A 57,671-nucleotide genomic window follows, 5' to 3' on the forward strand; every position below is an offset into this window, starting at 1 on the left:
AGCATCGCGAAATCCTGCTGCGGCTCGAAGAAGACGGCACGCTGCTGTCGCCCGGCGCCTTCATTCCGGCGGCCGAACGCTTCGGCCTCATGCCGGCGCTCGATCGCTGGGTGGTGCGCCATGCGCTCGAGATCATCAGCCGGCGCAAGGGCGCGGCTGCCGGCACCTATTCCATCAATCTCAGCGGCCTGACGCTGAAGGACGAGACCTTCCTGCCGTTCCTGCGCGAGGCGCTGCGCCACAGCCGCGTGCCGGCCGGGGCGCTCTGCTTCGAGATCACCGAAACCAGCGCGATCGAGAACCTCGACGAGGCCATCGCCTTCATGAACGCGATGCGCGCGATGGGGTGCCGCTTCGCGCTCGACGATTTCGGCGTCGGCATGTCGTCGCTGACCTACCTCAAGCGCCTGCCGGTCGATTATGTGAAGATCGACGGCAGCTTCGTGCGCGACATGCTGACGGACAAGGCGGATTGGATGACCGTCGAGATGATCAACCAGATCTCCCATCTCGCCGGCCGCAGGACGATCGCCGAATTTGTTGAAAACGCGGAGATTCTTGCGGCGTTGCAGACGATCGGCGTCGACTATGTGCAAGGCTATTTTCTCAGCCGGCCGGAGCCTTTCCTGCCGGAAACGACAGGCCTTGCCGCGCCGCTCCGCCGTGTCGGCGCCGCGTAGCCGGCAGGCTCAGGCCAGCTCGGATGCCCGCTCCAGCGCCTTCAGCATCGTGCGCTCGGCGAGGTTGAGATAGGTCTCCATCTGGGCCGCGGCCTCATGCGGCCGGTTCGTCTCGACGAGCGTCGTGATGGCGTCGTTCATGTCGACGAAGGGGGAGTGCAGGTGCTCCGGGTCGTTGAGCAGCCCGAAGCAGAGGCGCAGTTCCGCCGAGATGCGCTCGTAGAATTCGTTGAGCCGCGCGCTGTCGGAAAGGTCGATGACGGCGGTGTGGAACATCATGTTGGCGCTGCCGACGCCGATCCAGTCGCCTTCGGCACGCCGCTCGCGGGCCATCTCCACCGCCGTGCGCATCGCCCGGATCGCCGGGTGCTGCTGCCAGGCCTGGCGCAGCGCGCCGCATTCGAGCATGCGCCGCACGCGGTAGATGTCGATGATCGAGGCCATGGAGGGCACGGCGACGAAGACGCCGCGATTGGCCTCGTGGCGCAGCAGCCCGTCCTTGGTGAGCAGGCGGAAGGCCTCGCGCAGCGAATTGCGCGAGACGTCGAAACGATCGCTGAAGGCGGCTTCCGACAGGCGCTGGCCGGGAGAAAGCTCTCCCGAGATCAGAAGCGTGCGAATGCGCCGTGCCAATCGATCCGCCAGCGGCAGGCCTTCTCCGTCATCCGTCATCGTCTTCTCCCCGGCCCGATTCCGTTTCCTCGGGTGCCCTCTTTCCAGGCTGGCCATAGCACGAATGGGTGAGCAATGGGCTGAAAAGTGTGGCGAATCTCGCGCTATGTGATTGGTAAAACGGCAATAATAAGGAACGATATAGAAATATTGTTGAACAATATTGACATTTTTGTGTGACGGTTCATCATTTGACGATGCATCACTCGCGAGGGGCGGGTGTGTGAGAGCGGAGAAATCTCATGGAACAGAATGCAGCTGTGCCTGCCGGCACGGGCGTGATCGCGCAGGGCATCCACACCGTCAAATCCCGTCGTTCGGCGCTGGTCGCCGCGATCTTCCTGATGGCGACCTCCGCCATCGGCCCGGGCTTCATCACGCAGACGGCGACCTTCACCACCAAGCTCGGCGCCGCCTTCGCCTTCGGCATCCTCGCCTCCATCCTCATCGACTTCGTCGTCCAGTTGAACATCTGGCGCATCGTCACGCTGACGCGCATGCGCGCTTCGGACGTCGCCAATGCCGCCATTCCCGGCTCAGGCTACCTACTGGCCGTTCTCGTCATCGTCGGCGGCCTGTTCTTCAACATCGGCAATATCGGCGGCACCGGCCTCGGCCTCAATGCGGTCTTCGGCCTCGATCCGAAGATCGGCGGGGCGATCAGCGCGGTGTTCTCGATCGGCATCTTCCTGTCGAAGCGCGCCGGCCTTGCGGTCGACCGCTTCATCGTCTTCGCAGGCATCCTGATGATCGTGCTGACGCTCTACGTCGCCTTCGTGTCCGGCCCGCCGGTGGGTGACGCGCTGTTCCAGACCGTCCTGCCCGATACGATCGACTTCGCCACGATCACCACCATCGTCGGCGGCACGGTCGGCGGCTACATCACCTATTCCGGCGCGCACCGCCTGCTCGACCGCGGCATGGTCGGCCAGGAGCACCTGCCGGCGGTCTCCCGCGCGGCCCTCACCGGTATCGCCGTGACTGGCCTGATGCGGTACGTGCTCTTCCTCGCCATCCTCGGCGTCGTTGCCAGCGGCGTCGTCATCGACACGGCGAGCCAGGCGGCGAACCCGGCCGCCCAGGCCTTCCAGGCCGCTGCCGGCGATGTCGGCCTGCGCCTCTTCGGCATCATCTTCTGGGCGGCGGCCATCACCAGCGTCATCGGCGCGGCCTATACCTCGATCTCCTTCATCACCGTCTTCAAGCAGGACATCAGCGAACACGCCCGCAACATGGCGACGGTCGTCTTCATCGCCATCTCGCTGGTCTCCTACCTTCTGATCACCACGCCGCCCGCCGCCATGCTGGTCTTCGTCGGCGGTCTCAACGGTCTCATCCTGCCGATCGGCCTCAGCATCTTCCTCTTCGCCGCCTGGAAGCGCGAGGACCTGATGGGTGGCTACCACTATCCACGCTGGCTGCTCGGCCTTGGCGTCCTGGTCTGCGCGCTGACATGGTATATGGGCTACAAGTCGGCCGGCACGATCTTCGGCCTGCTCGGTCTCTAAGGAAAAGGGGAGGGAACAATGGCAGCGATCGATCTCAACAGCGATCTCGGCGAAAGCTACGGCGCCTGGCGCATGGGCGACGATGCGGCGATGCTCGCCGTCGTCTCCTCCGCCAACATCGCCTGCGGTTTCCATGCGGGCGATCCGGCCGGCATCTACCGCACGGTCCAGGCGGCCGCGAAGAACGGCGTCGTCATCGGCGCCCATGTCTCCTATCCGGACCGTGTCGGCTTCGGCCGGCGCGATCTCGACGCCACGTCGGAGGAGCTGATTGCCGACGTGATCTACCAGATCGGCGCGATCAAGGGCGTAGCCGCTGCGGCGGGAACGACGGTGCGCTACGTCAAGCCGCACGGCGCGCTCTACAACCGCATCGCCTATGACGCCAGACAGGGCCAGGCCGTCATCGACGGCATCAAGGCGGTCGATCCCGCGCTGGTCCTGATGGGCCTTGCCAATGCGCCGATCCTCGACCTCGCCCGCAAGGCTGGCCTTGCCGTCGTCGCCGAGGCTTTCGCCGACCGCGCCTACACGCCGAAGGGCGAGCTCGTCTCGCGCCGTGAGCCCGGCGCGGTGCTGCACGACGCGGCGAAGATCGCCGACCGCATGGTGCAGCTTGCCCGCGAGGGCACGCTCGAAGCGATCGACGGCAGCACGATCCGCATCGAGGCACAGTCGATCTGCGTGCACGGCGACAGTCCCGGCGCGGTCGCCATCGCAGAGGGGATCCGCCGCCGGTTCGAGGTGGAAGGCATCGCCATCCGCTCCTTCGCCGACAAGTCGTAAGGGCGCGCCATGACGATCCCCACCGCCTTCCTGGACCACGCCGACGCCACGGCCGCCCGCAAGGCGCGGGCCGATTATCGGGGTGGGCTCGTCGCGCCCACCTCCGGCATCGCGCCGGGCTTCACCCAGGCCAACATGATCGTGCTGCCGCGCGACTGGGCCTTCGATTTCCTGCTCTATGCGCAGCGCAACCCGAAACCCTGCCCGGTGCTCGACGTCTCCGATCCCGGCTCGCCGACGACGCTGCTTGCGCCCGGCGCGGACCTGCGCACCGACCTGCCGCTCTACCGCATCTGGCGCGACGGCAGGCTCACCGAGGAAACCCCGGACGCGTCAGCCGTCTGGGCGGAGCGCGACGATCTCGTCGCCTTCCTGATCGGCTGCTCCTTCACCTTCGAGACGCCGATGGTCGAGGCGGGCATCGAGATCCGCCACATGACGGACAAGACCAATGTGCCGATGTACCTGACCAACAGGGCCTGCCGGCCCGCCGGCCGGCTCAAGGGCAACATGGTCGTCTCCATGCGGCCGATCCCGGCCTCGCGCGTCGCCGACGCCGCCACCATTTCCGGCCGCTTCCCGGCCGTGCATGGCGCGCCGGTCCATGTCGGGGCGCCCGAGGAAATCGGTATTGCCGATCTCGCAAAGCCTGATTTCGGCGATGCGGTGCGCATCGAGCCCGGCGAGGTGCCGGTCTTCTGGGCCTGCGGCGTCACCCCGCAGGCGGCCGTGATGGCGTCCGGCGTGCCCTTCGCCATCACCCATGCGCCGGGCCACATGTTCATCACCGATATCCCCGATTCCGCCTATCACGCGTGAGGGTCCGATGCGCTTTCTTCCCGTCAGCCTGACCACCATCCTCGTCGAGCTTGCCGATCTCGACGAGACGCTCGCCCTCTTCGCCGCGTTGCAGGCCGATCCCATCGACGGTATCGAGGAGATGGTGCCGGCCGCACGCACGCTGATGATCCGCTTCCGTCCCGAAAAGGTGACGGCCGCGGATCTGGCGGCCCGGATACGCATCCGCGACCTTTCGGCGAAGATCGCCCCGTCGGAGCATCTGGTCGAAATTCCCGTGCGCTATGACGGCGAGGACCTTCGCGATGTCGCCGACCTGACCGGCCTCAGCGTCAAGGAGGTCGTGCGCCGGCACACGGAAAGCGAATTCACCGTGGCCTTCTGCGGTTTTGCGCCGGGCTTCGGCTATCTCGTCGGCGGCGATCCGGCCCTCGCTGTGCCGCGGCGCAAGAGCCCGCGCACCCGCATTCCGGCCGGTTCGGTCGCCCTTGCGGGCGCCTTCAGCGGCGTCTACCCGCAGGCGAGTCCCGGCGGCTGGCAGATCATCGGCACGACGCCGGTCAGGATGTGGGATATCGACCGCGAGCCCGGCGCGCTGTTCCAGCCCGGCTATCGCGTGCGCTTCTTCGACATGGAGGCCGCGGGCCGGACGGTCAGCATTCCCGAACCGGCCGTCAAGGCGGATCGTATCGTCGCGGCGGATGCGCCGCAGTTCAAGGTGCTGGCCGCGCCCATGCCGGCGGTCTTCCAGGATCTCGGCCGTTTCGGCCAGACGGGGCAGGGCGTTTCGGCCTCCGGCGCGCTGGATCGCGCCGCCTTCAATGCCGCGGGTCGCATCGTCGGCAATCCGGCCAACACGCCGGCGCTCGAACTCACCCTCGGCGGCTTCTCCTTCGAAAGCACGGCGCGCGCCGTGATCGGCCTTGCCGGTGCCGCCTGTCCCGTGACGGTTCGTGATGCGGACGGCCGCAGCCGCGACTTTTCGATCCTGCAGCCCATCGCGCTGGAGCCGGGCGACGTCGTGACGATCGGCCATCCGAAGGCGGGCATGCGCGCCTATCTTGCCGTGCGCGGCGGCTTCGATGTCGCGCCGGTCCTCGGCAGCGCGGCGACCGATACGCTGGCCGTCGTCGGCCCCGAGCCGGTCACGGCCGGGACGGTGCTGGCGCTGAGCGGCCGGAAGGCGGGGCTTGCGAGCGTCTCGCCGGATGAACTCCCCGCCTTCGACCTGCCCTCGGCCGGCGACGTGGTGACGCTCGACGTGGTGCTCGGCCCCCGCACGGACTGGTTCACGCAGACGGGCATCGAGACGCTGACAAGCCAGCTCTGGCAGGTCACGCCGCAATCGAGCCGCGTTGGCATCCGCCTTGCCGGCGAGGTGCCGCTGGAGCGCAAGGACAACGCGGAACTGCCGAGCGAAGGCACGGCGACGGGCGCCATCCAGGTGCCGCACAGCGGCCAGCCGGTGCTCTTCCTGGCCGACCACCCGCTGACCGGCGGCTATCCCGTCATCGGCGCCGTCGCCGAATACCATCTGGACCTTGCCGGCCAGATCCCGATCAATGCAAAAATCCGTTTCCGCCCGATCGGCCCCTTCGCCGACATCGCCGCGACCCGCTAGGAGGACTGCCATGAAGAAAGTGCTGATTGCCAATCGTGGCGAGATCGCCGTGCGCATCGTGCGCGCCTGCCGTGATTACGGCCTCCAGTCGGTCGCCGTCTATGCGGATCCGGATGCGGACGCGCTGTTCGTGCGCCTTGCCGACGAAGCCTACGGCCTCGGCGGCGTGCGCCCGGCGGAAACCTACCTCGACATCGAGAAGCTGATCGCCGTCGCAAGGCGCGCCGGCGCGGATGCGGTGCATCCGGGCTACGGCTTCCTTTCCGAGCGTGCCGAATTCGCGCGCGCCGTGCAGGACGCCGGCCTCATCTGGATCGGCCCCGATCCGGATGTCATCGAAGCGCTCGGCGACAAGGTCGAGGCGCGGCGCATCGCGCAGGGCGTCGGCGCGCCGCTGGTCGCCGGCAGCGACGGCCCGGTGTCCTCGGCGGCCGAGGTCGTCGCCTTTGCGGAAAGCCACGGCCTGCCGGTCGCCATCAAGGCGGCGCATGGCGGCGGCGGACGCGGCCTCAAGGTGGCCTGGAAGATGGAGGAGGTCGCGGACCTCTATGAATCCGCCGTGCGCGAGGCGACGGCGGCCTTCGGCCGTGGCGAATGTTTCCTCGAGCGCTTCCTCGACCGGCCGCGCCATATCGAGGCGCAGGTGATCGCCGACAAGCACGGCAACGTGCTGGTGCTCGGCACCCGCGACTGCTCGGCCCAGCGCCGCAACCAGAAGCTCATCGAGGAGGCCCCGGCGCCCTTCCTCTCGGACGAGCAGCGCCGGAAGATCCACGCCGCCGCCAGGGCCATCTGCGCGGCCGCCGGCTATTCGGGCGCCGGGACGGTGGAGTTCCTGCTCGGCGTCGACGGCACGATCTCCTTCCTGGAGGTGAACACCCGCCTGCAGGTCGAGCATCCCGTCACGGAGGAGACGACCGGCATCGACCTCGTCATCGAGCAGTTCCGCATCGCCGAGGGCCTGCCGCTGCGCGTGCTGGAAACGCCGGAACCGCGCGGCCATTCCATCGAGTTCCGCATCAACGCGGAAGACCCCGGCCGCGGCTTCCTGCCGACGCCCGGCGCCATCACCGTGTTCGATCCGCCCTCCGGCCCGGGCGTGCGCCTCGACAGCGGCGTCGTTACAGGCTCCACCGTGCCCGGCGTCTTCGATTCGCTGGTCGCCAAGCTGATCGTGACCGGCGCGACGCGCGAGGAGGCCCTGCGCCGCGCCCGCCGCGCGCTGAAGGAGTTCCGCATCGAGGGCGTGGCGACGGTTCTGCCGTTCCACCGCGCCGCCATCGACACGGCGGATTTCATCGGCACGGACGGCTTCAAGGTGCATACCCGCTGGATCGAGACCGATTTCGCCGCCATGCCCGAGGCTATGGACCGGCCGGAGCCGATCGACGATCCGACGCTGGTCCGCACCCATCTCGAAATCGACGGCAGGCGCGTGTCGCTCGCCCTGCCGAGCCTGCTGCTCGCCGGCCTCGGCGCGGCGGGGCAGGGCAGCGCATCGGCCGCGGGCAAGGGCGGAGGGCCCGCCGAGGACGGCATAACGGCCCCGGTTTCCGGCACGCTGCAGGCCTTCAAGATCGCCGACGGCGCCACCGTCGTGGAAGGCGACCTCGTGGCCGTCATGGAGGCGATGAAGATGGAGACACAGGTCCTCGCCCCCAAGGCCGGCCGGCTCCGCTTGCGCGTGAAGGAAGGCGACTACGTCCAGGCCGGCGACGTGCTGATGGTGTTCGAAGGCTGATTGGATGCCGGCTCCCGGTTTTCGGCAGCCTGTCAGGGACGAAACCCGCATACCTCTCCTCCGCCATGGTCGGGCTTGACCCGACCATCCACAGCCGCGGGTGCCGCGTGGATCCTCGGGGCGAGCCCGAGGATGACGGAGTGCTTGGGGAGATGTTTATCATCGAGTTGACGGCTCTCGGTCTTCGAGAGCCCACTTTACAATCAAAAATCCGGCGCCACGCCGAAGACGAATTCGCAGGGCGTGTGCGACATGTTGAAATACTGGTGGTCGAAGCCGGCGGGGATGTAGAAGCCGTCGCGTGGATTGAGCTCGAACCAGGCCTGGCCCTCGGCATCCGGGATGTGGATGTTGAGCACGCCGGAGACGACATAGAGGCATTCGTCGCCCTTGTGGCGCTCGATGCGGGTGCGCTTGCCGCCGAGCACCGTCGTCTTGCCGACTGTCAGCTGGTCCGTTGCGCAGTAGAAGCCGGTATAGGCGCCCTGTGTCTCGGCATCGAGGCTCCAGAGCATGTCCGCATCCCGCTTGGGATGGATGGTGCGGGCCTTTTCCTGTGCCGCCGCCTCCATCGGCCAGCGGCCGAGGAATTCGTCCTGGATGTAGCGGTTTTCCGAAAGCAGCGGCTTGGTGCGGGCGTAGGGGCCGGACGTGCCCTTGGCCGGCGGCGGGGCGAAGAATTCGAGCACGCGCACCTGTTCCTCGCCGAGGTTGAAGCCATGGTGCCAGGTGTCCTTGCGGAAGAACAGCGCCTCGCCGGGCTTGGCGATGCAGACCTCGCCCGTTTCCGGATTGGCAAGGCCGAGCGTGCCGCTGATCACGTAAAGCAGCTCGTCCGCGCCGAAGATGGTGCGGAAGGCATCGGTGTGCTTGAAGCAGCCGCCCGGCTGCATGCCGAAGACGATCTGGTGGATGTTTTCCGTGGAAGCATAGATCCAGTCGTCGACGAGGCCGGCATTCTCCTCGCCCCACAGATGGCGCGTCACGCCGGCATAGGGAATGTGACTCGGTCGGTCGAAGACGGGGCGGGGGGATGGCTTGTAGCCCATGGAAAGCTCCTTTTCAGATGATGGCAAGCTAGGGAGCGGCGCCCGCGGGACGGGTGCGCGCGATCAGCCGGTCGATGACGGCCTGCTTCATGGCGGGGTCGAGATGCATGACGTTGAACACCTCGGCCATCCACATGCCCTCGATGGCGAGGCGGATGATCGTGGCTTCGACGGGGTCGAGGCCGTCCGTCTCGACGGCGGCCTGGCAGCGGATGTTCTGCTGGTGGACGATTTCGAGCAGATCGGGAAAGTTCGACAGCGCCGCCGTGATGCTCGCGCCGAGCCGGTCGTACTGGTCGCCGGTGCTGGCGGCCCCGCCCATTGTCGCCTTCACATAGGCGCGGGTGTAGCGGCCATGCGGCTCCTCGTCCTCGCCCTCGATGCCGGAAAGACCCGTCTCGAAGCGATAGACGAAGCGCTCGACCATGGCGCGCACCAGCGCATCCTTGCTGGCGAAGTGGTAGAGGATGCCGCCCTTGGAGAGCCCTGTCACCTCCGCCACCTTGTCGAAGGTGAGCGAGGAGACGCCCTCGTTGACGACGATCTCCTCGGCGGCGCTGAGGATGCGTTCCCGTGCGGTGCCACGTCTTGCCATGTCGAACCCCGATGCTGTTGCTGGTCTTCCCGCTATAGCGACGAACTTTCGCGCAGGCGACCGACGATTTCGGCCATCAGGGCGAGGTCCTGGCGGGAGTCGTCGAGCGTCGTCTTCGGCGTCGTGCCGTTCACCAGATGGTCGTGGAAGGCGCGCAGCTCGATGGCGAAGGGATCGGTGTAGTTCGGGCCGAAGGTGCGGGTCTCGGTCTCGGTGTCGTTTGAATCCGTGACCTCAAGCGTGGTCGGCAGGTTGCGGATGTAAGGCGTGTCGTAGCCGAAGCTGAGGCGGCGGCGGTCGGAATAGACCTCGATGCGGGCATCGAAGCGCGCGACATTGTCGATCAGCGCCTCGTAGATCGCGGTGAAATGGCCGTAGTCGAAGAGCGCGACGATCTGCTCGCCGTTCTGCTTGTGGTGGGCGGCGATGACCCGCTGCGGCAGGCCGATCAGCTCGCGCATGGCCGAGAGGCTGTGCGAGGAGAGGCCGGTCAGTACCTGGTAGGCGCGCATCAGGCTGGGCGAGGCGTCCTTGCCGGCGACGTCGCGCAGCAGCGCCTCGGTCTCGGCGCGGGACTGCGCGAGGAAGGCGCCGTCGAGATCATCAGGATAGAAGATGTTGCGCGTCTGGCGGATGAAGAACGGGCCTTCGCAGATGAGGTCGCGCACGCGCACATAGCGCAGCGCCTCCTGCGCCGGCATCATCTCCTTTGCCTTCAGGAAGCTTGCCGAATAGCGCCGCATATAGGCGACGAAGACGAGGCGACCGGATTTTTCGGCGAGCGGCAGGACGTCGTCGATCTCGCCGAGCGTCAGGCAGGCGGGCTTTTCGAGGAAGACGTCCTTGCCGGCCTTCAGCGCCAGGGCGAGATAGTGGCGGTGCGTCTGGTCGGGCGTCAGGATGAAGACGGCGTCGATATCGGACGCCGCGAGCAGCGCTTCCGCGCTCTCATAGGCGCGCGCGCCCGGATAGCGGCCGGCGCAATGGGCGGCGAGGCTCGGCGAGACGTCGAAGACGCCGGCGACCTCGAAGAGGTGGCGGTGATCGGCAAGGATCGGCAGGTGCATGAGCTGGCTCACCTCGCCAAGGCCGATGAGGCCGGCACGGACAATACGCATGGAAAAGACCTTTCTGCCCCGCACGGGGCCTAACCCTTGACCGCCCCGGCGGTGAGGCCGGAGACGATGTATTTCTGGAAGAGCAGCGCCATCACGATCAGCGGCACGGTGACGATGGTCGACGCGGCCATGATCGCGCCATAGGGGAACTCGTAGCGGCTGGAGCCGGAGATGAGGGCGATCGCGACCGGCACCGTGCGGTTCTCGTCCGTCAGGATGAAGGTGAGCGCGAAGAGGAACTCGTTCCACGAGGCGATGAAGGCGAGCAGGCCCGTCGAGATCAGCGCCGGCCCCATCATCGGCAGGAAGATGTAGCGCACGATTCGCAGCGGCGAGCAGCCGTCCATGATCGCCGCTTCCTCGATCTGCCGCGGCAGGTTGCGCATGAAGGTGGTCAGCACCCAGATGTTGAAGGGCAGCGTGAAGATCATGTAGGCGAAGATCAGCGAGCCGAGCGTGTTGTAGAGGCCGAGCCAGCGGATCATCTCGAAGAGGCCGGAGAGCAGCGCGATCTGCGGGAACATCGAGACGGCGAGGAAGAGGAACATGATCGGCGAGCGGCCGCGAAAATCGATGCGGCCGAGCGCATAGGCCGCCGCGATCGCCAGCCCCAGCGAGAGCGCCACGACGGAAGCGGCGACGACAAGGGAATTCAGGAGGCTGCGCAGGAACACGCCGTCCGACAGGATCGCCTCGTAATTGTTGAACTTCAGGTCCGGCAGGAAGGTGACGTCGAAGATCGCCTGGCCGGATTTCAGCGAGGAGGCGATCATCCAGTAGAAGGGAAACAGCGTGTAGAGCGCGACCACGGCGAAGAGCCCGTAGATCGCGATGCGGTGAAGGCGCCTGCCCGTTGCACTGCGCACCATGTCACACCCCCAGGAGCTTGCGGTTGAGCCGGAAGACGGTCACGTAGATCGCCGTCACCACGGCAATCATCAGGAAGATCGCGGCGCTCGCCGCCGAGCCGACGCCCATGTCCTGGAAATTGACCAGCACCTCGCGGGCATAGATCGACACGGTCTTCGTGTCATCGCTGTTCGAGGACAGCACGAAGCTGAGATCGAACATGCGCAGCGCATCGAGCAGCCGGAAGAGCACGGCGACGGCGATGCTGGGGGCAAGCAGTGGCAGGGTGAGCGCGGTGAACTGCCGCCATTCCGACACGCCGTCGATCGAGGCGGCCTCGTAGATGCTCTTCGGCAGCATCTGCAGGCCGGCGAGGATGAGCAGCACCATGAAGGGCGTGGTGATCCAGACGTCGACGGCGATGATGACGGGCATGACGAGATCGGAATTGGCCGTCCAGGCGATGCCGTGGTCGATGACGCCCATGAGCTTCAGCACATGGTTGAGGATGCCGAACTGGTCGTGCAGCATCCACTGCCACATGCGCGCGCTGACGACGACGGGAATGGACCAGGGAATGAGAATGACCGCGCGCATGAAACCGCGGCCGGACATGTGGGCGTTCAGCAGCAGCGCGATGGCAAGCCCCAGCGCCGTCTCGATGGAGACCGAGACGACCGTGAAATAGAGTGTGTTGCGGACCGACTGCCACCACAGCGGATCCTCGAACAGCGTGAAATAGTTCTCGAGGCCGATATAGGCGTAGATGTCGGGCTCGGTGAGGAAGGCGTCGGTGAAGGAGAAGAGGAAGGTCCGCCCGAGCGGCCAGAGCGCCACGGCGAAGAGCACGAGAAGGCTCGGCGCGAGGAACAGCCAGGCCGTGCGCGCCCGCTTGGCATTGAGGCCGATGCGTATCGCTGCCGTCGCCATGTCATGCACCCCTCGGGTTGAGGGCGCGCTCGTCCTTGTCGAAGAGATGCGCGCGCGCGTGGTTCCAGCCGACGACCGTGGTGGCGCCCGGCCGGATCTCCGGCCTGCCCTGCGCCTTGGCGACGATCGAGCGGCCGTCGCCGACATTGAGATGGACGAGGGATTCGCCGCCCAGCGGCTCGACGAGCAGGACCTCGGCCTCCAGCGTTGCTTCGCCCCCGCCGAGGATCAGGTCTTCCGGCCGGATGCCGAGGCTGACATCGCCCGCATAGTCGTGGGCGGAGAGGCGATGGCGACCGCCGGCAAGCGACAGCACGCTCTCCTCGCCCTCGCGCACCAGCATGCCCGGCAGGAAATTCATGCGCGGCGAGCCGATGAAGCCCGCGACGAAGCGGTTTGCCGGGCGCTCGTAGAGTTCCATCGGCGTGCCGACCTGCGCGATGCGGCCGTCCTTCAGCACGACGATGCGGTCGGCGAGTGTCATCGCCTCCATCTGGTCGTGCGTGACGTAGACGGTGGTGGCCTTCACCTCGCGGTGGATGCGGGCGATCTCCACGCGCATCTCCATGCGCAGGTCCGCATCGAGGTTGGACAGCGGCTCGTCGAACAGGAAGAGCTTCTGCTGGCGCACGAGGGCGCGGCCGATGGCGACCCGCTGCTGCTGGCCGCCGGAAAGCTGCGCCGGGCGGCGGTCGAGCAGGTGGTCGATCTTGAGGAATTTCGCCGCCTTCGTCACGCGCTCGCGGATTTCGGCGGCGGGAAGACGGGCTGTCTCCAGCGCGAAGCCGAGATTGCGCTCGACATTCATGTGCGGATAGAGCGCGTAGGACTGGAAGACCATGGCGATGTTGCGTTTTGCCGGCGGCGTCTCGTTCATGCGGCTGCCGGCGATGCGCAGCTCGCCGTCGGAAATCTCCTCCAGCCCTGCGATCATGCGCAGCAGCGTGGACTTGCCGCAGCCCGAAGGACCGACGAAGACGACGAACTCGCCCTCGGCAATCGCAAGGTCCACGCCGTCGATGACCGTCAGCGCGCCGAACCGTTTGACGACATTGATGAGATCTATACCGCTCATGGCCGTTCCATCTTGCTGATTGTCTTTTCCGCGATCGTGCCGTTCGCCCGGGCCGCGAGCGCCGCAACGCCGATGGCGCAGGCCGTATCGCCGATGAGGCTCGGCACGATCGGCATGTCCCGCGCTCCCTCCGCCCAGATGAAGCCGCGCGTCAGCGCCGCCAGCCGCGGCGTCACCTTGGGGTCGCTGCCGATGCCGCCGCCGAGGACGAGCATGGCGGGGTCGAGCGTGTTGACGAGCTGACCGAGATAGGAGGCGAGCGAAAGGAGCGCATCGGCGACCATCGCTGCCGCCCGCGGGTCCGTCGCCTCCGCCTCGAACAGCGCGCGCGCCGAGGCGTCGGGGCGGCCGGTGAGCGCGCCGTAGCGCTCGCCGAGCGCCTTGCCGCCGGCGAAGAGCTCCAGATTGTGCCGCACCGCGCGGCCCTCGCCGTCGAAGGCGACGATATCGCTGCCTGAGAAATGGATGGCGAAGCCGCGGGCACCTTCATAGGGCGCGCCGCCGATGACCAGCGAATGGGAAAGGCCGGTGGAGATGGTGGCGTAGACGAAGGGATCGACACCCCTGCCGGCGCCCATCCAGCCCTCGGCGAAAGCGGCGGCGCGCACGTCGCTGTCGATGTGCAAGGGGGCGAAGGCGCCAAGGCGGGCGCGGTAATCGAGGCCGCGCCAGTCGAAATTCCAGGCCGAGGCCGGCTCGCCCTCCCGCGTCACGAGTTCCGGCAGGCAGATGCCGAGGGCTGCGATGTCGAGGTCTTGCGCGTTCGCGCGATCCTGCATGGCCGCCGCGAGATTGCAGACGAGGTCGAGCACGGCGCCGCCGCCGTTCTGGCAAAGCGTCGCCTCCGTGCGCTCGGCGACGACCGCGCCGTCCGAAAGCCTGATGATGCAGGCCTTCGTCTTGGTGCCGCCGACATCGATGCCGATCGCGTGCCGTGTCATGGCCGCGCCCCGGCGGCCGCGTCGGCATGGAGCTCGCGGTTCCGGCATTCGGCAAGAATGGTCGCCGGCCAGGACGGGTCGTAGGCCGTCGCGGCCGAAAGGCGGCGGAAGGCGTCGCGCTTGCCGTCGCCCCAGACGATCATCGCGACGGCCTTCGACAGCGTGGCGATGGAGCCGATGCCGATGGTGAGGCCGTGGGTCGGCACCTCTTCGATCCCGCGGAAATCCGGAAAGGTCGCAAGGTTGTCGCGCCGCGTCTGCTCGGCGAGCGTGACGATGCGCGTGCGGCTGTCGCGGGCGGAACCCGGCGGGTTGAAGGCGATATGGCCGTCGCCGGCGCCGGACGCGAGCAGGAACAGGTCGATGCCGCCAAGGGCCGCGAGCTCGCCGTCATAGGCCGCGGGATCGGTGAGGGAGGGCATGCGGAAATTCGTCTCGGGCATGCGCAGGGCATCCGGCAGTGCCCGGTTGATACGCTCGACGATCTCGCGCGCGCCGAAGCCGCGGCAGGAGTAATGCGCGGAGGCGGCGGGCGGACTGAGGCCATCGCCGCCCGATAGCAGGTATTCGTCCATCATCGCGATGACGAGGCGGGAGCAATCGACGGGAGCGGCGGTTAGCTGGCGCTCCAGAGCCTGGTAGACCGGCATCGGGCTGCGCCCGCCCGGGCAGCCGAGCACATAGGGCCGGCCGGCGGCATTGGCGGCGCCGATTTCCGCGAGGATGCGGGTCGCGAGATGCGTGCCGATCGCCTCGGGCGTGTCGTGGATCATGGTCTTCATCGGCCGGCCTGCTCTGCAAGCAAAGCCGAGACGAACGCGAAGTTCCGCGCGGCGATCGCCTCCGGCGTCTCGGGATGGTTCGGCGCAAGGTCCTGTTCGACGACCAGCGGGCCGTCATAACCGCTCGCCAGCAGCGTCCGCATGAAATCGGCGATGTCGACGGCGCCGCGGTCGAGATCCGTCATGATGCCCTCCTCGAAGGCACGGTCGCAATGGATGTTCTGCGCCAGCACCTTCTCGCGGAAGGCGCCGTCGACGTTCTTGAGATGGATGGCGTTGATGCGCGCCTTGTGGCGCAGGAAGAATGCCTTCGGATCGGCCTTCCAATAGGCGTGGTGGCCGGTATCGAGGCAGAGGCCGACGAGATCCGGATCGGTCTCCGCGAGAAGCCGTTCGATCTGGTCCTCATGCTCGACGCAGGTGCCGACATGCGGGTGGAAACTGAAGTGCAGGCCGTAGTCGCGTACGATCCGGGCGGACAGCAGGGTCTGCTCGACGACGGCGCGCCAGCCGTCCTCGTCGACGATGCCCATCCGATCCTTCGGGTAGAATTCCGACTCGTCCATCAGGATGAAATGCGTGCCGCCGACGGCCGAAAGCAGCGTGCAGATCTGGTGCGTCCGTTCGCCCAGAGCGTCCGCGGTGGTGGCATCCGCCAGCGTGTGGACATGGGCCGCCGCGACCACGGAGAGGCCGCGGCGGTTCAGTTCGTGCGAAAGCACCTTGGGATCGGTGGAGAAGTAGCCGTAGGGGCCGAGCTCGGTATGCCGGTATCCGGCCGCGACGATGCGGTCGAGGTAGTCGGTCCAGCCGAGGTCGTTGCCGGTGGGCCAGTAGATGCCCCAGCAGCACGGTGCGATCGCGATATTCACTGTCTTTTCCTTGAGTTTCCAGAACAGTCCCGGCGGCAATCTCGCTTCCGGAGCCACATAAAACAGAGACGGCGCCTTCCCGGCTTTCCCGGGAAAGGCGTCCGGACCGTTACCAGCCGCGCTTCTTCAGCCGCTCCAGATCGCCGCTCACCTTGGCGAGCGCGTCGGCGGCGCTTTCCTTGCCGCTCAGAACGTTGTGCACACCGTTGAAGATGCGCTGCGAGACGCGGTTGTAGGAGGCGCCCGTGACCTGCGACGGTCGCGAGGCGCTTTCCGCATAGGCCTTCTCGGCAAAGCGCAGTGAGGGGTTCTCTTCGAGGATCTCGGCGTCCTGATAGAGCGCTTTCAGCGTCGGGCTGTAGCCCTGCAAGGCGCGGCGCTTCTGCTCGCTGGCGCTGGTGAGGTACTGCACGAGGCTGACGGCGGCATCGACGTCGTCGGCATATTTCGACACACCCAGAAGGCCGGCGCCGTAGCAGCCGCTCGATTTCTCGCCTTCCGCCCCGACCGGCAGCGCCATCACGCCGACCTTGCCGAGCAGCGAGGAGCCCTCCGCCTGGCTGGTGCCCCAGACGTAACCCCAGTTGCGGTGGAAGATGGAGTTGCCGGCCTCGAAGACGCCGCGCGAGCCTTCCTCGTCATAGTTGAGCACGCCTTCCGGGCTGATGCCGCCGATCCAGGTGCGGGCGAGCTCCAGCGCCTCGACGGCCTTCGGATTGTTCGCGGTGATCTCGCCGTCCGGCGAGATGAAGGTGCCGCCGCCATAGGAGGCGACCCATTCGAGCGCATCGCAGGTCAGCCCCTCATAGGCGCGGCCCTGCCAGACATAGCCCCACATGTCCTTGTTGCCGGCGGCGCGCTCCTGGTCCTGGATGGACTTTGCCGTCTCGGTCAGTTCCACCCAGGTCTTCGGTTCGGCCTTGCCGTATTTTTCGAGCAGGTCCTTGCGGTAGAACATCAGGCCGGCATCGACGAACCAGGGCATGGCGAGCAGCTTGCCCTCGATGGTGCTGTCGGCGAGCGCCGCCTCGAAATGCGCCGAAAGCTCCTCCGCCGGCACCTTCTCCTTGAGGTCGACGAGGTGGGCGGCGAGCGCGCCGACCCAGATATTGTCGAGCGTCAGCACGTCGATGTCGCCCGACTTGCCGGCGAGAAGCTGCTGGTAGAGCGGCAGGGCCTCGCCCCAGTTCGCCGGCATCTTGTTGATCTTGACCGTGTTGCCGGTCTCCTTCGCCCAGGCCTCGGAGGCCGACTGGCAAAGCTCGAGCTCGGCGCCGGCCGAGCTGCAGAAGATCGATACCTCCGCCGCTGCCGCCGAGCCGCCCCACAGGACGGCGCCGACAAGGGCCGTCGTTCTCAGAAATCCATTGAGCTGCACTGTGTTTCCTCCCACACCGCGTTAAGCACGGAGGATTACTATACCGTCTGGTCGGTAAAGTAAAGCAGGCTAAGAGAATGCGGTGGACAATGGAAGGAATGCCGTGACGAAGGTTCCTGCGGCCCAAGCCCGACCCGAACGACCATGGCTTGGACGGCCCTTTATGACCAGGTTCGACCACGCCGCGATCTGTCCGATGCGGGCGAACGAGAAGGTTCGCCCCGCCTCAGCGGGAGGCAGAGGATTGCGCAAGGACGGAGCTCTACCTTCCTTCGGTCGGTCAGGGAGGCACACGCTTTGAAAGTTGCGGTTGGAGGTCCGGCTGTCGCGCCGGCCGGTCATGGTGCGGGATCGGACGGAGAACGGGGTCGCCGGCTGCGGGGCGATCAGCGAGCGGCGGTAGCGTATGTCGCCGGAAAGCGACGATGACAGCCTCCTCCGCGGCCGCCGGCATCCCGTCAGGCCGGCGGTTGATTCCGTCGTTCTGGCGCGGCCGCACCCTTCCAGGTCGGACAGATCAATGCACCATCAAAGCCGGGATCAGATACCGGTTACGCCCCGTCGAAGACGAGCGGGGGGCAATGCAGGTAGCGGGCGACCTTGCGCTTGGCGGCGATGTCCGTCCAGACCAGCTCGACGTCGCTTGCCTTGAGGCCCGTGGCCGTGGCGATCTCGGCCGCCGGCACGGCGTTCTCCAGCCCGTAGAGGCAGATGTCCATCTTGTCGTAGGGCAGGGCGAAGTAGAACTCCTCCTGCGTCTGCGGCAGGGAATAGGTGTCGGTGGTGGGCGGGCGCGAGAGGATGTCGGCCGGCACGCCGAGATGGGCGGCGAGCTGGAAGACCTGCGACTTGTAGAGATGGGCGATCGGCTTGATGTCGGCGGCGCCGTCACCGTTCTTGACGAAGAAGCCCTGATCGTATTCCAGTCGGTTCGGCGTGCCGAGCACGGCGAAGTTCAACCGGTCCGCATGGTAGTATTCGAGCTGCTTGCGGGTGCGCTGCTTCATGTTCGTCGCCGCGACGATGCCGAGATAGGCGCCCGCCGAAAGCCGCACCTTGCGCATCTCGCCGTCGGGCGAGCGCACGACGAGCGAGGAGATGTTGTAGCCGCCTGTGGTCATCGGGTTGTCGAAGACGATCTTGGAGGCCCAGCCGGCCTCGTATTCCGGAACGGCCTCGCGGATGAAGGCATCGCGGCGCTCGTAGCAGCCCATGGCGGCGAGCGAGGGGCCGATATCCTCAACGATGCTCTCGATGCCGAAGGTCTCGGCGACGCTGCGCCCGAGCCGCAGGCTTTCCGGGTCGGAATCGTTTTCCGGCATGAAGAGCGCGAAGACGTTCTTCGCGCCGAGCGCCTTGACGGCCAGCGCCGCGCAGAGGCTGGAATCGATGCCGCCGGAAAGGCCGAGCACCAGGCCGCGCTTGCGCAGGTCGAGGCGCAGCCGGTCGCGCATCCAGCCGGTGATGCGCTCCACCTCCGCGGCGGGATCGAGTACGAGCGGGGCGAAGGAGGGCGTGTGGGACTTCGGCGTGGTCATGCAGGCGATCCTGTCTTTTGGCCAGTCGTGGTGGCGGGTTCGGCGGCGAGCCGGCGGCTTGCCTTGCCGGAATCGGTCTTGGGAAGGAATTCCCGGAATTCGACTTGCTTGGGGACCATGTGGTCCTCGAGATGGCGGGCGCAGAAGCGCAGCACGTCGCGCTCGGTGAGGGCCGGGTCCGAGGCGACGATCACCGCCTTGACGGCCTGTCCGAGCACCTCGTGGGCGATGCCGACGACGAGCGCTTCCGCCACGCCCGGCATGCGGCAGAGAACGTCCTCCACGGCCTTGGGCGCGACCTTCTCGCCGCGCGACTTGATGATGTCGTCCATGCGCGAGACGAAGGTGAGATAACCGTCCGCATCCGCGGTGAAGAGGTCGCCGGTGTGGAGGCGCAGGATCCCCGTGCGCGGATCGGGCCGCAGCGCGCGGCGCGTCGCGGCCTCGTTCTGCCAGTAGCCGCGCATGACATGCGGCCCGCTGATCACCAGCTCGCCCATTGTGCCGGGTGCCACCGTCTCGCCCGCCTCGTCGACGACCTCGGCCCGGCCGCCCGGTATGGCGATGCCGACCGAGCCGCGCCGGGCATCGATCTCGCCCGGCGGCAGCCAACTGGCGCGGGTGCATTCGGTCTGGCCGTACATGGAATAGAGCTTCGCCTGCGGCAGGAAGGCGCGCAGCCAGTCGAGATGGGCGAGCGGCATGGGCGCGGCGGCGCTGGTCACGTAGCGCAGGCTCGCAAAGAGCGACGCGTCGAGGTCGCGTGCCTGCATCATCATGGCCGCCATGGCCGGCACGAGCGGGAAGCCGGTGACGCGCTCGTCGCGGATCCTCTCGAAGATCGCCTGCGGGAAGGCGAAGGATTTCTCGATGATCAGCGTCGCGCCGCAGCGCGCGGCGGTGACAAGCTGGTTGAGCCCATAGCCGAAGGACATGGGCAGCACGACGAGGATGGTGTCGGCGGCGGTGTTTTCGAGATAGGCGGTAATCGCGCGGGCGGCGGCGTCCACGTTGTCATGGGCGAGCATCACGCCCTTCGGTTCGCCCGTCGAGCCGGATGTGTAGATCAGCGCGGCGAGATCGGTGTCGGGCAGGGGCTCGGCTGCGAGCGGCGCGGTGTCGATCGCGGCCTCGAAGCTGCCGCCTGTCACGATGCGCGGTGTCGCGGCGAGCTCGGACGTTTCGTCGAGCAGCCTCTCAAGGCGGCTCTCCACGAAGACCAGCACAGGGGTGCAGTCGCGCGCGATCTGCGCGAGCCGTGCGCTTCTGGTCGCCGGATTGACGGGGCAGATGACGGCGCCCGCGATCCAGGTGGCAAAGACGGCGACGGCCGTTTGCCAGCCATTGTCGAGGAGGACGAGAACGCGGTCGCCGCGTCCGACGCCGCGCATGCGCAGCGTCGTGGCCATGCGGGTGGCAAGATCGAGGAAACGGGCATAGTCCAGCCGCACCTCGCCGGAGACGATCGCCGTCCGGGCGCCGTCGCGGGCTGCGCTGTCCTGGAGGTAACGCTCGATCCGCATGGCCGGCCTGCCGTCAGGCCGCCTGCTTGCGGGCGATGAAGCCGGCGATGCGCTCGATCGTGTCGAGATTGGTCGGCACGATGTCGGCATCGGCGACCTGCACGCCGAAGCGTTCTTCGAGGAAGCCGACCAGCTCCAGGATGCCGGTGGAATCGATGAGGTCGTTGTCGATCAGCGACAGGTCGGCGGGCAGCGGATGGCTGTCGTCGCCGAACAGGAAGTTTTCCACGATGAAGGTACGGATTGCGGCTTTGGTCTCGTCGGACATGGTCAGCTTATCCTAATGCTGGATGCAGTTTCTGTGGATCGTGTGGCGTCGGTGCCGCGCAGGAGCTGGGTCGACAGGATGCCGATGAAGGCCGCGTTGTCGCGGAAACCGGAGACCTGTCCCTTGAGGACCTTCTCCTTCAGCTTGCCGACGGCCGGGACATTGAACAGGCCGCTATCGATAAGGCGTTCCGGCGACAGCACGGCGTCGAGATAGGCAGGCGTGTGCGGGGCGGCGAAACTCTCGCTGTCCGGCGCGCGGTAGGGCTGTTTCGGGCGGTCGATGATGGCCGCCGGCACGAGGCCGCGGGCGGCTTCCTTGAGGATGTGCTTTTCGCGAAGGCCGAGCAGCTTGGCATCCGGGGCAAGTCCGGCGGCGAAGGAGACGACCCGGGGATCGAGGAAGGGGAACCGCCCCTCGACGGCATTGGCCATCATCACCCGGTCGCCCTGGCTGGACAGGATGTAGCCCGGCAGGAGGAAGGCCGTTTCGAGATACTGCGCCTGGTGCAGGGGATGCCAGCGGCGGAAGTCGGCGGGCAGTTGTGCCGCAAGGTCCTCGGCGGCGTCGTAGTCGCCCAGCGCCTCCTTGAGGCCGGGAGAGAAGAACAGTTTCGCCGCGGCGGTGGAGCGGAAGCGCGGGCGGTGGGAATAGAGCGGATCGTCAAGCGCCTCCGAGCCGAAGGCGAAGAAGCGCGCGAGATATTCCGGCGTCTGCTGCTTGAGGCCGGGAAGATAGGGATAGAGCCGCTGGAAGAGGCGGGGGCGGTGGACGGAGGCCGGTTGCCGGCCGCAGAAGCGCCGGACGCGGGCCTCGCGGAAAAGATCGTAGCCGGCGAAGATCTCGTCCGCGCCTTCGCCGGTCAGCACGACCTTCATGCCGCGCTCGCGCACTCTGGCGGCGAGCAGGTGGAGCGGCACGGGCGCGGTGCGCAGGATCGGCCGCTCGACATGGCCCATCACCGCGGGCAGGTGGTGCGCGATCGCCTCCGCCGTGCATTCGACGCTGTCGGCCTGCGCATCGAGCGTCGCCGCCATCTGCCGCTGCCAGGCGCTTTCGTCGTGCTCCTCGCTGCGGAAGGTCAGGGAAAAGGTTCGCAGGCCGCGCGTCACGGTGCGTGCGGCAAGGGCGGCGATGACGGAGGAATCGATGCCGCCCGACAGATAGGACCCGACGGGCACGTCGGCGCGCAGGCGAAGGCGCGTGGCATCGGCAAGCAGCGCGCGCAACTCCTCGACCCGGCTTTCGAACCGTCCGGCCGGCTGGATGTCGCCGCGATCGGGGAAGGAGAGCTGCCACCAGGGGCGAACCGTCTGGCGGCCGTCCTCAACGGTCATCAGATGGCCGGGCGGCAGTTCGAAGATGTTGCGGTAGGCGGTGCGCGGCGGGATCGGGCACCAGAGCGTGAAGATCTGGTCGAGCGCCACGGGGTCGATTTCGGCCACCATGCCGGGCAGGGCCAGCAGCGCCGCGATCTCGGAGGCGAAGAACAGCGCGCCTTCGTGCTGTGTATAGAACAGCGGGCGCACGCCCATGCGGTCGCGGGCAAGCACCAGCCGGCGGTTCTTCGCATCATGGATGGCGAAGGCGAAGTCGCCGTTGAAATCCGGCAGGCAGGCAGGGCCTCTTTCCGCAAAGGCCGCGAGCAGCACCTCGGTATCCGACGTGGTGCGGAAGCTGCGGCCGCGCGCCGTCAGGTCGTCGCGCAGTTCCACATAGTTGAAGATCTCACCGTTGAAGGACAGTGCGAGCGCCTCGTCCTCCGTCGCCATCGGCTGGGCGCCGTCGGCAAGGCCGACGATGGAAAGGCGGGTATGGGCAAGGCCCGCATCGGCGCGCAGGAGGATGCCTTCACCGTCCGGCCCGCGATGGCGAAGCGCGGCGACCATGCGGCGCAGATGGTCCGCGCCCCGTTCCGGCGCGATGTTTCCCCCGAAATATCCGGCGATCCCGCACATGGCCTTATCCGAACCGATCGCCGATGAGGCGTGTCCAGCCTTCACCGGCAAGACCGTTGAGGAACACCCTGCCGTTCGCCATCGCGTCGAGCAGCGCGGGGTCGCGCGAATGCACGATGGTCGAGGACGTGTGCAGGAAGGCGCATTTCTTGCCGATCATCGCCTGCAGCAGGGTTGGCTGCGTGCGTCCGCGAATGGCGACGAGGCCGCGCGCATGGGCATCGCGCATCAGGCGGTCGATGACGATGGCCTCCTGGCCGGGCGCGGCCATGATCTGCACCGTGCGGCCGATGTCGCCGGGATTGCCGTAGTAGAGATAGAGGCCGACCGCCTTGCCGGTCCGCGTCTTGACGACATGCTGGATGCGCTCGCCATGCAGCGCCTTGCGGGTGGCATGGCCGAGCATGGTTTCCAATACGGGCGTGTCCCATGCGGGGCGCAGCGGGAAATGGCGCACGAACTGCCGGCACAGGTCGGCAAATTCCGCATCGCTCACCGCCTCGTCGACGAAGGCATCGGCCTTGCCGGCAAGCGGGATATAGTGCGACCAGTTCTGTTTTTCGCCACGCCGGCAGAGGATCGCATCCGCGGCGCGAGCCAGGGGATTGAACAGTCTCAAGGCGGACAGCCGCCCCGCGGCGGCCTTCAGGGCGAAGGAAGCCGGCTTTATCATGCGCAGCCATTCGAGGCTGTGAGGGCCGAGGACCGTGGCGCGCATCGAGCGCCACATATCCGTGGAAACATCGTTCGAGGTCTCGGTGAAGGAGAGGTCCTGCGGACCGGCAAGCACATCGCGCAGGAGGCGGGCGCCGGCGAAGGGGTCTTCCTCGCGGTCGTCGCAGGCGAATGTGCCGCAATTGGCCGCCTTCAGGCGGCGTCCCTCGAACTCCATCTCCACCGGCAGCACGCCGAGGAAACCCGAAACGCTGCCATCCGTGCGCACATGCACGCGCGAGCGCAAATCCGGTTCGGCAGCGGGGAAATCGATGAAGAGGGTGCGCAGATAGGTTTTCAGGTCGTCGTTCGCCGGCTCGGCTGTCTTGCGCAGCAGGCGCTGGAACAGGTCTGCGACCGCATCCACATCCCCCGCTTCAAACGAACGCACGCTCGACATCGATACCCACCCGGCCCCCCATTCCGGGCCTCGTCCCGCCCTGCTTACGCGAGGAGTGTGAAGAAAAGGTCAAGAATGCGCTTCAGGGTGGTAACGCGGGGCAAGGTGCGGCCCCTTTGTAACATTTATTGACGATATAATAACAATAGAATACGTTACAAGTCGCCTGCAGGACCGTTTCACCCTGCGCGCAAGCCGGAACGGACGGAGAGAACCATGGCGCTGCTTCTGGGCATCGACAACGGCCTGACGGTCACCAAGGCGGTGATTTTCGAGGAGGACGGCACGCCGATCGCCGTCGCGCGGCGGCGCGTGCCGCAATCCTTTCCCGAGCCGCGCCATGTCGAGCGCGAAATGGCGGGCCTGTGGACCGCGACCGCCGAGGCGATCCGCGAGGCGATCGAGAAGAGCGGCCGCCCGGCGGGCGACATCAAGGCCGTCGCGGCGACCGCCCATGGCGACGGCCTCTACCTGCTCGATAGCGCGAAACGCCCGCTCGGCGCCGGCATCCTCTCGCTCGACAGCCGCGCCGGCGCGATCGTCGAAGCCTGGGGGAAGGACGGCGTGGCGCAGCGCGCGCTGGCGCTGACCGGCCAGACCGCCCACGCTTCCGCGCCCTCGGCCCTGCTCGCCCATATCCGGCAGCACGAGCCGGAGCGCTACCGCGCCATCGGCCATGTCTTCACCTGCAAGGACTGGTTGCGCTTCTGCCTGACCGGCGTCGTCGGCACGGATCTCACCGAGGCGAGCACGAGCTTCACCAATGTGCGCACGCAGGCCTTCGACAAGGCGGCGCTGGAGGTCTTCGGCCTCGGTGACCTCTGGCCCGCCCTTCCGCCAGTCGCCCGGCCGGACGAGATCATCGGCACGGTGACGCGCGACGCGGCGGCAGCGACGGGCCTCATCGAGGGCACGCCCGTTGCCGCGGGCCTGCATGACGTGACGGCCTCGGCGCTCGGCATCGGCGGCCATGCGCCGGGCCTGCTTGCAGTCGTCGCCGGCACCTATTCGATCAACGAGCTGGTCACCGAAGAGCCGATGGTCGATCCGCGCTGGTTTTGCCGCAACGGCATCCGCATGGGCTGGTGGAACTCCATGGCCATCTCGCCGGCCTCCACCGCGAACTACGACTGGTTCCTCGACAATTTCTGCCGGGATCTTACCGAAAGGGCCGAGCGCGAGGGGGCCGACATCCACGCGCTGCTGCGGCCGGAGCTCGACCGGGCGCTGGAAAAGCCGTCGGATATCGTCTTCCATCCCTTCCTCTTCGGCTCGCCCTTCGGCAGCGGTGCGAGCGCCGGCTTCTTCGGCGTGCACGGCTGGCACGAGCGGGGCGATCTCCTGAAGGCCGTGCTGGAAGGCATCGTCTTCAACCACAAGGTCCATATCGACGACCTCCTGTCCCGCGTGCCGGTGGAGCGCATGCGCATCAGCGGCGGCGGGGCGCGCAGCCCGGTTCTGGCGCAGATGTTCGCCGATGCGACGGGGCTCGTCGTCGACGTCTCTTCCGCCGACGAGGCGGCTGCCTGGGGCGCGGCGCTCGTCGCCGGTGCCGCGGTGGGGCTTTATGCAAGCCCGGAAGCCGGCGCGGCGGCGACGACCCGGATCCTGCGCTCCTACCGGCCGGACGGGGTGCGGAGCGCGCAGCTCGCCGGGCGCTACGATCTCTATAGACGGCTTGCAGACGGCTTGGCGCCACATTGGCAGGCCATCGAGGATCTCGCAAAACGGTCGAGGGAAGCGGACGGATGAAGGCGGAAGCACGACGAGAGGAGATTGCCGAGTACATCATGCGGGCCGGCCAGGCGCGCATCGAGGATCTCGTCGAGCATTTCGGCGTCTCGCGCATGACCATCCACCGGCATATCGATGCGCTTGCCCAGCAGGGCGTGCTGCGCAAGCTGCACGGCATGGTCACCGTCCAGCCCTCCGGCCTCTACGAGAGCACGTTCCGCTACCGCGAGACGGTGGGCAGGACGGAGAAGGAGGCGCTCGCCCGCGCCGCCATGGCCTATGTCGAGGCCGGGCAGGCGGTGATGCTGGACGATTCCTCGACGGCCTGCGCGCTCGCGGGCCTCCTGCCGGAGGCCCGTCCGCTCACCGTCATCACCAACAGCTACATCTCGGCCGGCAAGCTGATCAAGGCCGAGGAGGTGGAGCTGATCAGCCTCGGCGGCAAGTACCACCGCAACTACAACGCCTATATCGGCATCACCTGCGAGAAGGCGGTGGCAAGCCTTCGGGCGAACGTCCTCTTCTGTTCCGCCTCCGCCATCGACGGCGGGACGGCCTTCATCCAGGACGCCCAGGTCACCAAGGTCAAGCAGGCGATGATGGCCTCGTCGAGCCGCAAGATCCTGCTCGTCGATTCCTCGAAATTCGGCAAGGTCGCCCTCAACGTCCTGGGCGACCTTGTCGCCTTCGACGTCGTTCTGACGACGGACCGGGTCGATGAAGCGGTGAGGGCGCGCCTGAAGGACGCCGGCGTCAATCTCGAAATCGTAAAAATGGGCAAGAGTACATGAATGCGAATGCGGCAGGCGCCGCCGCCTTTCCCGGCGGCATGGGCGAACGAATGGCGGCGATGGAGGCGCGCGGCACGCTCGACGTGCTCATCGTCGGGGCGGGGGTCAACGGCGCGGGGCTTTTCCGCGACCTGACGGCGCAGGGGCTCGACTGCCTGCTGGTCGAGAAGAACGATTATGCCGCCGGCACCAGCGCCGCGCCTTCCCGCCTCATCCATGGCGGGCTGAAATATCTCGAGACGGGCGAATTCCGCCTCGTCGCGCAGTCGACGCTGGAGCGCAACCTGCTGCTCGCCAACGCGCCGCATTACGTCAAGCCGCTGCCGACGCTGATCCCGATCTTCTCCTGGACGAAGGGCATCGGCGCGGCGCTGCGCACGCTGTTCGGCTCGAAGAGCGCCCCGCGCAGCCGCGGCGCGCTGCTCGTCAAGATCGGCCTGATGCTCTACGACTTCTACGGCGCGCGCCACCGCGTCATGCCGCGGCACTCGACGGCGAGCCGGGCCGCCTCGCTGCGCGACCTGCCGGCGCTGACGCCTGACATCGTGGCGACGGGCACCTATTACGATGCCACCGTCACCCATCCCGAGCGCCTGATCCTCGAACTCGTGCGCGACGGCCTTGCCGACAGTCCGCGCTCCGCCGCTCTCAACCATGTCCGGCTGGAACGCGCCGCGGATGGCGCGCTGACGGTGAAGAGCCTTGCCGGCGAGGCGGCGGCGACCGTGCGGCCGAAGATCGTCGTCAATGCAGCCGGCCCCTGGATCGACGAGGTGAATGCCATCCTCGGCGAACCGTCGCGCATGATCGGCGGCACCAAGGGGTCGCATATCCTGCTCGACCATCCGGACCTGCTGAAGGAATTGAAGGGGCGGATGATCTATTTCGAGGCGGATGACGGGCGCATCTGCCTGGTCTTCGAATATCTCGGCCGCGCCCTTGCCGGCTCCACCGATATCAAGGCCGCCGATCCCGACACGGTGCGCTGCGAGCCCGACGAGGTGGAATACCTGCTCGAAAGCCTGCGCAGGCTCCTGCCGAAGCTTCGCTTTTCCCGCGACCAGATCGTCTATGTCTATAGCGGCATCCGTCCGCTGCCGGCTTCCGATGCGAAGGATCCGGGCCTCATCACCCGTGACCATGCGACGCCGGTCCTCGAACCTACCGCCGGCCGGCCCTATCCGGTCTATTCGCTCGTCGGCGGCAAGTGGACGACCTTCCGCGGTTATGCGGAAGAGGTGGCGGACATGCTGCTGAAGCGCCTGTCCGCCAGCCGCAGGGTCTCCACCCGCGACCTCGCCATCGGCGGCGGGCGTGATTACCCGAAGACCGAGGCGGCAAGGCAGGTGTGGATTTCCGGTCTCGCGCAGGAAACGGGGCTTGCGGAAAAGCGCATCGCGGACCTTTTCGCCCACTACGGCACGACGGCGCGGATCGTCGCGGCGCATGTCGCGGCGTCTCCCGCCGACGCGCCGCTTCCCGACGCTGCGGACTACAGCACCGGCGAGGTGGACTATCTGCTGCGCCACGAGCAGGTCGGTTCCCTTGCGGACCTTGCCTTCCGCCGTACGACGCTGGCCGTGACCGGCCGCCTGACGGCCCGGCTGGTCGAGGCGCTCGCCCTCCAGGCAAGCGAGGCGCTCGGCTGGGACGCGGCCCGCCGCGCCGATGAGATCGCCGCCGTTCGGGCGCGGCTGAAGACCTTCCATGGCGTTGAGCTGACGTGATCCCCAAAAGCTCCGGCGAGAAGAGGGCGCGAATCCGCGCGACGAAGGCCGTCACGGCCACTGCAGCGACCCGAACAGTCGGTGGAAATGCATTTCGCCCCGGCTTGCCGGGGCGAACGCGTTTTCAGGCCCGGCAGATCGGTCAGACCGCGAGGTAGGACGAGATGATCGACGCGATCTCGGATTGCGCGTCGCTCTCGGCCTGCGGCTCGCCTGTTCCGGTGTCTTCCGCGACCGGTGCCGGTTCGCCGCCCATGGCGGAGAAGGCGAAGCTCTGCACGCCCGCACCGCCGCCCTGCGGCAGGGCATTGATCTGCGCGGAGGTCATGGCGGCAAGCTGGCCGGGCGTGAAGGCGGCGGCCTGCTCGGGCGTAAGACCGGCGAGCGTTGCCGTGCTGAGGCCGGAAATCGCGTTCGAACTCAGCGAGATGATGTCCTCGGTCGAGAAGGTGGCGAGATCGTCGGCCCCGAGGGCCGCGGCCTGCGTCGCCGTCAGGGCACCGATCTGGTCGGACGAGAGCGCCCCCACCTGCTGGGGACCGAGCGCCGACATCTGGCCATAGGTGAGGGCGGCGACCTGGGCCGTCGACAGGGCGGCGATCGAGGCCGTCGACAGCGCGCCGATCGTGCCGCTCGAAAGCCCGCGGATGGCCGCCGTGCCGATCGCCGCCAGCTCCTCGGTGGAGATGGTCTGCATCTGCGCGGAGGTGAGGCCGGCAATGCCCGGCAGGCTCAGCGCGCCGATCTGGGCAAGCGAGAAGGCTTCCACCTGCGCGGTGCTGAGCGCGGCGATCTGGGCGCTGCTGAGGCCGGTGATCGCCGCCGTGCTGAGGGCGGCGATCTCGCTCTCGGAGAGCGTTGCCATGTAGCCCGGCGGCAGGCCCTTGATCGCGCTGGCGCTGATGGCGGCGAGCTTGCCGTGCGAGAACGTGTCGAGCGCTTCGGTCGAAAGGCCGGCAAGGGCCGACGAACCGAGAGCGGCGATCTGGCTCGTGGTGAGGGCCTCGACCTGTTCCAGCGTCAGGCCGGCGGTCTGCGTGCTGGTGAGCCCGGCAACGCCGCTCGTGCTGAGCGCCGCGATCTGGGCGGGTGTCAGCGCGCTGACGTCGATGGCATCGAGCGCGGCCACCTGTTTCGAGCTGAGCGCACCAAGCTGCTGGGTGGAAAGGCCGGCGACCTGCGCCGATGTAAGGGCGGCGACCTGGCTGGTGGTGAGCCCGCCGATCCCGGCGGCGCTGAGCGCGGCGATCTGGCTGGCCGAGAAGCCGGCGAGCACGGCCGGCGACAGGCCGGCAATCGCGCTGGAGCCGATCGCGGCCATGTCGGCCGTCGAGAACAGCGCGAGGTCGTCCGCATCGAGCGCGGCGATCTGCTGCGAGGTCAGGGCGCCCACCTGGGCGCTCGTCAGCGCCTCGACCTGATCGGCGGTAAGCGCCCCGATCTGCGCGCTCGACAGGCCGGAAATGCCGGAGGGGCTGAAGGCGGCGATCTGCTCGGGGCTGAGCGTGGCGAGCATCGCCGTCGATAGGCCCGAAATGGCCCGCGAATTGATCGCGGCGAGATCGGCGGTCGAGAACAGCTCGAGGTCCTCGGCCTCCAGCGCCGCGATCTGGTGTGAATTCAGCACGGCGACCTGTTTGCTGGTCAAAGCCTCGGCCTGGCTGCTGGAAAGCGCCGCGATCTGCGCGGTGGAGAGGGCGGCGATGCCGGCGGTGCCGAGGGCGGCGATCTGCTCGGGCGAGAGCACGGCGATGTCGTCCGTGCCGAGCGCGCCGACCTGCGCCGAGCCGAAGGCGGCGAGCTGGGTCTTGGTCAGCGCCTCCAGTTGGTCGCTGCTGAAGGCATTGATCTGCGTGGATGTCAGGCCCGCGCCGTTCAGCGCGGCGATCTGGGCCGTCGTCAGGGCGGCGATGGTCGCCGGCGACAGGCCGGAGACCGCGCCGGAGGTGATCACGGCCATCTCGGCGTTAGTGAAGGTTCCCAGCGTATCGGCGCCAAAGGCGGCGATCTGGGTGGAGCTCAGCGCGGCGATCTGGGTGCTGGTCAGCGCTTCGGCCTGGCCGGTGGAAAGAGCGGCGATCTGGCTCGTGGTGAGGCCGGCGACGCCGGCCGAGCCGAGCGCGGCGATCTGCGCCGGCGAAAGGGCGGCGATGTCGTCCGTGCTGAGCGCCGCGGTCTGCCGCGAGCCGAGGGCGGCAAGCTGGGCCGTGGTGAGCGCGCCAACCTGGTCGGTGGAAAGGGCGGCGATCTGGCTGCTCGTCATGCCGGCAAGGCCGGCCGGGCCGAGGGCGGCGATCTGGCTCGTCCTCAGCGAGGCGAGCATGTCGGTCGACAGGCCCGACATGGCGCTGGAGCTGATCGCCGCCATGTCGGCGACGGAGAACGTGTCGAGGTCTTCGAGGTCGAGGGCCGCGATCTGGCGCGAGGTGAGGGCGCCGACCTGCTGGCTGGTCAGCGCCTCGGCCTGGGCGGTGGAGAGCGCCGCGATCTGGTCGGTGGAAAGGCCGGCAATGGCGGCCGTGCTGAGGGCGGCGACCTGATCCGTCGAGAGCCCGGCGATATACTCCGTGCCGAGCATCGCGATCTGCCGGGCATCGAGCGCGCGGACCTGGGCGGACGACAGGGCGCCGAGCTGGGCGCTGGTGAAGGCCTGGATCTGCCGGGTCGCAAGGCCGCCGATGGCGGCGGTGCTGAGGGCGGCGATCTGCGCCGTGGAGAGGTTGGCAATCGCGGCCGTCGAAAGGCCGGAAACGGCGTTTGCGCCGATGGCGGCGATCTCGCGGGTCGAGAAGGTGGCGATATCGTCTGCCCCGAGTGCCGCAAGCTGTGCCGAGCTCATCGCGCCGATCTGGGTGCTGGTGAGCGCCTCGGCCTGGGCGACGCTGAGCGCCTCGAACTGCCGTGCCGTCATGCCGCCGATGCCGGCGGCGCTGAAGGCGGCGATCTGGGCGGTCGAAAGGGCCGCGAGCGTTTCGGTGGAGAGGCCGGCAATGGCGTTCGAGCCGATCGCCGCGATATCCCGCGTCGAGAAGGTGGCGAGGTCATCGGCACCGAAGGCGCCGAGCTGGGTGGAGTTCAGAGCGGCGACCTGCTGGCTGGTCAGCGCCTCGGCCTGCGCGGTGGAAAGCGCGGCGAGCTGCTGGGCGCTCATCGCGCCGATGGCGGCGGTGCTGAAGGCGGCGATCTGCGCGGTCGAGAGCGCGGCGAGCACCGCCGGCGACAGGCCGGCGACGGCGCTGGAGCTGATCATGCCGATATCCTTCAGCGAGAAGGTGGCGATGTCGTCGGTACCGAGTTCGCTGATCTGGTCGGATTTGAGGGAGCCGACCTGCGCGCTTGTCAGGGCTTCGGCCTGGGCGGTGCTGAGGGCCGCGAGTTGCTGGGAGGTGAAGCCCGCGATGCTGCCGGCATTGAGGGCGGCGATCTGCGCCGTGGTGAGCGCTGCGACCTTGTCGGTTCCGAGCGCCGCGATCTGCGCGGAGGACAATGCCGCCATCTGGCGGTTGTTGAGGGCGTTGACCTGGGCCGTGGTCAGCGCCGCCATCTGGCTTGCGGTCAGGCCGGAAATGCCGACCCCGCTGAGCGCATTGATCTGCGCGGTCGTCAGCGAGGCGATGTCGGCGACGCTGAGCGCGCCGACCTGTCCTGCGTTGAGCCCTGCGATCTGCGCCGTCGTCAGGGCCGCGACCTGGTCGGCAGAGAGCGACGCCATCTGGCCCGTGGTGAGGCCGCTGATCGAAGCCGGGTTGAGGCTGGCGATCTGCGCGGTGGAGAGCACATCGATATCGTCGGAAAGCCCGGCGAGCTGCGCGGCGCTGAGGGCCCGGAGCTGGGCGGTGGAAAGCTGGCTCACCTGTGCGGAGGTCAGCGCATCGAGCTGGCTGCTGGTGAGACCCGTCATGCTGCTCGTGCTGAGGGCGGCGAGTTGATCGGAGGAGAGCGCGGTGACGGTTCCCGCGCCAAGGCCGGAAATGGCCCGGAAGGAAAGGGCGGCGATCTGGGCGGTCGAAAGCGCGCGGATGTCTTCCGCCTCGAGGGCCCCGGCCTGGGTGGGCGTGAGGCTGGCGATCTGCGCGGTGGTGAGCGCGGCGATCTGGGCGGAGGAGAGGGCCTCGATCTGCCGGGCGCTCATGCCCGCGATCGTATAGCGGTCGAGGGCGGCGATCTGGCTGGCCGAAAGACCGGACAGGACGTCGGTGTCGAGCCCGGAAATCGCCCGGCTGCTGATCGCCGCGAGGTCGGCGCTGGAGAAGGTGGCGATGTCTTCCGCGGTCAATGCGGAAAGCTGGTTGGCGGTCAGCACCTTGACCTGCGCCGGGGTGAAGGCCTCGATCTGCTCCGCGCTCAGCGCCTCGATCTGGCCGGGCGAGAGAATGGCGATGACGCTGGCGCTGAGGGCCGCGATCTGGTCGGTGGTGAGCAAGGCGAGGAACGCGCCGTCCATCGTGGAGAACTGCTTGGCGGTGAGGCCGGCGATCTGCGCGGTCGAGAGTGCGCCGACCTGTTCGTCCGAAAGCCCGGTAAAGGCATCGGCGGTGATGCCCTGCATCGCCTTGGCGTTGATCGCCGCCATGTCCTCCGTGGAGAAGGTGGCGAGATCATCCGCGCCGAGGGCCGCGATCTGCTGCGCGCTGAGCACGCGGACCTGCACGGGTGAGAAGGCCTCGACCTGCTCGGGGGAAAGGGCGGCGATCTGCGTGGCCTTCAGGGCGGCGATGGCGCTGGTGCCGAGGGCGACGATCTGGTCGGTGGAGAGCGCGGCGATGGCGTCGCTGTTGAGGCCGGATATGGCCTTGGCGTTGATCGCGGCGATATGCGCCTCGGTGAGAACAGCCATGTCCTCGGGGCCGAGGGCTGCGATCTGCGTTGCGCCGAGGGCCGCGATCTGGGCCGTGGACAGCGCCTCGATCTGCTCTGCGTCGAGGGCGCGGATCTGCGCGCCCGTCAGGCTGCCGAGCGCGCTGGCGCTGAGGGCGGCGATCTGCTCGGTGGAAAGGGTCGCGATCGCGGCGGTGCTGAGGCCGGAAATGCCGCGGTTGCTGATCGCCGCCATGTCCGCGGTCGAGAAGGTGGCGACCGCATCCGGCGCCAGCGCGGCGAGCTGGGCGGCGCTCATGACGCGGACCTGGCTGGGGGTGAAGGCCTCGACCTGCTCGGTGGTGAGCGCGGCGAGCTGCGATGACTTGAGGGCCGCGATCTGGCCGGTCGTCAGCGCCGCGATCTGCTCGGGGGAGAGGCTGGCGATGGCATCGCTGCCGAGGCTGGCAAGCGCGCTGACCGAAAGGGCGGCGATATCGGCGGTGGAGAAGGTTTCCAGCGCCTCGGGAGAGAGGACGCCGACCTGCCGGGCCGTCAGCGCCTTGACCTGTGCGACGGTGAACGCCTCGGCCTGCGCGGCGTCGAGGGCGGCGATCTGCTGCGTCGTGAGGCCGGGGATCGACTTCACGTTGAGCGCGGCGATCTGGTCGGTGGAGAAGCTGGCGATCGTGTCGGTGGTGAGGCCGGCCACCGCGCTTGCCGAGAGGGCGGCGATGTCGGCGGCCGAGAACACCGCGAGGTCGTCGGCCTCGAGCGCGGCGATCTGTGCCGCGGTGAGCGCCTTGGCCTGCAGCGGAGAGAACGCCTCGACCTGGTCGAGATCGAGGGCGGCGATCTGGGCGGTCGTCAGGCCGGGAACGGCGCTGCTGCTGACGGCAGCGATCTGGAGCGTGGAGAACACGGCGATGCCGGCGGCGCCGAGCGCGGCGATCTGCTTTGCGGAAAGCGCGTTGATCTGGCTCGTCGACAGTGCCTCGATCTGCTCCTGCGAAAGGGCGGCGATGGCGGTGGTGTTGAGCCCCTTCAGCGCGGCATTGCTGATGGCGGCAAGGGCGTCGCTGGAGAGCGCTGCGATGTCGTCGGCGCCGAGCGCGCCGATCTGCGCCATGTTCATCCCGCGCACCTGGGCGGAGGAGAAGAGCCCGATCTGGTCGGGGCGGAGGGCGTTGACCTGCATCACCGTCAGGGCCTGGATGGCGGACGGGCTGAGGGCCTCGATCTGCTCGGCGGAAAGCGCCGCGATGACGCCGATGCCGAGGGCGGGGATCGCGCGGCTGGAGATCGCGGCGATATCCTGGCTGGAGAAGGTGGCAAGGCCGGACGACCCCATGGCCGTGAGCTGCTGGCCGCTGAGCGCGCGGACCTGCGTCGGGGTCAGCGCCTCGATCTGCGCGGTGCTCATCGCGTTGATCTGGGTCGGCTTGAGGCCGGTCAGGGCGCTGGTGCTGAGCGCGGCGATCTGGGCCTCGCCGAAGGCGGCGACCGCCTGGGCGCTGAGTGCCGCGATCTGCGCCGGCTTGAGGAGCGCGACCTGTGCCGTCGTGAGCGCTGCGATCTGCTCCGGGGTCAGCGCGGTGGTCTGGGCGGGCGTGAAGCCGGCGATGGCGAGCGGCGTCAGGGCGCCGATCTGCTCGGGCGAAAGGGCGGCGATGGCCGCTGTGCGCAGGAGCTGCACGGCCTTGTAGCTGATGGCCGCCATGTCGTCGGTGGAGAAGGTCGCGATATCCTCCGGGTCGAGGGCGGCAAGCTGCGCGGCGCTCAGCATGCGGACCTGCGAGACCGTCAACGCCTCCGCCTGCTCCGACGACAGGCCCTTCACCTGGGACGTGGTGAGGGCGGCGACCTGGGAGGGCGCCAGGCTTTCGATGGCATATTTGTCGAGGGCGCCGAGCTGGTCGAGCGACAGGCCGATGATGGCGCTCTGCGAGATGGCGCTCAGTTGCCGCGTGTTGAGAACCTCGATGTCCTCCACCTCCAGCGCCGCGATCTGCTTGGCGGAGAAGGCGTTGAGCTGGCTGGTGGAGAGCGAGGCGACGTCTTCGGTCGTCCAGGCCAGGATCGCGGAAGTGGAGAGTTGCTTGATCTGGGCGATGCTCAGGGAGGGTACGATCGACGTCATGGGCAAAGTCCTGAAGTATGGAATCGGAAGAACAGCAAATTCACCATTCGGCTGATTTTCGATACAGCGGCGAGCTTGCCTGAACCTGTACCTGCAGGCCGGGCCGGAAAGCCGGGATTTCCGCGGGATAGCGAGGTGTTTTCGCGCGCAGGACGGCGGAGGAAGAGGCTCCTCCGCAGGCCGTTCCACGGGCGGCATGGAGCACCCGCAAAGAGGCCGGAAGAGGCCTTGGAACGCCTCCGGGATGTATGTTCCGGCTGGGTCCAGCCGGTTTCGGCGACGGCCGAAAGACAGGGGCTGCGAGGCGGCGCCGTCCCGCCGTCCGTCAGGTTCTCACGCGGCCGGCATTGATAGGGATTCTCTATCAAGCCATTCGAACTGGCCCCTTGATCAATCCTGACGAATGGCAAATACCATGACCCATGGATACGCGTTTTATCGGAAAGAAATCCTCTGCGGCCGGTGGCTGGGGGGCGTTGAAGAGCTGTGGCAAAAGGCTTCTGGAGAGCGGCACGCCGCTGTCGGGTGCCATGACCATGCTGAAGGCGAACCAGCCGGACGGGTTCGATTGCCCGGGCTGCGCCTGGGGTGATCCCGAGCACGGCTCCTCCTTCGAATTCTGCGAGAACGGCGTGAAGGCGGTCGCCTGGGAGGCAACGGAAAAGCGTGCCTCGCCCGCCTTCTTCGCCGCCCATACCGTCTCGGAACTGCGCGAGCTGACCGACTACGAGCTGGAGCTCCACGGCCGTCTCACCCATCCGATGCGCTATGACGCGGCGAGCGACCGTTATCTGCCGGTCGCCTGGGACGATGCTTTCAGGGAAATCGGCAACATCCTGAAGAGCCTCGACAATCCCGATCGCGCGGAATTCTACACGTCCGGCCGCGCCAGCAACGAGGCGGCCTATCTCTACCAGCTCTTCGTGCGCCTCTACGGCACGAACAATTTTCCCGATTGCTCGAACATGTGCCACGAGGCGAGCGGCGTGGCGCTGCGCCAGGCGATCGGCGTCGGCAAGGGCACGGTGCTGCTCGAGGACTTCGAGGCGGCGGATGCGATCTTCGTGATCGGCCAGAACCCCGGCACCAATCATCCGCGCATGCTGGGCGACCTGCGCCGGGCGGCATTGCGCGGCGCGCGCATCGTCGTCTTCAATCCGATCCGCGAGCGCGGCCTGGAGCGTTTCTCCGACCCGCAGGACAAGATCGAGATGCTGCGCGGCGGCTCGACCGACATTGCCAGCCACTATTTCCAGCCACAGCTCGGCGGCGACATGGCAGCCGTGCGGGGCATGGCGAAGGCGGTGCTCGCGGCGGAGGATGCGGCGGTGGCGGCTGGCCTGCCGCCGGTGCTCGACCATGCCTTCCTTGCCGAACATTGCGTGGATTTTGCCGCCTACCGTGCCGCGGTCGAGGCGACCGGCTGGGCCGAGATCGAGGACCAGTCCGGCCTGACGCGGGCCGAGATCGAGCGCGCGGCGGCGGTCTACATGCAGGCCGAGCGCGTCATCTGCACCTGGGCGATGGGCGTGACGCAGCATGTGCATTCCGTCGCGACGATCCGCGAGATCGCCAACTTCATGTTCCTGCGCGGCAATATCGGTCGCCCGGGGGCGGGCCTCTGCCCGGTGCGCGGCCATTCCAACGTGCAGGGCGACCGCACGGTCGGCATCAACGAGAAGCCGCCGGAAGCCTTCCTCGATGCGCTGGAGCGGGAGTTCGGCTTCTCCCCGCCGCGCAGGCACGGGCACAATGTGCTGTCGGCCATCGGCGCCATGCTGGATGGTTCGGCGGAAGCCTTCATCGGCCTCGGCGGCAATTTCGCCCGCGCGACGCCGGACAGCGCGCTGGTGGAAACGGCGCTGCGCCGCCTCAAGCTGACGGTGAACATCGCCACGAAGCCCAACCACTCGCACCTGATGCCGGGGGAGGTGTCCTTCATCCTGCCCTGCCTCGGCCGCACGGAGATGGACCTTGCGCCCAACGGCAATTCGCAACTGATCAGCGTCGAGGATTCGATGAGCATGGTGCATGGCTCGGCCGGCATCAACCGGCCCGCCTCGCCGCATCTGCTCTCGGAAGTGGCGATCATCGCCGGCATCGCCGAGGCGACGGTCGGCAGCGGGATCGTGCGCTGGAGCGCGCTTGCGGAGGACTATGACCGCATCCGCGACCATATCGAGGCGACCATTCCGGGTTTTGCGGATTACAACACGCGGCTGCGCAAGCCGCGCGGCTTCCTCCTGCGCAATGCCGCCGCGCACCGGGAATGGGATACGCCGGCCGGCAAGGCCACCTTCTTCTCCGGCCCGCTGCCGGAGGAGACCGTGCACCAGCGGGCGCGCAAGGCCGGCGGGCGTTTCGCGCTGCAGACGTTCCGCTCGCACGACCAGTACAACACGACGGTCTACGGCCTCGACGACCGCTATCGCGGCGTCTACGGCGAACGGCAGGTCATCTTCATCCATCCCGAGGACCTGAAGGCGATGGCGGCGGAGGCCGGCGACCGGGTGGACGTCATCGGCGCCCATGACGACGGGATCGAGCGCGTGGCGCACGACTTCCGCTTCGTGCCCTACGATGTCCCGCGCGGCAGCATCGCCGGCTACTATCCGGAACTGAACGTGCTGGTGCCGCTCTCCAGCGCCGGCGAGCAAAGCGATACGCCGACCTCGAAATCGATCATGGTCTCGTTCCGCAAGCGCGAGGCCGCGTGAGCGACGAAGCGGAGGAGGCCGGAGATTTCCTGGCGCTCGTCGCCCGGTTGCAGGGCGAGGATCCGCGGCTGACGGACATCCAGGCCGCGCTCGTCGTGGCTGTGCGCACAGGCGTCGCAGGCGACAGCCGCACCTTCGCCCGCCGCCTCGGCCTTGCCCATGCCCTCGTGCTGCGGGAGTTGAACGCGCTGGCCGAGCAAGGCGCGATCCGCATCGACGGCCGGGACGCGCGCACGATGCGCACCCGCTACTCCCTCGCCTCGTAGGGCAAGCGCCCCTGAAGAACCCCTCTGCCTGCCGTCTATTTGACGGCGACGGGCTGGAAGTCGGCGGCGAATTTTTCGGCGTTCCTGACGGCCTTGCCGCCGAGCTTTTCGCCGAGCGTCGCCACCATCTCGCCTGCCCGCTCGACGCCGTTGGCCTTTGCCAGCGTGAACCAGTTGAGCGCCTGCCCGGCATCCTTCTTGAGGCCGTTGCCGTCGAGATAGAGCGTGGCAAGGCGGAACTGCGCCTCGTTGTAGCCCTGCCGGGCGGCCTTCGAGATCCACTGTGCGCCCGCGGCGGGGTCCTTCTTCAGGGCGCTGCCGTCGAGATAGAGGTCGCCGAGCCGGAGCTCGGCATAGATATGGCCCATCTCCGCCGCGCCCGTCAGCAGGATCTCCGCCTGGGCGACGTCCCTCGGCACGGCTTTGCCGTCGAGATAATAGGCCGAGAGCTTCTCCATGGCCGGCGCGAATCCCTGCTTGGCCGCGCGCCAGAGCCAGTAGGCCGCCTTCTGTGGATCGGCCGTCACGCCGAGGCCGTTCTCGTAGATCAGGGCGAGGTTGAATTCGGCAAAGACGTTCTTCTTCGCCGCCCCCAGCACATACCAGTAGCGGGCTTCCGTCAGGTTCTTCTCGATGCCGCGGCCGTCGCGATAGACGTCCCCCAGCGAGCGGTAGGCGATCGGAAAGCCGGCGCTGGCGCCGGTACGGTAGATTTCCCGCGCCTCGTCATGCCGGCCGGCGGCATCGATGGCGCGGCCGTAGTTCATCAGGATGCGCAAGCTGTCGGGAAACTGCTTCAGTGCCGTCATGCAGGCCGGGACCGCGGTTTCCGGCCTGATCTGCTTGAAATAGACGCCGACGGCGGGGTCCGCGATCTCCTGCACATGGCCGGCCTCGCGGTCGCAATCGGTGATCTCGGGGTAGAGCGGGTTCTGGGCGAATTCCTCATAGTTCGCCGTCACGCGGCCGGAGATCGCCGGCACGGTCTCGTCGGAGCCCTTCGTCGCATCTTCCAGCCGCAGCCGGGCGAGTTTGGCGAAGACGCCCTCGGGGAATTTTTCGAGATAGCCGCGATACTGGTCGGCGGTGCCGTTCGCCTGGATGCCGTTCCACATCAGGAGGTCCTCGGCGGCATTGATGCTGCGGTCGACCGGCAGGGCCGCCACCTCCTGTTCCTTCTCCTCCTTCGGCCTGTTCGCCTCCGCCAGCGCTTCGACGCGCATTTCGGCGATGTCGGCGAAGAGGCCCTGCGGGAAGGCGGCAAGATAGGACTGGTAGCTTGCGGTCGTATCGCCATCGGATGCGGCCTGCCAGGCTTCCGCATCCTTCGTCGCTTCCGCGGAGAATTTCGGCACGTCCGGCAGGGCTTCGGTGAAGAAGAAGTCCTTGGTCAGCGAGGAATTGTCCCACGGCACCTGCTCGCCGCCGGTCTCCTCGACCACGCGCTCGCGCACCCGCTTGAAGACCTGCTCGATGGGCAGGCCCGGCGCGGTGATGAAGTCGGCAAGCGCCCGCGTGAAGGGGCTGTTGCCCTTCGTGCCGTCCGTCGCGACCTTTCCCGGCGCCGTGGCGAAGGCGATGAAGGTGCCGAGCGGGCCGGTGGCGCGCGCAAGGCCGCGCGTGGCGCCGTCATTGGCTGCTGCGCCCGCCGAACGGCTCGTCTCCAGAGGATTGTTGCGGCAGGCATCGATGATGAACACGGCGATGCGCGGGCGCACGCGCTCGATCTGCTCGGTGATCATCTTCAGGCTGAAGGCTTCGAGCGGCAGGTCGGAGGAGGAGGTGAGCTGGCTGTCCGTCGGGATCAGGTAGTTCTCGTCGGCGAACTGGATGCCGTGGCCGGCATAGTAGACGACGACATTGGTTTCCGGCGTCAGTGCCTCGGCCAGGCTCTTCATCGCGCGGACCATCTGCTGGCGGTCGCCGTCGATGACCGAGACGATCTTGAAGCCCGCCGCGGAAAGCGCCTTCTCCATCAGCTTCGCATCGCTCTGCGCATTGGGCAGGTGCGGAAGATCGGCATATTTGCCGTTGCCGATCACCAGCGCGACGCGGTTGTCCCCGGCGGCGAAGGCCGCGGTCGCCATCGAAAGAAGAAGCGCGAGACAGAGAAACAATCTTTGCATGAGCATCGCCACCCCATGAAGATCCCGGCGGGACGTTAGCATAGTCCCGTGGCCCGATACTGGACAAGACGGGATGCAGCCCGCTGTTATTCTACGCCGCCCTCGTCGAAACTGCCTTCCAGCATGCGCGCCAGCGTTTCCGCGCCGTTCCGCCAGCCATCCCCGGCGCCGGCGATGGCGGCGCAAGAGGCGGTCAGCCCGGCGCGAATGTCAAGGCGAAGCAATCGGTCGAGGGCGGCGGCGCGTTGCGCTTCCCCGTCGCCGATCCGGTGCAGCAAGGCAGCGCCGCGGCTCTCGGCCCAGCGGGCCCGGTCGACCTGGCGGTCCATGTCCGGGCTTTCGTCCGGCACGAAGAGGGTCGGAATGCCGCCGGCGATGTTTTCGTGGAAGGTGTTGTAGCCCGCCCGCACGATGGCCGCATCCCAGGCGCGGCTATTGGCATAGGCCGGGTGGAGCGTGACCCGGTGGTGCCGTTCGGGATGGCGTGCGGCGGTGCTTCCGGTCAGCGGCGACTGCAATTCCACCACATGCAGGTCCGGCCGGGCGAGAAGATCGTCCAGCAGGCGGGCGTGAAGGCGTGCGAGGTCTGGATTGGCGGAGCGGGAGAGGTCGAGGAGGATGACGGTCGCCTCCTGTGGCAGGCCGAGCGCCTGTCGGGCCGCGGCCCGTTCCAGGCGCTCGGACGGGTCGATCAGCAGCATCGGCGGCACCAGCCGGGTCTTCGCCCGGTCTGCCACGGTCGGCCCGCCGTCGCATTCGCCGGCATAGTCGCCCGGCTCGATGACGATGGGGAAATGCGCGCCGGCGCCGATATAGCCGGCATGGTGGGCCGGCCACATGCCGCGTCGGATCCAGACGGCCTGCACGCCGCTATGCTCGCCGAGGGCCTTGATCACCCCGTCGAAGACGAAGTTGACGTCGTAGACGAGGGTGGTCGCGTGATGGGCTTCGAGCAGCAGGTCGATTTCCGCGGCGAGACGGTCGTTCCAGGCGGCGGGTTCCTCGCCCGTCAGGCCGTGATGCGGCACGAAATGTACGGGAAAGCCGAGGTCGCGCACGATGGCGGCGCTGTAGCTCATGGTCAGGAAGGCGGACGGGCGGTGCTTCAGCCGGCGCGCGACGGCAAGCTGGCGCGTGAGGTGGCCCTGGCCGATGCCGTTTGCCGAGACGAACAGGACGCCGTCGGGGCGAGGGGGACGGGGGGCGGGGCTTGCGGGTTGCGTTGCCGGGGTCGGGGCCTCCAGGGCCTGCCCGTCCTCCTGCCTTTCGATGAGGAAGACAGCATTGTTGTTGAAGCCGCGCCAGGCCGCTTCCGGCACGTTGATGGCGCGGAGCCGTTCTGCCGGAACGAGGCGGGTTGCATCATAGTCTGCGGGCAGCGGCAGGACCGAGCCGAGCGTGGCGGCGAGATCCCCCGGCGAGAAGATGCGCATGTGATCCGCCTGGCCGAAGCGCGCCGTGCGCTCGGCGCCGGTCTGCCCGTCCAGCGCCTCCCGGAAGCCGCCTTCGAGGAAGGGGATGCTGAAGATGTGCAGGCCGCCGGGCTTCACCAGCCGGTGGAGGCCGGCGGCGACGGCGCGGTAGTCGCAGGCGACATGTTCGAGCACATGGTTGTGTAGAACGATGTCGAAGGAGGCCGGCGCGAGGGTCGGAAGATCGCGGCAGAGATCGAGGCGGGTGACGGCGAAGGGGAACTGGCCCGGGTCGATGTCGGCGCCGAGATAGCGGCTGCCGAAGCGGCTTCGGAAAAGGGTGGCGAGGCACTCCTCGGGGGCGAGGTGCAGGATGCGGCGGTTTCCCGACAGGAGGCCCCGCAGGCGCAGCACCTCGAAGATCAGCCGGTGACGCTCCAGCGAGCCGCAGCCCTCGCAGCGCGCGTTCCGGCGCAGGAAGGCGCTGTCCTTCTCGCCATAGGTATCCCCGAAGACCGAACTGCCGCAGATGTTGCAGGTTGGCCGGGCCACCATCGTCCTCACAGGCTGCCGAGTTTGGTGATGTCCCAGTCGGTCCGGACGATGCGGGCGTGGTCCTCGACATAGCGGGCGATGTCCCGCGCGCCATTGGTCCAGGCGATCGACCGGCAGCGGCGCACCACGTTCTCCCGCTCGACGGGGTCCAGCAGGCGCTCCACATGGGCGGCGGCGAAGCCGAGGTCGTAGTCGCGACGCATCAGCCAGCCGCGGCCGGTGAGTTCCGCCCAGCGGGCGCGGCTCGCCTGCAGGTCCATCTCGTCGGCCTCGTTGGGCACGAACAGCGTCGGGATGGCGCCGAGCACCTGTTCGTGGAACGTGTTGTAGCCCGCCGCCGTGATCGCCGCGTCGAAGGCGTTGCTGAAGCGGAAGCTCGGGAAGAGCTCGACGACCCGGTGCCGCTCGCCCAGCCTTTCGAGGCCGGCGGCCTCGGGCGTGATCGGCGAGCGGATTTCGAGCGCGATCGTGTCGGGACGGCGCAGCACTTCGGCAAGCAGCGCATTGCGTAGGTCCCGCATGTCGAAATTGGCGCCCGAGCCGAGCTGGACGGCGACGACGGTCATGCCCTCGGGCAGGTCGAGGGCGGCGCGCGCGCTTTGGCGCGCCATGCGCTCGGCCGGATCGAGATGCAGGACGGGTGGCACGAGGAAGGTTTCCTTGCGGCAGGCCGCCGTCGGGCCATGGTCGAAGGTCTCCGCCAATTCGCCCGGTTCGATCACGGCATCGAAGCGGTCGGAGAAGTCGAGGAACACCCGGTGGGATTCCCGCCAGAGCGGCCGGCGCACCCAGATCTTGAAGATATCGGGAAACGCGCCGAGCGCCCGGGTGACGCCCTCGAAGACCGCCGTCGCATCATAGGCGAAGACGGCGGGGCGCAGATGGGCGATGAGCTCGAACAGTTCCTCGGCAAGACAGGTGTTCCAGTCCTCGGGGTCGGCGTCGAGGATGCGGTGGTGCGGCAGGAAATGCGCCTGGTAGCCCTGCTGCACGGCCGCCTTCATGGAATAGGACATGGTGGCGAAGACCGGCGTCAGGCCTGGCGGCAGCCGCTTCGCGACGGCGAGCTGCTGGGCAAGGTGCCCGACGCCGATGCCGTTGCTGGAGGCGAAGAGCACGTTGCGCTGCGGCAGGGCGGGGAAAAGCCCGCCGCCCTGCGGCACTACCGCCTGGTCCGGTGCCGCCATGATGCGGGCGAGGCGATCGGCGTAGATCGCCGCGTCGTGGTTGTTCTCGACGAAGCGGCGGGCCTGCTCGCTTTGTGACCGGTAGCGCTCCGGGTCGCGCACGAAGCCGTCGATGAGGCGCTCGACATCGGCCGGCTCGCCATAGACCGCGGCCTTGCCGAACAGCAGCGCGAAATGCGGGGGCAGGATGACGACGAGGCCGGTCGCGAGCGCTTCGAGGATCGTCCGCCCGAAGGCCTCCGACCAGGCCGGATCATGGAAATAAACGTAGAAATCGAGCGTGCCGAGGAAGGCCGGGACATCGTCCCAGGTGAAGGGCACCAGCTCCCAGTTGGGCGGGATCGCGCCGTATTTTTCCGCAAGGAAGGCATCGGCGCCAAGCGCGCGCACGCGAAACCGCGCGCCGTCGGCCGGATAGGCGAGCAGCACCTCCTCGGCGGTCGGCCATTTCAGCGGGTCGGGGCGCGAATGCCGCCCGATGACAACGGGATAGGCGGGCTGGCGGGCCGGTTTCGCCGCCCAGTCGTCGAGGTCGATGAGATTGCCCCAGTCCTCCTCCAGCATGTGCGCATAGGGTGGCAGGCGCTGCGGAAGGCTGTCGCGCACGACGGCGCTGACCGGCGCCAGGAACACGTCGCTGCCGAAGGCGTCGCAGGCATGGGCGACGACGCGGTCGAGATCGTATTGCCGGCGGCCGCATCCGTCGTACATCGGGTGGTGCAGGACGACCAGCAGTTTGTCCGCGGTGATCGAGAGCGGTCGCGTCGGGCGGTTCTCGATGATCGTCGGATGATGGATCAGCACGAGGTGGGCATGAAGGCGCATGTCGGGGTCGATGCGCTCGGTCAGCCCCTCGTCGATCAGGCGCCGCAGGTCCGGATGCATGGGGAAGGGCAGGCCGAGCAGCGGCCCCTTGATGGCGAGCAGCCCCGTACGCAGGCCCGCCCGCGCCGCCGTGCGGATTTCCACGGCGAGCGCCGTCGACGTTCCTCCCTCGAAGCGCACATCCGCAACGAAGAGGACATCGAGGGCCGCGCTCATCGATCGGTCCGCACCGTCATCGGGGGCGCTGCGGCAAGGAAGGCGTCGATGTTCCGGCCGTAGCTGATGACATGCACCGGCTGCCATTTCGACAGGAGGAGGCGCCAGCGCCTGGCGAGATAGGCGTTCCAGCAGATCTCGGCGGCATGCAGCTTCTGTTCGAGGGCGGAGGGCAAGTATTCGAAGATGGCGTTCCTGTCGCGGAACCGCATGAAGTCGAGGCTGTCGGTGAGGTAGACGATCTTGTGCTTCTTGCCGAAGCGGCGGGCGGTCACGTCGATGATCTCGTCGATCTGCTCGGCCTCGATGCCGATGAGCGTGACGATGATCGCGGTCTGCGCGGGCTGAGAGGTGTAGATGGCGAGGGTTTGCTCCGGCGCGTCGTCCGGTGTGGCGGGCTTAGGGCCGCGGTGCGGCAACCAGCCGAAGATCCCCATTTCGCCTCCCCCTCGATCCCGCCGGGGCGGGCCTGAAAGCGCCGATGGATCAAGGCTATTGCCGGGATTGCACGCTGTCAACGAAGGGCAGGCGGAAAATGCGGGGGGCGCGGGATCAGGCGTCGAGCGGCCAGTCGGCGATGGCGGAGGGATGCCATTGCGAAGACCGGCCGGCGGCGAACCGGACAATGACGGATTGCGTTCCGGCCGCCGCGGGCACGGCGAAGAACAGCCGGCCGAAGGCGGCATTGCTGCTTTCGCCGGCGGGGGAAGGGGCGGGCTCGAACGACCAGCCGAGACCGGCCGGCGCCAGGATCTCCACCGCCACGTTCGCGCCGTCGAGGGTGAGCAGGGCACGGGGGCCGTCGAGGGCTGCCGAGGCTTCCGTGTAGGCCTGCCAGGTGCTTGCCGGGGTGGCAGCGCCCTCCTGCTCCAGTTCATCGACGATGAAGACGGTGCCCGGGTCCTCAAGAACGACGCCGCGACGCCAGCCGACCGGCCATCCGTCATCGCCGATCGCATAGGCGGCAAAGCGACGGCAAGCTTCCCGTCCCGTGCCGAGGAGCCGTGCGAAGGCCGCGGTCGACTGCGGCGTGCCATCGATCAGCAAAGTGCTGTGGGCCGCGGTCTGCGTGCGAAAATAGCCGAACCGCCGCTCGGGCTCGAAATAGCCGGGGAGGGCGTAGTTTTCCCGGCCGAGCTCGCTGACGAAACGCCGTCCGGCCATTTCCAGCACGAAGGTGCCGAGGTCGAGATGGGCGTGGTTGACGTCGTTGCGCCCGCCTTTCAGCACCAGCCAGGTCGTGCCGGCGCGCAGTACGGCAAGGCCCGCCGGTTCATAGGCCGACAGTGCGTCGTCGTTCGGCAGGGGCTCCGTCTCCGGCGCGCACCACAGGAGGTCGAAAGGGTGCGGGTCGCCGGGCGCGGCGTGCTGCCAGGCCATGGCACCCGGGTCGCCCGCGATGTGGGCGAGCCAGCCGAGCACGGGCGCGCGGCGCGGCCGCTCCGTCGCGTCGCCGAAATTGAACACCCGGCCGCTCGGGCCGGTGAGATCGCGGCCGTACCGCCAGGTGCGCGCGAGCGCGGCTGGCACAACTGCTGCAAGTCCGAGACCGTCGAGGAGGGCGTGGGCGAGTACGGCGTAGCGGGTGGCATATTCCCAATAGTCCGGGCCTTCTCCATAGCCACCATCGGCCCCAAAGGCGGAAAGCCCGTGCTGCAACGCCGGCAGGAAGCATGCCAGGGCATCCCGTGAGAGAGCCTTGTCGATGTCGTCCATCGCTGCGGCGCCGGCGATCATGCCGGTGCAGCAGACGATGTTCCAGTTGTTGCAGACCGTCATCCAGGGCACGCCGGCCGCGGCGGCGGCAAGGCCGGGAGAAAGCCCCTTTTCGACAATTGCCGTGACGATCGTGTCGTGCTCGGTGCGGGTCAGCAGCGGGCGGGTCCAGCAAAGGCCGAGCGCCATGCCGGCCGTCATCTCGGCGGTGTCGAGGAAATGCGCAGGATTCCAGTCGGCAAAGGCGGCGGCGTTCAGCAGCTCTCGGATCGCCCGCCGGCGAAAGGCGCTGCCGCCGACCAGGCAATCGGCGACGGCCAGCGTCGCGACACGGTCGAACAGCTTGCGGCTTGTCGGAAGGATGACGTCGCGTCCGTCCTCCCGCTCCAGTTCAAGCAGGGGAGAGGCGTGGATATCCCCGGCGACCCGCAGGACCGCCTCGGCATAGCGCCTGCCGGCAGCAGAGGACCGGGCCGAAGACCGGATCTGTCCCGCATCAAGGGATAGGATCAATAATTCCTGGCCCCGCGCGTGGCGCTCGACGTATCCATCTGTGTCTTCTTGGCGACTTTGCACGGCGCCGGCTTGCCCTTGACCGTACAGACCGTGGGTTTACCGGCACTCGTCTCGCAGCCACTCAGTAAAACAGCCGTCGACAGGAGAGCCGCGAGGGAAGTCCACCTTGCTATTACGAACCTGGTCATGGCCGTGTCCACCCGAAATTAGCAAGTCTTCATGGAAAGCGACAAGCCGGGCAAAGTCAATATGCGCGCTGCCCAAAACTGGGTCTTTCACGCGGCCGGACGGCAAGGACGGCCGGGATCTGCTCGATCCCGACCGAACCTGCTTCGGTGATATGCAAAGGGCGGCCCTGGCGTTGCTGCCTGGCCGGGGACCGCCTAGGTGCGCCGGCCGGCCGCGGCCGAGCGCAGGTTGTCGAGCAGCACGGCGAGCAGCAGGATCAGGCCGCGCACGACATATTGGTAGAAGGCCTGGATGTTGAGGAGGTTCATGACGTTCTCGGCGATGCCCATGATGAGCACGCCGACGATGACGCCCGTCATGGCCGCGCGCCCGCCGGCCAGCGACACGCCGCCGAGCACGCAGGCCGAGATGACCGAGAGTTCGAGGCCCGTCGCGGCATTCGGCTGGCCGGAGGTGATGCGCGAGGCCAGCAGCACGCCGGCGACGGCGCAGACGAGGCCCTGCAGCGTGAAAATCCAGATACGCATGTTCGAGACATTGACGCCGGCAAGGCGCGAGGCTTCCGGATTGCCGCCGATCGCCAGCGTGTTCTTGCCGAAGACGGTGCGGTTCAGCACGAAGCCGAAGACGATGAAGAAGACGACCATGACCCAGATCGGCGTCGGGATGCCGAGGAATTTCGACAAGGCGAGCTGGTAGAAGCCGGGATCGTTGATGCCGACGGCGCGGCCGTCCGAGGCGATCAGCGCGAAGCCGCGCACAATTTGCATGGTGGCGAGCGTCGTGATCAGTGCATTGATGCGGAAGCGGGCGATCACCACGCCATTGACGAGGCCGACGGCGCCGCCGCAGATCAGCGCCGCGACAAGGCCGACGAGGATCGAGCCCGAGGCGTTCGAGGCCATGACGGCGACCATGCCGGAAAAGGCGACGGTGGAGCCGACCGACAGGTCGAAGTCACGCGAGGCGAGGCAGAACATCATGGTGCAGGCGACGATGCCGATGGTGACAACCGACTGCAGCAGGCCGAGCATGTTGCGCTCGGTCAGGAAGTTGGGCACCGTCAGGGCCACGATGGCGAAGGCGACGGCGAAGATGACGACCAGACCCTGTTCGCCGAGGAGGAGTTTTTTCAAGGACGTCATCGGGACTTGACCTGCTGGTTGGAGAGTTCGCTGGCATTGGCTACATCGGGAAGGGCGGCGGCGAGGATGCGGCGCTCGTCGAAATCGGCCCGCTCGATATCCGCAGCGACCCGGCCTTCGCACATGACCATGATGCGGTCTGTGATGCCCATCACCTCGGGCAGTTCGCTGGAGATGACGACGATCGCCATGCCCTGGCCGGCGAGCTCATAGAGGATCTCGTAGATTTCCGACTTGGCGCCGACATCGATGCCGCGCGTCGGCTCGTCGATGATGAGGACCTTGACGCCCTGCTCGGACAGCCAGCGGCCGAGAATGACCTTCTGCTGGTTGCCGCCCGAGAGGTTGACGATCTCCTGCTTGCGCGAGGGCGTGCGCACGCGCAGCCTGGCGATGAAGCGGTCGGCAAGCTCGGCCTCCTTCTTCGGCTGGAGGATGCCGAAGGGGGAGAAATGCCGGCGCGAGGAAATCGCCATGTTCTCCTCGATGTTGCGACCCTGCACGATGCCGTCGAACTTGCGGTCCTCCGGGCAGAGCACGATGCCGGAGCGGATCGATTGCGGCGGGCTGTCCGGCGCGACGGCCTTGCCGTCCACGCTCACCGTGCCCTGCGAGCGGCTGTCCGCGCCGTAGACGAGGCGCGCCATCTCGCTGCGGCCGGCGCCGATGAGGCCGAAGAAGCCGAGAATCTCGCCCTGTCGCACGGAAAAGCTGATCGGCGTGCGCAGCTTGCGGCCGGCGAGGTCCTTCACCTCCAGCCGCACGGCGCCGCGCTCGCGGGGCGGAAACCCCAGATATTGGCGATCTCGCGGCCGACCATTTCGGAGATGATCTGGTCGCGCGTCACCTTGGATATATCAGGATGGTGGGCGGCAAGCTTGCCGTCGCGCAGCACCGTAAGGCTGTCGCACAGGCGAAAAATCTCGTCGAGGCGGTGCGAGACGTAGAGGATGATCTTGCCTTCGGCGCGCAGGCGATCGATCAGCGCGAAAAGGATCTCGCTTTCGCGCGAGGAGAGCGAGGAGGTCGGCTCGTCGAGGGCGATGACGCGCGCATCGGCCATCACGGCCTTGGCGATCTCGACCATCTGGCGCTCGCCGATCGACAGCGAGGCGACCTTGGCGGCCGGATCGATGTCGATGCCGATATCCTTGAGCTTCTGCTTCACCACGCCGACGAGGCGCGTGCGGTCTATGACGCCGGCCTTGCCGGGGAAGCGGCCGAGCCAGAGGTTCTCGGCGACCGTCAGCTCGGGCACGAGCTGCAATTCCTGGTGGATGACGATGACGCCGGCCTCGAAGGCGTCGCGCACCGAGCGATAGTTCTGCGCCTTGCCGTCGATCAGGATCTCGCCGGTATCGGCGGACTGGTCGCCCGAGAGCACGCGGATGAGGGTCGACTTGCCCGCGCCGTTTTCACCCATCAGGCCGTGCACCGCGCCCTTCTTCACCGAGAAGGAAACGTCGGCGAGCGCCTGCACGCCGGGATATCCCTTGGATATCGCCTTGAATTGAAGGAAGTCCTGCATCTCTCCGCCCCGAAAAGAGGCCCGGCGGCGGAGCGCCGCCGGGCTGACATCATCCTGGGAGGATGATTATTCGATGCCGAGGTCCTTGCGAACCTGCTCGTAATTGTCGCGCAGTGCGACCTGGCCGGCGGTCAGGATCAGCTTTTCCGGCTCCTTGTCGTTGGCGACCCACTCGAACATGTTGAGCGCGGTCTCGTAGCCGTGGCGCTTCGGCGAGATGATCACGGTGCCGAAGAAGCCGGTGGCCGCGGGCTTCTTGAACTCGTTGATCGCCGAATCCGCGCCACCGATGCCGACGCCGATCATGCTGTCGGCGGCAATGCCGACGCTTTCGGTGGCGCGCACCGCGCCGAGCACGGCTTCGTCATTGAGGCCGACGGCGACCCAGTGCTTGATGCCGGCATTCTTGTTGAGCACGACGGTGGAGGCGTTGAGCGCCGCTTCCGTGTCGGTCTTGGCCTGCGGGGCGTCGAAGATGTTGGCTTCCGGGAAGCCGGCGGCCTTCAGCACCGAGAGCGCGCCTTCGACGCGGTCGACGGCGGTCGGCAGCTGGTCGTAGGAGACGCGGATCGCGCCGACGTCCTTCATGTCCCAGCCGCGCTTCTTGATCTCCTCGACGATCGTCTCGCCGACGGCCTCGCCGATCTTGGTGGCCGAGATGCCCATATGCGGCACGTCCTCGATCGGGCTGCCATCCGCGTTGACCAGGCGGTCGTCGACGGTCATCAGCTTGAGGTCGTTGGCGGCGGCCTTGGCGACGATGCCGGGGCCGAGCTTCACGTCGGGCGTGCAGATGATGAAGCCCTGGGCGCCCTGCGCGCCGAGATTGTCGATGGCCGACTGGACCTTCTCGCCGTCCTCGGCGCCGATCTTGACGAGGGTGAAGCCCTTCTCCTGGGCCGCGATGTCGGCGAACTTCCATTCATCCTGGAACCAAGGCTCTTCCGGCTGCTTCACGATGAAGCCGATCTTCACGTCGGCAGCATAGGCGGAGGTTGCGGCGAATACGGCGACGGTGCCAGCCAGGATGGCTGCTTTGATAAAGCCCATTGTCTCTCTCCCAAGTTAACTGCGCCTGCAGTGGGCCTTGGTGTAGTGTCTTTCATCATATTCGTCAATTGCCTTTGTATGATGAATGAAATATCAGTGTATGATAGTGGCGCCGCAACGAGGCGAGACCGGCCGTCGCCATCGGGTGCGAAACCGGATATGCATCGCGGACGGAATGGGGTGGAGAATGATCGTGCAGGAACAGGACGAACGCTCGGGCGGACCCGATGGCGAGGGGGGCGTGCGGCGTCCCCGGGTGCAGAAGAATGTCACGCGGGCGATCGCCTCGGATATCTGCGCCGACGTCTTTCCCATCGGCGGTTTCCTGCCGACGGAAAACGAGCTTTGCCTGCGCTACGGAGTCAGCCGCACCGTCATCCGCGAATCGCTGAAGATTCTCGAATCCAAGGGTTTGGTGCGCGGTCGCTCGCGGGTCGGCACGGTGGTCTGCCCCAAGGAGGAGTGGAACATCCTCGACCAGCAGGTGCTGGAATGGATCGGCCCGCGCATCTTCGAGCTCGATCTGCTCACCTGCGTGCTCGATGCGCGCCGCGCCATCGAGCCCTTCGCTGCCGAATTCGCTGCCGAGCGCGCGACCGTGCAGGACGTGGCGGAAATCGAGCGGGCCTGGGAGCGCATGCGCGATGCGGCGGGCGATCTCGAAGCCTTCACGCAGGCCGACGTCGCCTTCCATGCCGCGCTGCTGAAGGCCAGCCACAACCAGATCTTCATGCAGCTTGCCAGCATCATCCAGGCGGCGCTGGAATTCTCCCTGCATGCCTCGAACGAGGCGGCCGCGGCCTGCGACGAGGCGGTGGAGATCCACAAGCGCCTCGTGGAGGCGCTACGCCTGCGCGACAAGACGGCGGCACGCGAATGCTCGCTCCAGATGCTCGATCTCGCCGCGCGCGATCTCGCGATCGCCGTCAAGAACCATCCGGCGCCATCCGGCGCCTGATCCATATCCTTTCCTGTTCCCAGACGAGTCTGTCCATGAAGATCACGAAGCTTACGACCTATATCGTGCCGCCGCGCTGGCTGTTCCTGAAGGTGGAGACGGACGAGGGCATCGTCGGCTGGGGCGAGCCTGTCGTGGAAGGCCGCGCGCTGACGGTTGAAGCGGCCGTGCACGAACTCTCCGATTACCTCATCGGCAAGGACCCGCTGCTCATCGAGGATCATTGGCAGGTCATGTACCGCGCCGGCTTCTATCGCGGCGGCGCCGTGCACATGTCGGCGCTCGCCGGCATCGACCAGGCGCTGTGGGACATCAAGGGCAAGGCCTATGGCCAGCCCGTCCATGCCCTGCTCGGCGGCCAGGTGCGCGACCGGATCAAGGTCTATTCCTGGATCGGCGGCGACCGGCCATCCGACGTCGCCAACAATGCCCGCGAGGTCGTTTCCCGCGGCTTCAAGGCGATCAAGCTCAACGGCTGCGAGGAGATGCAGATCGTCGACAGTTGGGACAAGGTGGAGAAGGCGGTGGAGACCATCGCCGTCATCCGCGAGGCGATCGGCCCGCATGTCGGCATCGGCGTCGATTTCCACGGCCGCGTGCACCGGCCGATGGCGAAGGTGCTGGCCAGGGAACTTCAGCCCTACAACCTGATGTTCATCGAGGAGCCGGTGCTGTCGGAGAACCGTGAGGCGCTGAAGGAGATCGCCAACCATTGCTCGACGCCGATCGCGCTCGGGGAACGGCTCTATTCGCGCTGGGACTTCAAGTCGGTGCTGTCGGACGGCTATGTCGACATTCTCCAGCCGGACCTTTCCCATGCCGGCGGCATCACGGAATGCCGCAAGATCGCGGCGATGGCGGAAGCCTATGACGTGGCGCTGGCGCCGCATTGCCCGCTGGGTCCGATCGCGCTGGCCGCCTGCCTGCAGGTGGACGCCGTCTCCTACAATGCCTTCATCCAGGAACAGAGCCTCGGCATCCACTACAACACGGGCAACGACATCCTCGACTACGTCTCCAACAAGGAAGTGTTCCACTACGCCGATGGTTTCGTGTCGATCCCGCAGGGGCCGGGCCTCGGCATCGAGGTGGACGAGGCCTATGTCATCGAGCGGGCGAAGGAAGGCCATCGCTGGCGCAATCCCGTCTGGCGTCATGAAGACGGCAGCGTGGCCGAGTGGTGAGGAGAACGCAGATGGCTGGACGTCTTGACGGAAAACGGATCGTCGTCACCGGCGCGGCGCAGGGCATCGGCCTTGCCATGGCCGAATGCTTCCTTGCCGAAGGGGCGAGCCTCTTCCTCATCGACCGCGACGGCGACCTGCTTGCTGCGGAAGCCGGGCGGCTTCGTGCCGACGGCGGCCGGGTCGGCCATGCGGCGGCCGATATCACCGATGCCGACGCCATCGCGCGGGCGGTGGCTGCAGCAGCGGGCGAGATCGGCCGGCCGAACGCGCTCGTCAACAATGCCGGCGTCAACGTCTTCTTCGAGCCGCTGGCGCTTTCGGATGCCGACTGGCAGCGCTGCTTCGACATCAACCTCAAGGGCGCGTGGAACTGCAGCAGGGCCGTGCTGCCGGGCATGATCGAGGATGGCGGCGGCGTCATCCTCAACATCGCCTCGACCCATGCCTTCACCATCATCCCGCACACCTTCCCCTATCCGGTGGCGAAACACGCATTGATCGGCATGACCAAGGCCCTTGGCCTCGAATATGCCGGACAGGGCGTGCGCGTGAATGCGCTGGCGCCCGGCTATGTGCGCACGCAGAAGGCCGTGGAATACTGGAACAGCTTTCCCGATCCCGTCGCCGCCGAGGCGCAGACGATGACGCTGCATCCCGGCGGGCGCATCGCCTCGCCGGAGGAGATCGCCAAGGCCGCGCTCTTCATGATCTCGGACGAATGCCCCTTCATGAACGCCACCTGCCTGACGGTGGATGGCGGGATGAGCGTGCTGCATCACCCCTGAGCGGGCGGATTTTTCGGCGGCTGAAAAAAAGAGGCCCCGCACGAAGCGGGGCAGCGAGCGCCACGGTTGGCTCCCAATGACGCGGGGAAGCTCGCGGGTTGCGCGAGTGATATCCCAGTAGGGTTTTGCCGGAACGCAGGGAAGGTCTGATTCGGCGATTCCGGTACGCTCGTGCAAATAAACTGCAGATGCAGCCGTTTTGGCCGCGGCGCGGGCGAAAACTGCCTGCGAAACAGGCAATCTTCAGGACGCCGTTTTCAGGATCGCGGAAAAGCGCGGGTCGAAGGCGCGGCGGATCGGCTCGGCCGCCGCCCCCAGCGCGACGGCCCAGGGGCCGATCATGCCGAGTTGCAGGCGCGGCAACGTGCGGCCGGGCCGGTCGGCATTGGAGGGGATGAGCGGGAACATCGCGTCGAACAGCCGCTTTGCCAGCGGCTCCGGCGCGCTGCCGGAGAGGATCACGGTCTGCGGGTCGAAGATGGTCTCGACCATGTGCACGGCCTGCCGCATGTCGGCCGCCGCGCCCGCCAGCCAGTCGAGGATGCGCGGGTCGTCCGCGAGCGTCCGCCGCTCGACCTCCGCATAGGCCTCCGTGGTCGCCGAATCGAGGCCGAGATGCTGGAACAGCGAGGCGAGCGACGAACGATGCTCCAGCGGCGACGGGGCGCCGCCGCGCGAGAACAGCACCATGCCGATCTCGCCGGCATTGCGGTTGCTGCCCGTATAGAGTTCCCCGCCGAGGATGAGGCCGGCGCCGATGCCGTAGCCGAAATAGATGCAGACGGCGTGGTCGAGGCCGTCGGCCGAGCCGTTCATGCGCTCCGCCGCCGCGCAGGCGGTCGCATCGTTCTGCAGGCTGGTGGCCAGCCCCGTGCCGGCCGCCAGCGTTTCGACGAGCGGAAAGGCTTGCCACTCGGCCATCATCCAGGTCTCGTCGTCGGAGGGCGCAAGGCCGAAAGGCCCCGGCATGGCAAGGCCCAGCCCGGCCAGCCGGTGCGCCGATTCGGGAATGCGCCGCGTGAGGTCGGTGCGCATCGTCTCGATGAGGCGAAGGATCAGCTTGCAGCCCTCGACCGGCCCGCCCGGCGGAAGGTTGGCCACCGCCCGGGCGACCTCCTGTCCCATCAGGTCGACGGCGACGAGACGCGTCAGGTGCCGGTCGATCTGCACGCCGAGCGCGAAAGCGCCCTCCGGCACGAGCCGGTAGGGGGTCGAGGGCTGGCCCCGGCCGCCGCGCACCACCTCCTCCGAGGCGACGAGGCCGTCCGCTTCGAGGCCTTCGACGAGATTGGAAATGGTCTGCTTGGTCAGCCGCGTGGCGCGGGCGAGATCGGCGCGCGACAGCGGTCCGTTCAGCCGGATGGCCTCGATGATGACGCGCCGGTTATGGGCGCTGGTGCCTTCCTGGTTGGTCCCGCTCTTGGCGCGGATCGTCCGCAGTTCGTTCATCGACATCCCCTCTTGACACCATTTGAATAATACAGAACATTTAAGTCAAGAAGTTTGACTTAATAAGGAGCCGAAGAGCTCCGGGGAACGGCGGCGGGTCTTTCGCCATGATCCGACGATGAACCCGCAACGACCGGCGGTGCCTGCAGGGCGCTTTCGGATGCATGAACCAAACAGGAGGACGCAATCATGTTGAAATCGATAAAGAAGACCTTGCTCGGCGCGGCGCTGGTTGCCGGCGTTTCCGCCCCGCATGCCTTCGCGGAGACGACGCTCAACGCACTCTTCATGGCGCAGGCCGCCTATAGCGAGGCGGATGTGCGCGCCATGACGGACGCCTTCACCAAGGCGAACCCGGACATCAAGGTGAACCTGGAATTCGTTCCCTATGAGGGCCTGCACGACAAGACGGTGCTCGCCCAGGGCTCCGGCAGCGGTTATGACGTCGTGCTCTTCGACGTGATCTGGCCCGCCGAATATGCGGCGAACAACGTTTTGGTCGACGTCTCGTCCCGCATCACCGACGAGATGAAGAAGGGCGTGCTGCCGGGCGCCTGGACGACCGTCGACTATGACGGCAAGTCCTACGGCATGCCGTGGATCCTCGACACCAAATACCTGTTCTACAACAAGGAAATCCTCGAAAAAGCCGGCATTCAGGCGCCGCCCAAGACCTGGGCCGAGCTGAACGAGCAGGCGAAGATCATCAAGGACAAGGGCCTGCTGGCCACGCCGATCGCCTGGAGCTGGTCGCAGGCCGAGGCGGCCATCTGCGACTACACCACGCTCGTCAGCGCCTATGGCGGCGAATTCCTGAAGGACGGCAAGCCGGCCTTTGCCGAGGGCGGCGGTCTCGATGCGCTGACATACATGGTCGACAGCTACAAGTCCGGCCTCACCAACCCGAACTCCAAGGAGTTCCTCGAAGAGGACGTGCGCAACGTCTTCCAGAACGGCGAGGCGGCCTTCGCGCTCAATTGGACCTATATGTACAACATGGCCAATAGCGAAGCGGACAGCAAGGTCGCCGGCAAGGTCGGCGTCGTGCCCGCGCCGGGCGTCGAAGGCAAGAGCGAGGTCTCGGCGGTCAACGGCTCGATGGGCCTCGGCATCACCACGACCAGCAAGAGCCCGGACGAGGCCTGGAAGTACATCGTGCACATGACCTCGCAGGAGACGCAGAACGCCTATGCCAAGCTCAGCCTGCCGATCTGGGCGTCGTCCTACGAGGATGCCGCCGTCACCGCCGGCCAGGAAGAGCTGATCGCCGCCGCAAAGCTCGGTCTTGCCGCCATGTATCCGCGGCCGACCACGCCGAAATACCAGGAGCTCTCCACCGCCCTCCAGCAGGCCATTCAGGAAGCTCTGCTCGACCAGGCAACGCCGGAGGACGCGCTGAAGTCGGCGACGGACAACAGCGGCCTTTGAGGTACGGCCTTGCGGGCGGCTTCGGCCGCCCGCACACTCGCCCTTGCTGAAATCGACGAAGAGGACGCTATGTCCAGCACCTGGATGACGACCCGGGCATGGCTTCTCATGCTGCCGCTGCTGGTGATCATGCTCGCCGTGATCGGCTGGCCGATGGTCGATACCGTGCGGCTTTCCTTTACGGACGCCAAGCTGATCGGTTCCGGCGGCGCTTTCGTCGGCTTCGACAACTATCTGAAAATGCTGTCGAACAACAATTTCCAGCGGGCGCTCTACGCCACGACCTGGTTTGCCGTGGTCTCCGTGACGGCGGAGATGGTGATCGGCGTTCTGGCCGCCCTGCTTTTGAACCAGCGGTTCTATGGCCGGACCGTGCTGCGCGCGCTGCTGATCCTGCCCTGGGCGCTGCCGACGGTGGTCAACGCGACGCTCTGGCGGCTCATCTACAATCCGGAATACGGCGCGCTGAACGCGGCGCTGACGCAGGTCGGCCTTCTCGACAGCTACCGGTCCTGGCTCGGCGAGCCTGGCACCGCCATGACGGCGCTGATCATCGCCGATTGCTGGAAGAATTTTCCGCTCGTCGCCCTCATCGCGCTCGCCGCCCTCCAGGCCGTGCCGCGCGACATCACGTCCGCCTCGCTCGTTGATGGTGCCGGCCCCTTCGCGCGCTTCCGCTTCGTCATCCTGCCTTATCTTGCCGGTCCGCTGATGGTGGCGCTGGTGCTGCGCACCATCGAAGCCTTCAAGGTGTTCGACATCATCTGGGTGATGACGCGCGGCGGCCCGGCCAATTCGACGCGCACCCTGTCGATCCTCGTCTACCAGGAGGCCTTCTCGTTCCAGCGCGCCGGCTCCGGCGCCTCGCTCGCCCTCGTCGTCACCCTCATCGTGACGGTGCTGGCGGTCGGCTACGGCATGCTCGTGCGCCGCACCGCGGGGAGCGCCGCCTGATGGAACGCCGCAGCCTTCTCGCCTCGATCCTCATCCACGCCGCCGCGCTGCTGCTCGCCGCCGTCATCGTCGCGCCGATCTTCTGGCTCTTCGTGATGAGCATTTCGCCGGCTGCCGATCTCGTGGCGCGCCCGCTTCGCTGGTGGCCGGGCACGGTCGATTTCTCGCGCTATGCCACGCTGCTGTCGACCATCCCAAACAGCGCGGGCGCCAATTTCGTCGCCTCGCTTCTCAACAGCATCCTCGTGGCGGGCATGGCGACGGTCGCCGCCGTCCTGCTTGCCGTGCCGGCCGGCTGGGCGGTCTCGCGCACGCCCTCGGTCGGCTGGTCGCTCTCGCTGGTCATCGCCACCTACATGCTGCCGCCCGTCGCGCTCGCGGTGCCGCTCTACATGGCGCTCGCCGCCTTCGGGCTGCTCAATTCGGTCTTCGGCCTGGCGCTCGTCTACCTCACCATCCTCGCGCCCTTCACCACCT

42 protein-coding genes and 1 pseudogene (2 of these 43 running past the window's edge) are annotated in these 57,671 nt (G+C 67.3%); 17 read left to right on the plus strand and 26 right to left on the minus strand.

The window, feature by feature from the left end; all coding sequences use genetic code 11:
- Positions 1–680, plus strand: the 3' portion of a protein-coding gene (locus shn_RS23730) for a bifunctional diguanylate cyclase/phosphodiesterase (protein WP_064332981.1). 1,369 nt of this gene lie to the left of the window's left edge; only the last 680 of its 2,049 coding nucleotides appear in the window; the start codon falls outside the window, past its left edge; its stop codon occupies positions 678–680.
- A gap of 9 nt (positions 681–689) precedes the next feature.
- Here shn_RS23730 and shn_RS23735 read toward each other — a convergent pair whose 3' ends face one another.
- Entirely contained in the window at positions 690–1,352 is a 663-nt protein-coding gene (locus tag shn_RS23735) for a GntR family transcriptional regulator (protein ID WP_064332982.1), read from the minus strand.
- A 242-nt stretch (positions 1,353–1,594) separates the two neighbouring features.
- On the opposite strand from shn_RS23735, the gene shn_RS23740 reads away from it, so the two are divergent.
- From shn_RS23740 to shn_RS23760, 5 genes are read left to right on the plus strand one after another with little or no spacing between them, the layout of a single operon-like run.
- On the plus strand, positions 1,595–2,860 hold the full coding sequence (locus shn_RS23740) for an NRAMP family divalent metal transporter (protein WP_064332983.1): 1,266 nt from the start codon (positions 1,595–1,597) through the stop codon (positions 2,858–2,860).
- 18 nt (positions 2,861–2,878) lie between these two features.
- Positions 2,879–3,646, plus strand: a complete 768-nt coding sequence (locus shn_RS23745) for a LamB/YcsF family protein (protein ID WP_064332984.1) — start codon at positions 2,879–2,881, stop codon at positions 3,644–3,646.
- 9 nt (positions 3,647–3,655) lie between these two features.
- On the plus strand, positions 3,656–4,465 hold the full coding sequence (locus shn_RS23750) for a putative hydro-lyase (RefSeq protein WP_064332985.1): 810 nt from the start codon (positions 3,656–3,658) through the stop codon (positions 4,463–4,465).
- Between the two features lie 7 nt (positions 4,466–4,472).
- On the plus strand, positions 4,473–6,065 hold the full coding sequence (locus tag shn_RS23755) for a 5-oxoprolinase/urea amidolyase family protein (RefSeq protein WP_064332986.1): 1,593 nt from the start codon (positions 4,473–4,475) through the stop codon (positions 6,063–6,065).
- Between the two features lie 10 nt (positions 6,066–6,075).
- Positions 6,076–7,806, plus strand: a complete 1,731-nt coding sequence (locus shn_RS23760) for a biotin carboxylase N-terminal domain-containing protein (protein ID WP_064332987.1) — start codon at positions 6,076–6,078, stop codon at positions 7,804–7,806.
- 203 nt (positions 7,807–8,009) lie between these two features.
- On the opposite strand, the gene shn_RS23765 is transcribed toward shn_RS23760, so the two are convergent.
- The 15 genes from shn_RS23765 to shn_RS23835 form a co-directional block, all read right to left on the minus strand.
- Positions 8,010–8,855: a cupin domain-containing protein gene (locus shn_RS23765; protein WP_064332988.1), complete on the minus strand. Its 846-nt coding sequence runs from the start codon at positions 8,853–8,855 to the stop codon at positions 8,010–8,012.
- 28 nt (positions 8,856–8,883) lie between these two features.
- A complete protein-coding gene (locus tag shn_RS23770; RefSeq protein ID WP_064332989.1) occupies positions 8,884–9,450 on the minus strand; it encodes a TetR/AcrR family transcriptional regulator in 567 nt (188 codons plus the stop codon).
- A gap of 32 nt (positions 9,451–9,482) precedes the next feature.
- Positions 9,483–10,568, minus strand: coding sequence for a Gfo/Idh/MocA family protein (locus shn_RS23775; protein WP_064332990.1), 1,086 nt, complete (start codon positions 10,566–10,568; stop codon positions 9,483–9,485).
- 29 nt (positions 10,569–10,597) lie between these two features.
- Entirely contained in the window at positions 10,598–11,437 is an 840-nt protein-coding gene (locus shn_RS23780) for a carbohydrate ABC transporter permease (protein ID WP_064332991.1), read from the minus strand.
- Between the two features lies 1 nt (position 11,438).
- The gene (locus tag shn_RS23785) at positions 11,439–12,347 is read right to left on the minus strand and encodes a carbohydrate ABC transporter permease (protein WP_064332992.1); all 909 of its coding nucleotides are present in this window, start codon (positions 12,345–12,347) and stop codon (positions 11,439–11,441) included.
- Between the two features lies 1 nt (position 12,348).
- Positions 12,349–13,422: an ABC transporter ATP-binding protein gene (locus tag shn_RS23790; protein WP_064332993.1), complete on the minus strand. Its 1,074-nt coding sequence runs from the start codon at positions 13,420–13,422 to the stop codon at positions 12,349–12,351.
- Complete coding sequence (locus tag shn_RS23795; RefSeq protein ID WP_064332994.1) at positions 13,419–14,363, minus strand: ROK family protein; 945 nt, start codon at positions 14,361–14,363, stop codon at positions 13,419–13,421. The genes shn_RS23790 and shn_RS23795 overlap by 4 nt, the downstream gene beginning before the upstream one ends.
- A complete protein-coding gene (locus shn_RS23800) occupies positions 14,360–15,145 on the minus strand; it encodes a 6-phosphogluconolactonase (RefSeq protein ID WP_064332995.1) in 786 nt (261 codons plus the stop codon). The genes shn_RS23795 and shn_RS23800 overlap by 4 nt, the downstream gene beginning before the upstream one ends.
- A complete protein-coding gene (locus shn_RS23805) occupies positions 15,142–16,017 on the minus strand; it encodes a sugar phosphate isomerase/epimerase (protein ID WP_168168960.1) in 876 nt (291 codons plus the stop codon). Before shn_RS23805 ends, shn_RS23800 begins: the two co-directional genes overlap by 4 nt.
- A gap of 109 nt (positions 16,018–16,126) precedes the next feature.
- Positions 16,127–17,395 carry an ABC transporter substrate-binding protein gene (locus tag shn_RS23810; RefSeq protein ID WP_064332996.1) on the minus strand — a complete coding sequence of 423 codons (1,269 nt, stop codon included), beginning with the start codon at positions 17,393–17,395 and terminating at the stop codon, positions 16,127–16,129.
- A 551-nt stretch (positions 17,396–17,946) separates the two neighbouring features.
- Positions 17,947–18,933 (minus strand): NAD(+) synthase, encoded by a 987-nt coding sequence (nadE, locus tag shn_RS23815; RefSeq protein ID WP_064332997.1) that lies wholly within the window; start codon positions 18,931–18,933, stop codon positions 17,947–17,949.
- Positions 18,930–20,456 carry a class I adenylate-forming enzyme family protein gene (locus shn_RS23820; RefSeq protein WP_064332998.1) on the minus strand — a complete coding sequence of 509 codons (1,527 nt, stop codon included), beginning with the start codon at positions 20,454–20,456 and terminating at the stop codon, positions 18,930–18,932. Before shn_RS23820 ends, nadE begins: the two co-directional genes overlap by 4 nt.
- A 13-nt stretch (positions 20,457–20,469) precedes the next feature.
- On the minus strand, positions 20,470–20,724 hold the full coding sequence (locus shn_RS23825) for an acyl carrier protein (RefSeq protein WP_064332999.1): 255 nt from the start codon (positions 20,722–20,724) through the stop codon (positions 20,470–20,472).
- A 2-nt stretch (positions 20,725–20,726) separates the two neighbouring features.
- On the minus strand, positions 20,727–22,682 hold the full coding sequence (asnB, locus tag shn_RS23830) for an asparagine synthase (glutamine-hydrolyzing) (RefSeq protein WP_064333000.1): 1,956 nt from the start codon (positions 22,680–22,682) through the stop codon (positions 20,727–20,729).
- 4 nt (positions 22,683–22,686) lie between these two features.
- The gene (locus shn_RS23835) at positions 22,687–23,796 is read right to left on the minus strand and encodes a hypothetical protein (protein WP_064333001.1); all 1,110 of its coding nucleotides are present in this window, start codon (positions 23,794–23,796) and stop codon (positions 22,687–22,689) included.
- Positions 23,797–24,012: 216 nt separating this feature from the next.
- On the opposite strand from shn_RS23835, the gene shn_RS23840 reads away from it, so the two are divergent.
- The 3 genes from shn_RS23840 to shn_RS23850 are packed head-to-tail and all read left to right on the plus strand — an operon-like array spanning position 24,013 to position 28,048.
- Entirely contained in the window at positions 24,013–25,548 is a 1,536-nt protein-coding gene (locus tag shn_RS23840) for an FGGY-family carbohydrate kinase (protein ID WP_064333002.1), read from the plus strand.
- A complete protein-coding gene (locus shn_RS23845; RefSeq protein WP_064333003.1) occupies positions 25,545–26,321 on the plus strand; it encodes a DeoR/GlpR family DNA-binding transcription regulator in 777 nt (258 codons plus the stop codon). The genes shn_RS23840 and shn_RS23845 overlap by 4 nt, the downstream gene beginning before the upstream one ends.
- 38 nt (positions 26,322–26,359) lie before the next feature.
- Positions 26,360–28,048: a glycerol-3-phosphate dehydrogenase/oxidase gene (locus tag shn_RS23850; RefSeq protein ID WP_245337463.1), complete on the plus strand. Its 1,689-nt coding sequence runs from the start codon at positions 26,360–26,362 to the stop codon at positions 28,046–28,048.
- Between the two features lie 142 nt (positions 28,049–28,190).
- On the opposite strand, the gene shn_RS23855 is transcribed toward shn_RS23850, so the two are convergent.
- The gene (locus shn_RS23855; protein WP_064333005.1) at positions 28,191–34,985 is read right to left on the minus strand and encodes a hypothetical protein; all 6,795 of its coding nucleotides are present in this window, start codon (positions 34,983–34,985) and stop codon (positions 28,191–28,193) included.
- A gap of 422 nt (positions 34,986–35,407) precedes the next feature.
- Between shn_RS23855 and shn_RS23860 the strand changes: the two genes are divergently transcribed.
- Together shn_RS23860 and shn_RS23865 are read left to right on the plus strand one after the other, a co-directional pair.
- Entirely contained in the window at positions 35,408–37,702 is a 2,295-nt protein-coding gene (locus shn_RS23860) for an FdhF/YdeP family oxidoreductase (protein ID WP_064333006.1), read from the plus strand.
- Positions 37,699–37,968 carry a hypothetical protein gene (locus shn_RS23865; protein ID WP_064333007.1) on the plus strand — a complete coding sequence of 90 codons (270 nt, stop codon included), beginning with the start codon at positions 37,699–37,701 and terminating at the stop codon, positions 37,966–37,968. Before shn_RS23860 ends, shn_RS23865 begins: the two co-directional genes overlap by 4 nt.
- A 35-nt stretch (positions 37,969–38,003) precedes the next feature.
- On the opposite strand, the gene shn_RS23870 is transcribed toward shn_RS23865, so the two are convergent.
- The 8 genes and pseudogenes from shn_RS23870 to shn_RS23905 all read right to left on the minus strand — a co-directional run bounded on the left by shn_RS23870 (position 38,004) and on the right by shn_RS23905 (position 50,433).
- Complete coding sequence (locus shn_RS23870; RefSeq protein ID WP_168168961.1) at positions 38,004–40,094, minus strand: caspase family protein; 2,091 nt, start codon at positions 40,092–40,094, stop codon at positions 38,004–38,006.
- Positions 40,095–40,180: 86 nt separating this feature from the next.
- On the minus strand, positions 40,181–42,061 hold the full coding sequence (locus shn_RS23875) for a methyltransferase domain-containing protein (protein ID WP_064333009.1): 1,881 nt from the start codon (positions 42,059–42,061) through the stop codon (positions 40,181–40,183).
- 5 nt (positions 42,062–42,066) lie between these two features.
- Positions 42,067–44,289: a glycosyltransferase gene (locus shn_RS23880; protein WP_064333010.1), complete on the minus strand. Its 2,223-nt coding sequence runs from the start codon at positions 44,287–44,289 to the stop codon at positions 42,067–42,069.
- Complete coding sequence (locus shn_RS23885; RefSeq protein ID WP_064333011.1) at positions 44,286–44,726, minus strand: hypothetical protein; 441 nt, start codon at positions 44,724–44,726, stop codon at positions 44,286–44,288. The genes shn_RS23880 and shn_RS23885 overlap by 4 nt, the downstream gene beginning before the upstream one ends.
- Positions 44,727–44,841: 115 nt before the next feature.
- Positions 44,842–46,518 carry a heparinase II/III family protein gene (locus tag shn_RS23890; protein ID WP_064333012.1) on the minus strand — a complete coding sequence of 559 codons (1,677 nt, stop codon included), beginning with the start codon at positions 46,516–46,518 and terminating at the stop codon, positions 44,842–44,844.
- Positions 46,519–46,904: 386 nt separating this feature from the next.
- Positions 46,905–47,855, minus strand: coding sequence for an L-arabinose ABC transporter permease AraH (gene araH, locus shn_RS23895; RefSeq protein WP_064333013.1), 951 nt, complete (start codon positions 47,853–47,855; stop codon positions 46,905–46,907).
- Positions 47,852–49,383: pseudogene (araG, locus tag shn_RS23900) on the minus strand (L-arabinose ABC transporter ATP-binding protein AraG). Before araG ends, araH begins: the two are co-directional and overlap by 4 nt.
- A gap of 66 nt (positions 49,384–49,449) precedes the next feature.
- Entirely contained in the window at positions 49,450–50,433 is a 984-nt protein-coding gene (locus shn_RS23905) for an arabinose ABC transporter substrate-binding protein (RefSeq protein WP_064333014.1), read from the minus strand.
- 187 nt (positions 50,434–50,620) lie between these two features.
- On the opposite strand from shn_RS23905, the gene shn_RS23910 reads away from it, so the two are divergent.
- The 3 genes from shn_RS23910 to shn_RS23920 are packed head-to-tail and all read left to right on the plus strand — an operon-like array spanning position 50,621 to position 53,363.
- The gene (locus shn_RS23910; RefSeq protein WP_064333015.1) at positions 50,621–51,391 is read left to right on the plus strand and encodes a FadR/GntR family transcriptional regulator; all 771 of its coding nucleotides are present in this window, start codon (positions 50,621–50,623) and stop codon (positions 51,389–51,391) included.
- A 35-nt stretch (positions 51,392–51,426) separates the two neighbouring features.
- Complete coding sequence (gene dgoD, locus shn_RS23915; protein WP_064333016.1) at positions 51,427–52,575, plus strand: galactonate dehydratase; 1,149 nt, start codon at positions 51,427–51,429, stop codon at positions 52,573–52,575.
- 11 nt (positions 52,576–52,586) lie between these two features.
- Entirely contained in the window at positions 52,587–53,363 is a 777-nt protein-coding gene (locus tag shn_RS23920) for an SDR family oxidoreductase (protein ID WP_064333017.1), read from the plus strand.
- Positions 53,364–53,606: 243 nt separating this feature from the next.
- Here shn_RS23920 and shn_RS23925 read toward each other — a convergent pair whose 3' ends face one another.
- The gene (locus shn_RS23925; protein WP_064333278.1) at positions 53,607–54,812 is read right to left on the minus strand and encodes an ROK family transcriptional regulator; all 1,206 of its coding nucleotides are present in this window, start codon (positions 54,810–54,812) and stop codon (positions 53,607–53,609) included.
- Between the two features lie 189 nt (positions 54,813–55,001).
- Between shn_RS23925 and shn_RS23930 the strand changes: the two genes are divergently transcribed.
- From shn_RS23930 to shn_RS23940, 3 genes are all read left to right on the plus strand, one after another.
- Positions 55,002–56,240, plus strand: a complete 1,239-nt coding sequence (locus shn_RS23930; protein WP_064333018.1) for an extracellular solute-binding protein — start codon at positions 55,002–55,004, stop codon at positions 56,238–56,240.
- 69 nt (positions 56,241–56,309) lie between these two features.
- Positions 56,310–57,194, plus strand: a complete 885-nt coding sequence (locus tag shn_RS23935) for a carbohydrate ABC transporter permease (RefSeq protein WP_064333019.1) — start codon at positions 56,310–56,312, stop codon at positions 57,192–57,194.
- Positions 57,194–57,671 carry the 5' portion of a carbohydrate ABC transporter permease gene (locus shn_RS23940; RefSeq protein ID WP_064333020.1) on the plus strand. The gene runs 368 nt beyond the window's last position, so only the first 478 of its 846 coding nucleotides appear in the window; its start codon is at positions 57,194–57,196; the stop codon falls past the right edge of the window. Before shn_RS23935 ends, shn_RS23940 begins: the two co-directional genes overlap by 1 nt.

This window comes from Shinella sp. HZN7 (assembly GCF_001652565.1).
GTDB classification, from domain to species: domain Bacteria; phylum Pseudomonadota; class Alphaproteobacteria; order Rhizobiales; family Rhizobiaceae; genus Shinella; species Shinella granuli.

Excerpts from the sequence above, each read along its gene's own strand:
- shn_RS23735 (WP_064332982.1), bottom strand. The coding sequence starts at position 1,352 with ATGACGGATGACGGAGAAGGCCTGCCGCTGGCGGATCGATTGGCACGG.
- shn_RS23740 (WP_064332983.1), top strand. The coding sequence starts at position 1,595 with ATGGAACAGAATGCAGCTGTGCCTGCCGGCACGGGCGTGATCGCGCAG.
- shn_RS23745 (WP_064332984.1), top strand. The coding sequence starts at position 2,879 with ATGGCAGCGATCGATCTCAACAGCGATCTCGGCGAAAGCTACGGCGCC.
- shn_RS23750 (WP_064332985.1), top strand. The coding sequence starts at position 3,656 with ATGACGATCCCCACCGCCTTCCTGGACCACGCCGACGCCACGGCCGCC.
- shn_RS23755 (WP_064332986.1), top strand. The coding sequence starts at position 4,473 with ATGCGCTTTCTTCCCGTCAGCCTGACCACCATCCTCGTCGAGCTTGCC.
- shn_RS23760 (WP_064332987.1), top strand. The coding sequence starts at position 6,076 with ATGAAGAAAGTGCTGATTGCCAATCGTGGCGAGATCGCCGTGCGCATC.
- shn_RS23765 (WP_064332988.1), bottom strand. The coding sequence starts at position 8,855 with ATGGGCTACAAGCCATCCCCCCGCCCCGTCTTCGACCGACCGAGTCAC.
- shn_RS23770 (WP_064332989.1), bottom strand. The coding sequence starts at position 9,450 with ATGGCAAGACGTGGCACCGCACGGGAACGCATCCTCAGCGCCGCCGAG.
- shn_RS23775 (WP_064332990.1), bottom strand. The coding sequence starts at position 10,568 with ATGCGTATTGTCCGTGCCGGCCTCATCGGCCTTGGCGAGGTGAGCCAG.
- shn_RS23780 (WP_064332991.1), bottom strand. The coding sequence starts at position 11,437 with ATGGTGCGCAGTGCAACGGGCAGGCGCCTTCACCGCATCGCGATCTAC.
- shn_RS23785 (WP_064332992.1), bottom strand. The coding sequence starts at position 12,347 with ATGGCGACGGCAGCGATACGCATCGGCCTCAATGCCAAGCGGGCGCGC.
- shn_RS23790 (WP_064332993.1), bottom strand. The coding sequence starts at position 13,422 with ATGAGCGGTATAGATCTCATCAATGTCGTCAAACGGTTCGGCGCGCTG.
- shn_RS23795 (WP_064332994.1), bottom strand. The coding sequence starts at position 14,363 with ATGACACGGCACGCGATCGGCATCGATGTCGGCGGCACCAAGACGAAG.
- shn_RS23800 (WP_064332995.1), bottom strand. The coding sequence starts at position 15,145 with ATGAAGACCATGATCCACGACACGCCCGAGGCGATCGGCACGCATCTC.
- nadE (WP_064332997.1), bottom strand. The coding sequence starts at position 18,933 with ATGACCACGCCGAAGTCCCACACGCCCTCCTTCGCCCCGCTCGTACTC.
- shn_RS23820 (WP_064332998.1), bottom strand. The coding sequence starts at position 20,456 with ATGCGGATCGAGCGTTACCTCCAGGACAGCGCAGCCCGCGACGGCGCC.
- shn_RS23825 (WP_064332999.1), bottom strand. The coding sequence starts at position 20,724 with ATGTCCGACGAGACCAAAGCCGCAATCCGTACCTTCATCGTGGAAAAC.
- asnB (WP_064333000.1), bottom strand. The coding sequence starts at position 22,682 with ATGTGCGGGATCGCCGGATATTTCGGGGGAAACATCGCGCCGGAACGG.
- shn_RS23835 (WP_064333001.1), bottom strand. The coding sequence starts at position 23,796 with ATGTCGAGCGTGCGTTCGTTTGAAGCGGGGGATGTGGATGCGGTCGCA.
- shn_RS23840 (WP_064333002.1), top strand. The coding sequence starts at position 24,013 with ATGGCGCTGCTTCTGGGCATCGACAACGGCCTGACGGTCACCAAGGCG.
- shn_RS23845 (WP_064333003.1), top strand. The coding sequence starts at position 25,545 with ATGAAGGCGGAAGCACGACGAGAGGAGATTGCCGAGTACATCATGCGG.
- shn_RS23850 (WP_245337463.1), top strand. The coding sequence starts at position 26,360 with ATGGGCGAACGAATGGCGGCGATGGAGGCGCGCGGCACGCTCGACGTG.
- shn_RS23855 (WP_064333005.1), bottom strand. The coding sequence starts at position 34,985 with ATGACGTCGATCGTACCCTCCCTGAGCATCGCCCAGATCAAGCAACTC.
- shn_RS23860 (WP_064333006.1), top strand. The coding sequence starts at position 35,408 with ATGGATACGCGTTTTATCGGAAAGAAATCCTCTGCGGCCGGTGGCTGG.
- shn_RS23870 (WP_168168961.1), bottom strand. The coding sequence starts at position 40,094 with ATGCAAAGATTGTTTCTCTGTCTCGCGCTTCTTCTTTCGATGGCGACC.
- shn_RS23875 (WP_064333009.1), bottom strand. The coding sequence starts at position 42,061 with ATGGTGGCCCGGCCAACCTGCAACATCTGCGGCAGTTCGGTCTTCGGG.
- shn_RS23880 (WP_064333010.1), bottom strand. The coding sequence starts at position 44,289 with ATGAGCGCGGCCCTCGATGTCCTCTTCGTTGCGGATGTGCGCTTCGAG.
- shn_RS23885 (WP_064333011.1), bottom strand. The coding sequence starts at position 44,726 with ATGGGGATCTTCGGCTGGTTGCCGCACCGCGGCCCTAAGCCCGCCACA.
- araH (WP_064333013.1), bottom strand. The coding sequence starts at position 47,855 with ATGACGTCCTTGAAAAAACTCCTCCTCGGCGAACAGGGTCTGGTCGTC.
- shn_RS23905 (WP_064333014.1), bottom strand. The coding sequence starts at position 50,433 with ATGGGCTTTATCAAAGCAGCCATCCTGGCTGGCACCGTCGCCGTATTC.
- shn_RS23910 (WP_064333015.1), top strand. The coding sequence starts at position 50,621 with ATGATCGTGCAGGAACAGGACGAACGCTCGGGCGGACCCGATGGCGAG.
- dgoD (WP_064333016.1), top strand. The coding sequence starts at position 51,427 with ATGAAGATCACGAAGCTTACGACCTATATCGTGCCGCCGCGCTGGCTG.
- shn_RS23920 (WP_064333017.1), top strand. The coding sequence starts at position 52,587 with ATGGCTGGACGTCTTGACGGAAAACGGATCGTCGTCACCGGCGCGGCG.
- shn_RS23925 (WP_064333278.1), bottom strand. The coding sequence starts at position 54,812 with ATGAACGAACTGCGGACGATCCGCGCCAAGAGCGGGACCAACCAGGAA.
- shn_RS23930 (WP_064333018.1), top strand. The coding sequence starts at position 55,002 with ATGTTGAAATCGATAAAGAAGACCTTGCTCGGCGCGGCGCTGGTTGCC.
- shn_RS23935 (WP_064333019.1), top strand. The coding sequence starts at position 56,310 with ATGTCCAGCACCTGGATGACGACCCGGGCATGGCTTCTCATGCTGCCG.